This window comes from Streptococcus oralis (assembly GCF_023109315.1).
Taxonomy (GTDB): domain Bacteria; phylum Bacillota; class Bacilli; order Lactobacillales; family Streptococcaceae; genus Streptococcus; species Streptococcus oralis_BS.
On record NZ_JALDUF010000002.1, the window covers coordinates 317,504 to 375,048 of the forward strand.

61 protein-coding genes and 2 pseudogenes (2 of these 63 running past the window's edge) are annotated in these 57,545 nt (G+C 34.9%); 59 read left to right on the forward strand and 4 right to left on the reverse strand.

Going from position 1 to position 57,545, the window contains the following annotated elements; translation table 11 throughout:
- From rplJ to M1F74_RS04285, 17 genes are all read left to right on the forward strand, one after another.
- Positions 1-206, forward strand: the 3' portion of a protein-coding gene (gene rplJ, locus M1F74_RS04205) for a 50S ribosomal protein L10 (protein ID WP_001287266.1). Its footprint begins 295 nt before the window's first position; 206 of the gene's 501 nt are visible here — the last part of the coding sequence; its start codon lies beyond the left edge, outside the window; the stop codon is at positions 204-206.
- Between the two features lie 72 nt (positions 207-278).
- Positions 279-647: a 50S ribosomal protein L7/L12 gene (gene rplL, locus M1F74_RS04210; protein ID WP_001196962.1), complete on the forward strand. Its 369-nt coding sequence runs from the start codon at positions 279-281 to the stop codon at positions 645-647.
- Positions 648-848: 201 nt separating this feature from the next.
- Positions 849-1,022 carry a hypothetical protein gene (locus tag M1F74_RS04215; RefSeq protein ID WP_247946389.1) on the forward strand — a complete coding sequence of 58 codons (174 nt, stop codon included), beginning with the start codon at positions 849-851 and terminating at the stop codon, positions 1,020-1,022.
- On the forward strand, positions 1,019-1,798 hold the full coding sequence (locus tag M1F74_RS04220; protein ID WP_247946390.1) for a replication initiator protein A: 780 nt from the start codon (positions 1,019-1,021) through the stop codon (positions 1,796-1,798). The genes M1F74_RS04215 and M1F74_RS04220 overlap by 4 nt, the downstream gene beginning before the upstream one ends.
- Before the next feature lie 98 nt (positions 1,799-1,896).
- Positions 1,897-3,255, forward strand: coding sequence for a DNA (cytosine-5-)-methyltransferase (gene dcm / locus M1F74_RS04225; RefSeq protein ID WP_247946391.1), 1,359 nt, complete (start codon positions 1,897-1,899; stop codon positions 3,253-3,255).
- Positions 3,239-3,688: a hypothetical protein gene (locus M1F74_RS04230; protein WP_247946392.1), complete on the forward strand. Its 450-nt coding sequence runs from the start codon at positions 3,239-3,241 to the stop codon at positions 3,686-3,688. The genes dcm and M1F74_RS04230 overlap by 17 nt, the downstream gene beginning before the upstream one ends.
- Positions 3,681-4,061 (forward strand): arsenate reductase family protein, encoded by a 381-nt coding sequence (locus M1F74_RS04235; RefSeq protein WP_000566534.1) that lies wholly within the window; start codon positions 3,681-3,683, stop codon positions 4,059-4,061. The genes M1F74_RS04230 and M1F74_RS04235 overlap by 8 nt, the downstream gene beginning before the upstream one ends.
- A 12-nt stretch (positions 4,062-4,073) precedes the next feature.
- A complete protein-coding gene (locus M1F74_RS04240; RefSeq protein ID WP_000840776.1) occupies positions 4,074-4,307 on the forward strand; it encodes a hypothetical protein in 234 nt (77 codons plus the stop codon).
- Between the two features lie 2 nt (positions 4,308-4,309).
- Positions 4,310-4,897 (forward strand): CPBP family intramembrane glutamic endopeptidase, encoded by a 588-nt coding sequence (locus M1F74_RS04245; RefSeq protein WP_247946393.1) that lies wholly within the window; start codon positions 4,310-4,312, stop codon positions 4,895-4,897.
- Positions 4,898-5,230: 333 nt separating this feature from the next.
- On the forward strand, positions 5,231-5,530 hold the full coding sequence (locus M1F74_RS04250; RefSeq protein WP_247946394.1) for a hypothetical protein: 300 nt from the start codon (positions 5,231-5,233) through the stop codon (positions 5,528-5,530).
- A complete protein-coding gene (locus M1F74_RS04255; protein WP_084925383.1) occupies positions 5,520-6,008 on the forward strand; it encodes a hypothetical protein in 489 nt (162 codons plus the stop codon). Before M1F74_RS04250 ends, M1F74_RS04255 begins: the two co-directional genes overlap by 11 nt.
- Positions 6,008-7,885, forward strand: a complete 1,878-nt coding sequence (locus M1F74_RS04260) for a VirD4-like conjugal transfer protein, CD1115 family (RefSeq protein ID WP_247946430.1) — start codon at positions 6,008-6,010, stop codon at positions 7,883-7,885. The genes M1F74_RS04255 and M1F74_RS04260 overlap by 1 nt, the downstream gene beginning before the upstream one ends.
- Before the next feature lie 20 nt (positions 7,886-7,905).
- Positions 7,906-8,148 (forward strand): hypothetical protein, encoded by a 243-nt coding sequence (locus M1F74_RS04265; RefSeq protein WP_000627865.1) that lies wholly within the window; start codon positions 7,906-7,908, stop codon positions 8,146-8,148.
- A 16-nt stretch (positions 8,149-8,164) separates the two neighbouring features.
- Positions 8,165-9,019 carry a conjugal transfer protein TrbL gene (locus M1F74_RS04270; RefSeq protein WP_247946395.1) on the forward strand — a complete coding sequence of 285 codons (855 nt, stop codon included), beginning with the start codon at positions 8,165-8,167 and terminating at the stop codon, positions 9,017-9,019.
- A 53-nt stretch (positions 9,020-9,072) separates the two neighbouring features.
- Positions 9,073-9,432, forward strand: coding sequence for a PrgI family protein (locus M1F74_RS04275; protein WP_001097589.1), 360 nt, complete (start codon positions 9,073-9,075; stop codon positions 9,430-9,432).
- A complete protein-coding gene (locus M1F74_RS04280) occupies positions 9,383-11,740 on the forward strand; it encodes a VirB4-like conjugal transfer ATPase, CD1110 family (RefSeq protein WP_247946396.1) in 2,358 nt (785 codons plus the stop codon). The genes M1F74_RS04275 and M1F74_RS04280 overlap by 50 nt, the downstream gene beginning before the upstream one ends.
- A gap of 11 nt (positions 11,741-11,751) precedes the next feature.
- On the forward strand, positions 11,752-14,565 hold the full coding sequence (locus M1F74_RS04285; RefSeq protein ID WP_247946397.1) for a phage tail tip lysozyme: 2,814 nt from the start codon (positions 11,752-11,754) through the stop codon (positions 14,563-14,565).
- 30 nt (positions 14,566-14,595) lie between these two features.
- Here M1F74_RS04285 and M1F74_RS04290 read toward each other — a convergent pair whose 3' ends face one another.
- Positions 14,596-14,784 carry a hypothetical protein gene (locus M1F74_RS04290; protein WP_071788347.1) on the reverse strand — a complete coding sequence of 63 codons (189 nt, stop codon included), beginning with the start codon at positions 14,782-14,784 and terminating at the stop codon, positions 14,596-14,598.
- 18 nt (positions 14,785-14,802) lie between these two features.
- Between M1F74_RS04290 and M1F74_RS04295 the strand changes: the two genes are divergently transcribed.
- From M1F74_RS04295 to M1F74_RS04315, 5 genes are all read left to right on the forward strand, one after another.
- Complete coding sequence (locus M1F74_RS04295; protein ID WP_000013901.1) at positions 14,803-15,369, forward strand: PBECR4 domain-containing protein; 567 nt, start codon at positions 14,803-14,805, stop codon at positions 15,367-15,369.
- 150 nt (positions 15,370-15,519) lie between these two features.
- Positions 15,520-15,930 carry a thrombospondin type 3 repeat-containing protein gene (locus tag M1F74_RS04300; protein ID WP_109289490.1) on the forward strand — a complete coding sequence of 137 codons (411 nt, stop codon included), beginning with the start codon at positions 15,520-15,522 and terminating at the stop codon, positions 15,928-15,930.
- Between the two features lie 47 nt (positions 15,931-15,977).
- A complete protein-coding gene (locus tag M1F74_RS04305; protein ID WP_247946398.1) occupies positions 15,978-22,196 on the forward strand; it encodes a DEAD/DEAH box helicase family protein in 6,219 nt (2,072 codons plus the stop codon).
- 74 nt (positions 22,197-22,270) lie between these two features.
- Positions 22,271-22,555, forward strand: coding sequence for a DUF5962 family protein (locus tag M1F74_RS04310; protein ID WP_247946399.1), 285 nt, complete (start codon positions 22,271-22,273; stop codon positions 22,553-22,555).
- 13 nt (positions 22,556-22,568) lie between these two features.
- Positions 22,569-22,865 (forward strand): DUF5966 family protein, encoded by a 297-nt coding sequence (locus M1F74_RS04315; protein WP_070496553.1) that lies wholly within the window; start codon positions 22,569-22,571, stop codon positions 22,863-22,865.
- A 13-nt stretch (positions 22,866-22,878) separates the two neighbouring features.
- Here M1F74_RS04315 and M1F74_RS04320 read toward each other — a convergent pair whose 3' ends face one another.
- A complete protein-coding gene (locus tag M1F74_RS04320; RefSeq protein WP_004249782.1) occupies positions 22,879-23,076 on the reverse strand; it encodes a hypothetical protein in 198 nt (65 codons plus the stop codon).
- Positions 23,077-23,235: 159 nt separating this feature from the next.
- Between M1F74_RS04320 and M1F74_RS04325 the strand changes: the two genes are divergently transcribed.
- The 31 genes from M1F74_RS04325 to M1F74_RS04475 all read left to right on the forward strand — a co-directional run bounded on the left by M1F74_RS04325 (position 23,236) and on the right by M1F74_RS04475 (position 50,941).
- Complete coding sequence (locus M1F74_RS04325; protein ID WP_247946400.1) at positions 23,236-23,877, forward strand: peptidylprolyl isomerase; 642 nt, start codon at positions 23,236-23,238, stop codon at positions 23,875-23,877.
- Positions 23,878-23,886: 9 nt separating this feature from the next.
- Positions 23,887-24,972 carry a toprim domain-containing protein gene (locus M1F74_RS04330; RefSeq protein ID WP_247946401.1) on the forward strand — a complete coding sequence of 362 codons (1,086 nt, stop codon included), beginning with the start codon at positions 23,887-23,889 and terminating at the stop codon, positions 24,970-24,972.
- Positions 24,973-25,022: 50 nt separating this feature from the next.
- Positions 25,023-25,256, forward strand: a complete 234-nt coding sequence (locus tag M1F74_RS04335) for a DUF5965 family protein (protein WP_247946402.1) — start codon at positions 25,023-25,025, stop codon at positions 25,254-25,256.
- Positions 25,253-25,636: a DUF5945 family protein gene (locus M1F74_RS04340; protein WP_247946403.1), complete on the forward strand. Its 384-nt coding sequence runs from the start codon at positions 25,253-25,255 to the stop codon at positions 25,634-25,636. The genes M1F74_RS04335 and M1F74_RS04340 overlap by 4 nt, the downstream gene beginning before the upstream one ends.
- Positions 25,637-25,673: 37 nt before the next feature.
- Positions 25,674-25,946 (forward strand): hypothetical protein, encoded by a 273-nt coding sequence (locus M1F74_RS04345; protein WP_109289494.1) that lies wholly within the window; start codon positions 25,674-25,676, stop codon positions 25,944-25,946.
- Between the two features lie 67 nt (positions 25,947-26,013).
- Complete coding sequence (pezA, locus tag M1F74_RS04350) at positions 26,014-26,490, forward strand: type II toxin-antitoxin system antitoxin PezA (protein WP_000579611.1); 477 nt, start codon at positions 26,014-26,016, stop codon at positions 26,488-26,490.
- Positions 26,490-27,248 carry a type II toxin-antitoxin system toxin PezT gene (pezT, locus tag M1F74_RS04355; RefSeq protein ID WP_247946404.1) on the forward strand — a complete coding sequence of 253 codons (759 nt, stop codon included), beginning with the start codon at positions 26,490-26,492 and terminating at the stop codon, positions 27,246-27,248. The genes pezA and pezT overlap by 1 nt, the downstream gene beginning before the upstream one ends.
- A 264-nt stretch (positions 27,249-27,512) precedes the next feature.
- A complete protein-coding gene (locus tag M1F74_RS04360) occupies positions 27,513-28,196 on the forward strand; it encodes a LexA family transcriptional regulator (RefSeq protein WP_003042369.1) in 684 nt (227 codons plus the stop codon).
- Positions 28,197-28,198: 2 nt separating this feature from the next.
- Positions 28,199-29,614 carry a Y-family DNA polymerase gene (locus tag M1F74_RS04365; protein WP_247946405.1) on the forward strand — a complete coding sequence of 472 codons (1,416 nt, stop codon included), beginning with the start codon at positions 28,199-28,201 and terminating at the stop codon, positions 29,612-29,614.
- Positions 29,611-29,976 (forward strand): hypothetical protein, encoded by a 366-nt coding sequence (locus M1F74_RS04370; RefSeq protein WP_003042877.1) that lies wholly within the window; start codon positions 29,611-29,613, stop codon positions 29,974-29,976. The genes M1F74_RS04365 and M1F74_RS04370 overlap by 4 nt, the downstream gene beginning before the upstream one ends.
- Positions 29,966-30,256: a DUF5960 family protein gene (locus M1F74_RS04375; RefSeq protein ID WP_033585725.1), complete on the forward strand. Its 291-nt coding sequence runs from the start codon at positions 29,966-29,968 to the stop codon at positions 30,254-30,256. Before M1F74_RS04370 ends, M1F74_RS04375 begins: the two co-directional genes overlap by 11 nt.
- Before the next feature lie 840 nt (positions 30,257-31,096).
- On the forward strand, positions 31,097-33,202 hold the full coding sequence (locus tag M1F74_RS04380) for a glycosyl hydrolase family 28-related protein (RefSeq protein WP_247946406.1): 2,106 nt from the start codon (positions 31,097-31,099) through the stop codon (positions 33,200-33,202).
- Positions 33,189-33,920, forward strand: coding sequence for a protein phosphatase 2C domain-containing protein (locus M1F74_RS04385; RefSeq protein ID WP_247946407.1), 732 nt, complete (start codon positions 33,189-33,191; stop codon positions 33,918-33,920). The genes M1F74_RS04380 and M1F74_RS04385 overlap by 14 nt, the downstream gene beginning before the upstream one ends.
- An 82-nt stretch (positions 33,921-34,002) precedes the next feature.
- On the forward strand, positions 34,003-34,641 hold the full coding sequence (locus M1F74_RS04390) for a phosphate uptake regulator PhoU (RefSeq protein ID WP_247946408.1): 639 nt from the start codon (positions 34,003-34,005) through the stop codon (positions 34,639-34,641).
- 16 nt (positions 34,642-34,657) lie between these two features.
- On the forward strand, positions 34,658-36,133 hold the full coding sequence (galT, locus tag M1F74_RS04395; protein WP_033585728.1) for a UDP-glucose--hexose-1-phosphate uridylyltransferase: 1,476 nt from the start codon (positions 34,658-34,660) through the stop codon (positions 36,131-36,133).
- Between the two features lie 12 nt (positions 36,134-36,145).
- A complete protein-coding gene (gene galE / locus M1F74_RS04400; protein WP_132973107.1) occupies positions 36,146-37,159 on the forward strand; it encodes a UDP-glucose 4-epimerase GalE in 1,014 nt (337 codons plus the stop codon).
- A 143-nt stretch (positions 37,160-37,302) separates the two neighbouring features.
- Positions 37,303-37,959, forward strand: a complete 657-nt coding sequence (locus M1F74_RS04405; RefSeq protein ID WP_000793817.1) for a DUF1868 domain-containing protein — start codon at positions 37,303-37,305, stop codon at positions 37,957-37,959.
- A 37-nt stretch (positions 37,960-37,996) separates the two neighbouring features.
- Positions 37,997-39,076 carry an extracellular solute-binding protein gene (locus tag M1F74_RS04410; RefSeq protein WP_000748691.1) on the forward strand — a complete coding sequence of 360 codons (1,080 nt, stop codon included), beginning with the start codon at positions 37,997-37,999 and terminating at the stop codon, positions 39,074-39,076.
- A 103-nt stretch (positions 39,077-39,179) separates the two neighbouring features.
- Positions 39,180-40,190 carry an ABC transporter ATP-binding protein gene (locus M1F74_RS04415; protein WP_247946409.1) on the forward strand — a complete coding sequence of 337 codons (1,011 nt, stop codon included), beginning with the start codon at positions 39,180-39,182 and terminating at the stop codon, positions 40,188-40,190.
- Between the two features lie 11 nt (positions 40,191-40,201).
- Complete coding sequence (locus M1F74_RS04420; protein ID WP_003042184.1) at positions 40,202-41,893, forward strand: ABC transporter permease; 1,692 nt, start codon at positions 40,202-40,204, stop codon at positions 41,891-41,893.
- Between the two features lie 2 nt (positions 41,894-41,895).
- Positions 41,896-42,606 (forward strand): MgtC/SapB family protein, encoded by a 711-nt coding sequence (locus M1F74_RS04425; RefSeq protein ID WP_195216408.1) that lies wholly within the window; start codon positions 41,896-41,898, stop codon positions 42,604-42,606.
- A gap of 94 nt (positions 42,607-42,700) precedes the next feature.
- Positions 42,701-43,063 carry a hypothetical protein gene (locus M1F74_RS04430; protein WP_235097101.1) on the forward strand — a complete coding sequence of 121 codons (363 nt, stop codon included), beginning with the start codon at positions 42,701-42,703 and terminating at the stop codon, positions 43,061-43,063.
- A 129-nt stretch (positions 43,064-43,192) separates the two neighbouring features.
- A complete protein-coding gene (locus M1F74_RS04435) occupies positions 43,193-44,194 on the forward strand; it encodes a LacI family DNA-binding transcriptional regulator (RefSeq protein ID WP_235097100.1) in 1,002 nt (333 codons plus the stop codon).
- Positions 44,195-44,290: 96 nt separating this feature from the next.
- Positions 44,291-44,992, forward strand: a complete 702-nt coding sequence (locus M1F74_RS04440; protein ID WP_247946410.1) for an MgtC/SapB family protein — start codon at positions 44,291-44,293, stop codon at positions 44,990-44,992.
- Between the two features lie 372 nt (positions 44,993-45,364).
- The gene (locus tag M1F74_RS04445) at positions 45,365-45,721 is read left to right on the forward strand and encodes an SAG1252 family conjugative relaxosome accessory protein (protein ID WP_247946411.1); all 357 of its coding nucleotides are present in this window, start codon (positions 45,365-45,367) and stop codon (positions 45,719-45,721) included.
- A 4-nt stretch (positions 45,722-45,725) separates the two neighbouring features.
- Positions 45,726-46,091, forward strand: a complete 366-nt coding sequence (locus M1F74_RS04450) for a MobC family plasmid mobilization relaxosome protein (protein ID WP_195216414.1) — start codon at positions 45,726-45,728, stop codon at positions 46,089-46,091.
- Complete coding sequence (locus tag M1F74_RS04455) at positions 46,078-47,907, forward strand: SAG1250 family conjugative relaxase (protein ID WP_247946412.1); 1,830 nt, start codon at positions 46,078-46,080, stop codon at positions 47,905-47,907. Before M1F74_RS04450 ends, M1F74_RS04455 begins: the two co-directional genes overlap by 14 nt.
- A gap of 103 nt (positions 47,908-48,010) precedes the next feature.
- The gene (locus M1F74_RS04460; RefSeq protein ID WP_004261340.1) at positions 48,011-48,235 is read left to right on the forward strand and encodes a helix-turn-helix domain-containing protein; all 225 of its coding nucleotides are present in this window, start codon (positions 48,011-48,013) and stop codon (positions 48,233-48,235) included.
- Positions 48,236-48,507: 272 nt separating this feature from the next.
- Entirely contained in the window at positions 48,508-48,777 is a 270-nt protein-coding gene (locus M1F74_RS04465; protein WP_000450956.1) for a DUF3173 family protein, read from the forward strand.
- Positions 48,749-49,936 (forward strand): tyrosine-type recombinase/integrase, encoded by a 1,188-nt coding sequence (locus M1F74_RS04470; RefSeq protein WP_247946413.1) that lies wholly within the window; start codon positions 48,749-48,751, stop codon positions 49,934-49,936. The genes M1F74_RS04465 and M1F74_RS04470 overlap by 29 nt, the downstream gene beginning before the upstream one ends.
- A 438-nt stretch (positions 49,937-50,374) precedes the next feature.
- On the forward strand, positions 50,375-50,941 hold the full coding sequence (locus M1F74_RS04475) for a hypothetical protein (RefSeq protein WP_000443016.1): 567 nt from the start codon (positions 50,375-50,377) through the stop codon (positions 50,939-50,941).
- Between the two features lie 21 nt (positions 50,942-50,962).
- Here the strand turns inward: M1F74_RS04475 and M1F74_RS04480 are convergent.
- Positions 50,963-51,283, reverse strand: a pseudogene (locus tag M1F74_RS04480) (NADP-specific glutamate dehydrogenase); the annotation flags it as partial.
- Between M1F74_RS04480 and M1F74_RS04485 the strand changes: the two are divergent.
- From M1F74_RS04485 to M1F74_RS04500, 4 genes and pseudogenes are all read left to right on the forward strand, one after another.
- Positions 51,264-52,076, forward strand: a pseudogene (locus M1F74_RS04485) (DUF2268 domain-containing protein); the annotation flags it as partial. The pseudogenes M1F74_RS04480 and M1F74_RS04485 sit on opposite strands and share 20 nt — an antisense overlap.
- 62 nt (positions 52,077-52,138) lie before the next feature.
- Positions 52,139-52,507: an EXLDI protein gene (locus tag M1F74_RS04490; RefSeq protein ID WP_000559017.1), complete on the forward strand. Its 369-nt coding sequence runs from the start codon at positions 52,139-52,141 to the stop codon at positions 52,505-52,507.
- Between the two features lie 214 nt (positions 52,508-52,721).
- Positions 52,722-53,726: an NADP-dependent oxidoreductase gene (locus M1F74_RS04495; protein ID WP_084911419.1), complete on the forward strand. Its 1,005-nt coding sequence runs from the start codon at positions 52,722-52,724 to the stop codon at positions 53,724-53,726.
- A gap of 16 nt (positions 53,727-53,742) precedes the next feature.
- Positions 53,743-54,387: a TetR/AcrR family transcriptional regulator gene (locus M1F74_RS04500; RefSeq protein WP_084911418.1), complete on the forward strand. Its 645-nt coding sequence runs from the start codon at positions 53,743-53,745 to the stop codon at positions 54,385-54,387.
- A 96-nt stretch (positions 54,388-54,483) separates the two neighbouring features.
- On the opposite strand, the gene gdhA is transcribed toward M1F74_RS04500, so the two are convergent.
- Positions 54,484-55,830, reverse strand: coding sequence for an NADP-specific glutamate dehydrogenase (gene gdhA / locus M1F74_RS04505; RefSeq protein WP_084911417.1), 1,347 nt, complete (start codon positions 55,828-55,830; stop codon positions 54,484-54,486).
- Between the two features lie 231 nt (positions 55,831-56,061).
- Here gdhA and M1F74_RS04510 point away from each other — a divergent pair, with 231 nt between their 5' ends.
- A complete protein-coding gene (locus tag M1F74_RS04510; RefSeq protein ID WP_247946414.1) occupies positions 56,062-56,997 on the forward strand; it encodes a dihydroorotate oxidase in 936 nt (311 codons plus the stop codon).
- 32 nt (positions 56,998-57,029) lie between these two features.
- Positions 57,030-57,545, forward strand: partial view of a DNA polymerase III subunit delta gene (gene holA / locus M1F74_RS04515; protein ID WP_247946415.1) — the 5' portion only. 519 nt of this gene lie beyond the right edge of the window; only the first 516 of its 1,035 coding nucleotides appear in the window; the start codon lies at positions 57,030-57,032; the stop codon falls past the right edge of the window.

A 57,545-nucleotide genomic window follows, 5' to 3' on the forward strand; every position in this document is an offset into this window, starting at 1 on the left:
ACTTTGCTAAAAACGCTGAAGCACTTGAAATCAAAGGTGGTGCAATCGAAGGCGCTGTCGCATCTAAAGAAGAAATCGTTGCTCTTGCAACTCTTCCAAACCGCGAAGGACTTCTTTCTATGCTCCTTTCTGTACTTCAAGCGCCAGTGCGCAACGTTGCTCTTGCAGTCAAAGCGGTTGCAGACAACAAAGAAGACGCAGCTTAATCTTAAGCTACGCAGCGTAGCATAGCTACGAAAAAACTATTATAATTAAAAACTTATTTGGAGGAAATAACAATGGCATTGAACATTGAAAACATTATTGCTGAAATTAAAGAAGCTTCAATCCTTGAATTGAACGACCTTGTAAAAGCTATCGAAGAAGAATTTGGTGTAACTGCAGCTGCTCCTGTAGCTGTAGCTGCAGCTGGTGCTGCTGACGCTGGTGCTGCTAAAGATTCATTTGACGTTGAATTGACAGCTGCTGGTGACAAAAAAGTTGGCGTTATCAAAGCTGTACGTGAAATCACTGGTCTTGGACTTAAAGAAGCTAAAGAACTTGTTGATGGTGCACCAGGTGTCATCAAAGAAGGCGTTCCAACTGCAGAAGCTGAAGAAATCAAAGCTAAATTGGAAGAAGCTGGAGCTTCAGTTACTCTTAAATAAGAGGCATATACCAATTAGAATTCGGAATACTATAGTATCAGCCTTTTAGAATCGTGAACACATTTTAGAAACTGATAAATTAATTTAGTTTCCTGCCAAAAACCCTACCAAAAATTAATTTGGCAGGGTTTTTCTTTTTAATAAAAATATTTTGGAGAACAGTTGAATATTGTTCTCCTTTTTTTATTTTCTGGAGGGAAAATGACAAAAGAATTACAATCATCACGCTATATCGTCATTTCATTTTTAGTACGTGAAATGGGAATTGACATTGTTGAAGCCATCTCTCTTATGGCTGAATTAGAAAAAAGTGGCTTGTTTCGATTGGAATCAAATGGCGATTTAATACTCAAAGAACTTGGAGGAGAGCTATGAAACGAATTACCGCAAATCAATACCAAACTTCAGAACGGTATTATAAATTACCTAAAATTCTTTTTGAGGATGAGAAATATATGGATATGAAACTAGAAGTAAAGGTGGCTTATTCTATTTTAAAAGATCGTTTAGAATTATCTCTCAGTCGTGGTTGGATAGATGAAGAAGGCGCGGTCTATTTAGTATTTTCTAATTCTAAACTGATGAGGCTGTTAGGTTGTTCGAAGTCAAAATTACTGTCCATCAAAAAAACTCTTAAAGAATATGACTTAATTGATGAAGTTCAACAGTCTTCAAGTGAGAAAGGAAGACTAGCTAATAAGATTTATTTAGGGGAATTATCTTCTACCCCAGTAGGTAATTCAAACAGGCCTAGTGTTAAAAAAAGACTAGGGCAGGTTGAAAATGAAACGGCCCCCGTCTCACATTCAGCCCCTAGTGAGACTGAAGTTAGTGAGACTAAATATAGTGAGACTGATTCTTTATTTATTGAGGATGAGGAGGATAGGAATACTCATCCTATCTTGAAAAGAAAAGTAGAAAAGGTCACAAAATATGATCGAGATTATATTTGGGGATTGGTACAAGATCAATTTAGACGAGAGGGTTTTTCTGAAACAGCCAGTGAAATTGCTATGACTGATTTTGAGAGAATCTATCAGTATGCTCTAGATAATGTCCGCTTTGTTAGACGTGCGGAAGTGCTTGGTGAATTTGTGTTTAACGGCTTGTATTCTGTTTGGAATAACCGTGTTAGAAAAGGAGGTGGTTAAATGTCGCCAATCGAGTGGATATTAGTTATGCTCATTTTCATTTCAAGTGGTTTGACTCTTTGGACATTAATAGTCGATCAGAAAGGGGTAATCAAGAAATGAAATTTATTGATTTATTTTCAGGTATCGGTGGTTTTCGACTAGGAATGGAAAGTGTCGGACACGAGTGTATTGGATTTTGTGAGATTGATAAATTTGCTAGAGAATCTTATAAATCTATTTTTCAAACGGAAGGAGAAATAGAATTTCATGACATACGAAATGTTTCAGATGATGAATTTAAAAAACTTAGAGGGAAAGTCGATATCATCTGTGGGGGATTCCCTTGTCAAGCATTTTCAATCGCAGGAAGACGATTGGGATTTGAAGATACTAGAGGAACTTTGTTCTTTGAAATTGCTCGGGCGGCCAAACAAATCCAACCACGTTTTCTTTTTCTTGAAAATGTTAAAGGCCTACTCAATCACGATAAGGGACGGACGTTCACCACAATCCTTACCACACTTGATGAGTTGGGGTTTGATGTTGAGTGGCAGGTGCTTAACAGTAAGGATTTTGGCATTCCCCAAAACAGAGAGAGGGTGTTTATTATCGGACATTCTAGAAAGAAAGGTACCAGACTCTTATTTCCTTTCAGACGAGAAGGTCAAGCAACTAACTCTGAGATTTTAAAAACATTAGGAAATTTGAATCCATCAAAAAGTGGAATGAGCGGTAAAGTTTATTATTCAGAAGGTCTTGCGCCAACCTTAGTGCGTGGGAAAGGAGAAGGATTTAAGATTGCGATTCCTTGTATGACACCAGACAGATTAGACAAGAGACAAAATGGTAGACGCTTTAAGGAAAATCAAGAGCCGATGTTTACTTTAAATACTCAGGATCGTCATGGCATTGTCGTTGTTGGAGATTTACCCACTAGCTTTAAGGAGACCGGTCGCGTCTATGGAAGTGAGGGCTTATCTCCAACACTGACTACGATGCAAGGAGGAGATAAAATTCCCAAAATACTGATTACAGAACCAATCCAATTTTTAAAAGTCAGGGAAGCAACTAAAAAAGGATATGCTCAAGCAGAGATTGGAGATTCAATCAATTTGGAAAGACCAAGTTCTCAGTATCGGCGTGGTAGAGTTGGAAAAGGTATAGCGAATACGTTAACAACTAGTGGTCAAATGGGAGTAGTAGTGGCTAGCTATGAAGGAGAAGATAAACAAGTTTATCATGTAGCTGGTGTCTTGATAGATGGACAATTTTACCGTCTGAGGATACGACGAATCACTCCTAAAGAGTGTTTTCGCTTGCAGGGCTTTCCTGATTGGGCTTTTGAAGCTGCGAGAAAAGTCTCTAGTAATAGTCAGCTCTATAAACAAGCTGGTAATAGTGTAACCGTTCCTGTGATTGCCGCGATCGCAAAGAAATTAAAAGAAATAGAGGAAAAAGATGAAAGCATTAAATAAAGAATCAATACTAGATTGTGATGAATTAGAAACAGAATTACATGATGCAGAAATCAAACAGCTGGATGAACAATTATTTTTGATGCCCAATTATCCATGTGAGTTTGAAGTAATATTTTTAGATGATTACCATAAAAAACACAACTACCCACTATTTTACGAGTCCTATCTTCAAAACGTTATGGAATTCCTTGAAAGTCATGACATAAAGAATGGGGTTGATGCCTTTGTAGATGATCATCAAAATCTTGTTTTTGTTTTATATGGACAAGGCTATCGAGCCGAGGGAGAAGAGGGAATACTTACAACCCAAGTAACTGTAAAAGCTTATGATGAAGACAAGAAATCGATTAACTTCTCAAATTCATTAGATTCCTTAATCGTCTCAGAATATCAAATGGAACCGAATCTTTGGGAGGTATCCCATGATTGATCTCTATCTAAGTAAAAATAGCCAAAGAAATCAACTTCTTTTGGATTTCTTTCAAAAGTATGGCATCGAGGTGTCTTGTCATTCGATTTCTGAAATGACAAAGGATAAATTAATTGAGATGATGAGCTATTCTTCAGATTGTTTTGAGTTTCTATCTCCCAATTTATTACGATTTAAGAACCGTGACAATCTAAGATTAACGGATTTCATTGAAATGATCTTAAAAAATCCTGAACTATGCATCAGGCTTCCTCTTGCGGTTTCAAATAAGCGGGTTTATCCAAATCTGAATTTGGAAGAGGCTAGAGCTCTATTGCCAAGAGATACGAAACAATTGATTTACATGGCACAAACACATTATTTATCTAGTTAAAGGAGAAGCAATATGGCTGAACGATTTTGGGAGAACTTGTCCATTATTTTGGCTGAAAGAAATATTAGCTGGATTGAGTTAACCAGAAAAATGTTTGCGGGAGAGTTTCACTATCCAAGTGAATTGAATCGTTTGTATCAAAAAATACGCCACTACAAGATGGAACAACGAATGCCTCAAAGTCCATGGGTAGAAAGGATTGTGCAGGTATTAGATTTAGATTATGAAGATTTATTTCGGAGGTAACTATGAAAAGAATAATTCCAGTTTATATATTCCAACAAGTAAATGTCTTATTGGTATCCCTATACTTACTGAAATTGTTTTGTATTGGTGAGTTAATCATACTACAGATTCTCTATTGTGCGTCGCTCATTTCTTTTTTATGGATGTATGGCCAACGAAAACAAGTGGTCAAGGTCAATATGAAAACTAGGATGAAATGGCTTGGTATTGGATTCGTTAGCCTACTGATTATAAGCCTATGTTTTAGTCTGATTCATGCTCAAGGAACCACGAATCAAGCAAACTTAATTGGCCTTCAACATCAGGTTCCTTGGTTTTCATTTTTATTGTTCTTAATCAATGCGAGTATGGTTGAAGAATTTCTGTATCGAGAAATTCTATGGAACCTGGTCAGAAAATTAGATATTCGAGTTGCTTTGACAAGTGTTTTATTTGCCTTAGTACATCATCCAGGAACCATTCTAGCTTGGTGTTTATATGTTTCACTTGGGATCCTTTTAGGGATGGTGCGCTATAAATCTGACTTATGGGGAAGCATGGGTCTACATTTGGTGTGGAACCTACTAGTTTATAGTTTGCTGCTTTTTTAGACCAAATTAGCTTGTTTTAGGGAAATGAAATGCTAACATTATGTAACAATGTTAGTCTTTTATTTCAAACTCTTTGATTAGTATGAATTTAGCTCTACAGAAAAATAAAAAATGTGATAAAAATTTCAACTACTCTTATCTATAATAAAGCTACCTGTTCTTTGAAAATTGAATCCACTCCGTCTTGATTAGCGTGCCTGTGTAAGTAGGGACTGAGAGTATTTCCCTGTGCAGGGCAACTGGCACAAGACGTGTGTGAGAATTTTCTAACAGACACGGAGTTTATCGTTACCAGACTTAAACGATGCGACAAACTAGATAAAGGAGTTAATCATGAAGGTAGTAAACTTGTATGATTTGAAACAAATGGGAAATAAAGGTGGTTGTACCATCCAATTGATTCATCACTTTCCTTTTGGTATGGGCTTAGGACATCTCAAAAAAGACTACATTGAATTTAAACGTGTTGGTATCTTTGATGGAAAAGCAGTAGAAGTTACTCTTCGAGAACCTTATTCGAGAGATCTACTGCAGGTTGTCAAGTCGATTAAGCAACGTCAGGAATTGATAGCTTATCGTTATAAAGAAGGAAAGCTGCTATTTGTGAAGAAGGAGGCCTCAGATGTCCTCTGAACAACAGGAACGAATGGCAGTTCAATATGCAGAGCGTAGTCTTTTATTTACTGTAAGAAGTCTCTTAAAGATTCTAGAATGGTCTAGACGTCAGGCTTTAGCACAGGATTCCGCCTATAAGATAGGGGTGCAGAAATTAGAAGAATTGCTACAATCTCCTTATTCGATTGATACGATTAATCTGAAAAAAGATTTTTTAGACAAACCAATTGATATAGAGAAGTTTAAAGCTTTTTTAGAAAAAGAAGAGATTCCTTTAGCCATCGCTTGGCAAGGGGATTCTCTGCATTTCTACACGAAAGACCGTTCGATTCTAGACAATCATTTAGACCATCTGTTAGAAAAAATGGTCAATGATCCGAAGAAATTAGCTGATTTTACCATGGATAAGTCATTAGACGATGCAATTGATGAGGCTAAATCCCAAATAACCTTTAGACAAGAAGGGGCCGTCAAACAGAAAGAGATGGTGAGATGATGTACAGTGGAAAGAAATTCCTACTATTCTCACTGTTAGGCATCTTACTAGGCTATGTCTTTCATCGTTTGACGCTTTTGTATGATTCCTATACTGGAAATACATTAGATAAATGGACTCATCTTCTGATGGAAGGTCAAGATGAAGTTCTTCAGTCGCCATGGAATGTTTCCTTTACTGGAAAATCAAGTGCTTTTTTTCTACTAGGCTTTGTGATGATGTTGCTGGTGTATCTCTATCTAGAGACTGGTAAAAAACAATACCGAGAAGGGGTAGAATACGGGAGCGCCCGTTTTGGAACTCTAAAAGAAAAGAAGCTCTTTTACGGCAAGGAATTTTCTCATGATACGATCTTATCACAAGATGTTCGTCTGACATTATTAGATAAAAAACCACCTCAATATGATAGAAATAAGAATATTGCGGTGATTGGAGGTTCAGGAAGTGGGAAGACATTTCGCTTTGTGAAACCCAATCTGATTCAGATGAATAGTTCAAATATTGTCGTGGATCCTAAAGATCACTTGGCCGAGAAAACAGGCAAACTCTTTTTAGAACATGGCTACCAAGTAAAGGTGTTAGATTTAGTCAATATGAAGAACTCAGATGGCTTCAATCCTTTCCGCTATATAGAGACAGAAAATGATTTGAATCGCATGCTGACGGTTTATTTCAATAACACCAAAGGCTCTGGCTCTCGTAGTGATCCATTTTGGGATGAAGCTTCTATGACATTGGTACGAGCTTTAGCCTCCTACTTGGTCGATTTCTATAATCCACCCAAAACAAGAGAACAGCTCATAGAAGAAAGTCGTTTAAGTCAAAAGGAATACCAAAACTTGTTGAAACGTCAAAAAAAAGAAGTGGAAGAGCGAAAAAAACGAGGGCGTTATCCAAGTTTTGCTGAAATCTCAAAACTCATTAAACACTTATCCAAGGGTGAAAATCAAGAAAAAAGTGTCTTAGAAATTCTATTTGAAAATTATGCTAAAAAGTATGGAACTGAAAATTTTACCATGCGAAATTGGGCAGATTTCCAAAATTATAAGGATAAGACTCTGGATTCTGTCATAGCTGTAACCACTGCTAAATTTGCCCTCTTCAATATTCAAAGTGTCATGGATTTGACCAAAAAAGATACCCTTGATATGAAGACATGGGGCCAGGAAAAATCAATGGTTTACTTAGTTATCCCAGATAACGATAGTACCTTTCGCTTTCTTTCAGCCCTCTTTTTTTCAACCGTATTTCAAACCCTAACAAGACAAGCAGATATTGATTTTAAGGGGCAATTGCCTCTTCATGTGAGAGTTTACTTAGATGAGTTCGCAAATATCGGAGAAATTCCAGATTTTGCTGAACAAACCTCAACAGTCCGTTCTCGGAATATGAGTCTCGTTCCTATTCTACAAAATATTGCCCAACTTCAAGGTCTCTATAAAGAAAAAGAAGCTTGGAAAACTATTCTTGGGAACTGTGACAGCTTAGTCTACTTAGGTGGTAATGATGAAGATACCTTTAAATTTATGAGTGGGTTACTCGGTAAACAAACCATTGATGTTCGAAATACTAGTCGTTCCTTTGGCCAGACAGGTTCAGGCTCCCTTTCCCATCAAAAGATTGCTCGTGATTTAATGACACCCGATGAAGTCGGAAATATGAAACGTCATGAATGCTTGGTTCGAATTGCCAATATGCCTGTCTTTAAAAGTAAAAAGTACAATTCCATTAAGCATCCAAACTGGAAATACCTAGCCAATCAAGAAACCGATGAACGGTGGTGGAACTATCAAATCAATCATTTAAATCAAAGCCAAGAAAATCATCTTGAAGGCCTTAGAATTCGTGATTTAACTTTTGAATCTAGTTTAAAATAAAAATAGAAAAGAGGAAATAGATGATTACGCATTTTAAAGGTTTTGTTTATGGAGTAGACGCAAGTGCTATGTTCGCACAAGCTATGTCTTTGTTACAGAAGGGATTGATTGCGGTTGGTGCCTTTCTCGTTGTTGTGGGGATTGTCAATCTTGCAACCAACATTAAAGATGGTGGACCAGGTGTTCGGAATGCCATTCTTGAAATTGTCGGTGGTGTTATGGTCGGGGCTGCTGGAGCCTTTGTAACCCAGATTTCAATTTAGGAGGATAAACAATGACATGAATCTTAGTTTAGTCTCACCCTTTGTTTACCTTGCATCTGAAAAAATATCAGCTGAAAATTTATTTGAAGGATTTAATGTGGATTTACAATCTACGGTAGATCTGATTAAATCTCTATCTAGCTATAATCCAACCGTTTGGACTTATATGTCTAGTATTACTAAAAGTGTCATGCAGCCCCTTGGAGTTGCGATTTTATCAGTTGTTCTCATCTTAGAATTTTCGAAGATGGCAAAGAAAATTGCTAACTCTGGTGGAGCGATGACTTTTGAAGCATTAGCGCCGATGTTGATTAGTTATATTATGGTCGCAGTTGTAATTACCAACACTACCGTGATTGTAGAAGCCATCATCGGGATTGCGAGTCACGCCATTGAACAAGTGGCCTCGATTGTGGCTCACGGTGGGGCAAAGTATGATACGCTCTCTGGATTAAAAGGGTCAGGATTTATTGGCCGAATGATTGTGGGCTTTTTCGCCCTCCTTATCTGGCTTGTTCGGATAGTAAGTGTAGCCATGGTTAATCTTTTGGTATCTATTCGATTTATTCAACTCTACCTTATGATTCCATTTGCCCCTCTTACGATTCCAACATTTTTAAGTGATGAATGGAAGTCTATTGGTATTGGCTATTTAAAAAATATTATGGTTTATGCGGTACAAGGGATTCTTATTTTTCTGATTGTTTCTCTTGTTCCTTTATTTGAATCAGCTGGAAAAATAGCTGTTTCAAATGGTGCAGGAGTCCTGCAATCACTTGCGATTATGTTTGGTAGTTTAATACAAGCTATCTTACTGATTATCGCCCTCGTTGATTCTCAACGTACGGCTCGCTCAATCTTAGGTATGTAATTAGATAAAGGCTAGGAAGTGATTGCTTCTTAGCCTTTTTAGAAAGGAAAGTCATGAATACACGTGTCTTTAAAGACATCTCAAAATACCAACACAGGGCTTGGTTAGGTTTCACCACAAGACAAATCATCTTTGTTTTACCAGCCTTTATTGTCACAATTATTGTTTTGGGCTTGAATCTCTTTTTCTGGCAATTTGGAGATTGGTTTGTTTACGGTTTTGTGTTTGCTTTTACCATCCCCCTCATGCTTTTTGGAGTCTATAAACCCAATGATTTATATTTTGAACATTATTTGAAATACCGTCTTCATTTTGAATTAACGGTTCCCCTACGCACAATTACAGGAAAGAAAGGACCTGAACATGAAAAGAAAATCAAATACATTAAAGAAACAAAAAACTTCAATGACTAATCAGAAAGAAGTAGTTAAAGGAAAAAAAGAGGAAGTGTTACCATCAACGGCTAATACTCTTTCCTATCAAGCCCTGTATCAAAATGGTCTGATGCAAGTGAAAGAAGATTATTTCTCACAAAGCTATTTACTTGGTGATGTCAATTATCAGACCGTTGGTTTGGAAGATAAGGGCGCAATCATTGAGAAGTATTCTGATTTGATTAACTCCTTAGATGACCAAACCAACTTCCAATTGACTATCTTTAATAAAAGATTGAATTTAGAAAAATTCAGACAAAGTGTTTTGTATGAGGAAAAAGAAGATGGGTATGATAGCTATCGTAAAGAATTGAATCGGATGATGAATCAAAATTTAGACAGTGGGGAAAATAACTTTTCAGCTGTGAAACTGATTAGCTTTGGAAGAAAGGATACTAATCCCAAACAAGCCTATCGTTCCTTGTCTCAAATTGGAGAATATTTCAAGAGTGGTTTCTCAGAAATTGATGCTCGCTTTGAATCCTTGGCTGGCGAAGAACGGGTGAACTTGTTGGCGGATATGCTTAGAGGAGAACACCATCTTCCTTTTTCTTACCGTGATTTAACGAGATCTGGTCAGACAACTCGTCACTTCATAGCACCTAATATCTTAGATTTTAAAAACAAGAATTACCTACAAATTAATGACCGCTTATTGCAGATTGTCTATGTGAGAGACTACGGCATGGAATTAGGGGATCAGTTTATTCGAGACCTCATGCAAGGAGATTTGGAATTGATTGTGAGCCTCCATGCTCAAAGTTCGACCAAGGCAGATGCTATGAAGAAACTACGAACAAAGAAGACCTTGATGGAATCCCAAAAGATTGGGGAACAACAAAAACTAGCTCGTACAGGTATCTATTTGGAAAAAGTAGGTCATGTATTAGAAAGCAATATCGACGAAGCTGAGGAACTCTTAAAAACCATGACAGAGACAGGAGATAAACTTTTTCAAACGGTCTTCTTGATTGGTGTTTTTGGTCAGGATGAAGAAGAACTCAAACAAGCACTAGACACTATCCAACAAGTGGCCGGCTCAAATGACCTAATGATTGATAAACTTCCATATATGCAAGAAGCAGCTTTTAATAGTTTGCTGCCATTTGGTTGTGATTTTCTAGAGGGAGTATCACGGAGTTTATTAACATCTAATGTAGCAGTGAACTCTCCATGGACTTCAGTAGACTTACAAGACCGTAGTGGGAAATATTATGGTATCAATCAAATCTCAAGCAATATTATTACCATTGATCGAAGCCTATTAAATACACCGTCTGGTCTGATTTTAGGAACATCAGGAGCTGGGAAAGGGATGGCAACCAAGCATGAAATTATCACGACCAAAATCAAGGAATCTGGTGAAAATACCGAAATTATCATCGTGGATCCAGAAGCAGAGTACAGTGTTATTGGACGGACTTTTGGGGGAGAAATGATTGATATTGCGCCCGATTCCCAAACTTATCTCAATGTTCTTGACTTGTCTGAGGAAAATATGGATGAAGATCCTGTAAAGGTAAAATCAGAATTTCTTTTATCCTTTATCGGAAAGTTATTGGATAGGAAAATGGATGGAAGAGAAAAATCGATTATCGACCGAGTTACCAGACTCACTTATCAGTCATTTAAAGAGCCTTCTTTGGAAGAATGGGTCTTTGTCTTGAGTCAACAACCAGAAGAAGAAGCGCAGAATTTGGCACTTGATATGGAACTGTATGTCGAAGGTTCTCTTGATATTTTTTCTCATAAGACCAATATTCAGACAGGATCTAATTTCTTAATCTATAATGTTAAAAAGTTAGGAGATGAGCTGAAACAAATCGCTCTTATGGTAGTGTTTGATCAGATATGGAATCGTGTTGTTCGGAACCAAAAATTAGGGAAGAAGACTTGGATTTATTTTGATGAAATGCAGCTTCTCTTATTAGATAAATATGCCAGTGATTTCTTCTTTAAATTGTGGAGTCGTGTCAGAAAATATGGAGCCAGTCCGACTGGAATAACTCAAAACGTCGAAACCTTATTGTTAGATCCAAATGGTAGACGGATTATTGCAAATAGTGAATTTATGATTCTCCTCAAGCAAGCAAAAAATGACCGAGAAGAACTGGTTCAACTCTTAGGCTTGTCAAAAGAACTCGAAAAATACCTAATCAATCCAGAAAAAGGGGCAGGACTGATAAAAGCTGGTTCAGTTGTCGTACCCTTTAAAAATAAGATTCCTCAAGGTACTCAATTGTTTGATATCATGAGTACGGTTCCTGATAAAATGGCTTCTAATTAAGGGGAAGGTAAATGAAGGATAAGAGAGAAATCATACGTGCCCGAAAGGCATTTAGAAGAAGTCTAAAAGATGAGAAGAAATTCTTGAAAAAAGGGAAGAAGGAGGTGAAGAAACAGAAAAAAGATTCCGCTGTACTGGATGAAAAAGCATGGGAAAAAGAGATAAAAGAAAAGCTAGAGGAGATGAGAGAAGCTTCAAAGGAGAGAGTAAAACAAGCAAATGAAGACTACAATCATATTCTTCAAAAAAGTCCTCCATCTCTTTTGAATCGGAAAGAATTAAGAGACAGACGGTTGCCTCATGCTAGGAAACGATTGAAAATAGCCAAGAAGCAATTTAGAGAAGCCAAGGTAGAAGCAAAAGAAGAAAGAAAAGAGAGTCGTAAAGAAAGAAAAATCAATCAAAAATTTCTCTACGGTCAGGAATCGAAACAAAAATCTAATTTTTTCTTTCAAGGGAAGAGTTTAGAAGAATTAAAAGCTAAGAAAGAAGTCAAGGCTGCAAAAGAGAATCTAAAATCTACTAAACAAACCTATAAGTCCAAAAAAGTCAGTAGGAAAGCCAAAACTTTTCTTTATGTCCTTGGACGTGAAGGTGGAGTGTTAGCTTCAGAAAATGGAGATTTAGAAGGTTATCGCACGCTACAAGAGACCATTAGAAAAGGAAAACGCTACAGTCGGCTTTCTTATAATCTTGGAAAAGCTAGTGTCAAAACAGGACAAGCAACAGGTCGTTTTACCAAGAAAAGACTGACCAACACAAAAGAGCGATACCATCATTTTAAGGATGGAAAAGGATGGAAACTAGCGAAAGATAACCCAAGTTCCTTTAAAAATCGGTATCGAAAATTAAAGAAACAAGGTCTTACAAGTGTCCGAAACATCTATCAAAAACTAAAAGCAGCCTTTTCCTTCTTTACATTTGCGGCTGGGAATCCTGCAACCTGGATAGTTGGAGGAATAGTCTTTCTTTTTTTACTTATGATGAGCTTCTTTTTAGGATTTTCATCTGCTAGTTTGATTCAACAAGATGAATTTGAATTAACAAAAGCTTATACCCACCTAACTTGGGAAGATGCAGAACATACTCGCACAAATGACAAAGGAATTACCTATTACACAAAAATTGATGATGTGATGGGCTATATGAACTTTAAATTCCATGACTATGAGTTACACAAACCAGTTCACTTATTTAGTTCAGAAACTTACAAGGATTATCTGTCTACTTTGTGGCATGATTTAAACGATGGGGATGATTTGAAATCCATGCAAGACCTCTATGAAACTCCTAAGTATAAACTATCGAAAGACGATCAAGAGGAAATGAAGGAACTAAAAGAAGAGGGTATGTATGCTTCCATGCAGGAATTGGACAATCCATTTGAAGGGAAAAGTAACGAAGATAGTTTAACCATGACTTATCGTTATGGATACTATGATTTAGACGGAAAACCTACTCTTCAGGAGTACATTCTACTAGAAGCTAAAGCTCACCAAGCAATTGTCGCACCAATGGATGGAGTTGTATCTCTAGATGGCGACAATGTTATTCTCACTAACGGAAAAGGAGAGAATGAGAGTCGCTTAACCTTATATTCCATTCATAATGGCCGTGCGATTGAGGGGACAAGAGTCCTAACGGGTGATGTTGTTGGTGAAACACCAGACGATACAGGTTTGAAAGTTTCCTATCAAAAATATAAGAACAAGAAAGAAAAATTGGTGTATGTCAATCCGCAATTTTATTTTCCAAAAGTCATTCAACTTCAGACCACTATCTTACCTGCCATTGGTCAGTTTGGTGGAGATGAGTTTGAACGAGCGAAACATATTTATGAGTTTTTGAAATCTCAAGGGGCAAGCCCCCAAGCCATTGCGGCCATTTTAGGAAATTGGTCGGTAGAGTCTTCTATCAATCCTAAACGAGCTGAAGGGGATTATTTATCTCCTCCTGTTGGCGCTACCGATTCCTCATGGGATGATGAAACCTGGTTAGCGATAGGAGGGCCAGCCATTTATAGTGGTGCTTATCCTAATATTCTTCATAGAGGTCTGGGTTTAGGTCAATGGACGGATACTGCAGATGGTTCAACACGTCATACAGCCTTATTGAATTATGCACATATCAAAAATAAGAAGTGGTATGATTTAGATCTCCAACTTGATTTTATGCTTCATGGGGATAGTCCTTACTATCAAAGTTGGTTAAAGGATTTCTTTGGAAATACGGGCAGTGCAGCCAATCTAGCCCAACTCTTCCTTACCTATTGGGAGGGAAATTCTGGTGACAAACTACTGGAAAGACAAACCAGAGCAACGGAATGGTATTACCAAATTGAAAAAGGCTTTAGCCAAACAAATGGAGGACAGGCAAAAAGTGACCCGCAATCCCTTGAAGGTGTTCGTGGAGACTTGTATGATCATTCTGTTCCTGGTGGTGGAGATGGTATGGCCTATGCCTATGGACAATGTACATGGGGTGTTGCGGCTCGTATGAACCAGTTAGGCTTAAAATTAAAAGGAAGTAATGGAGAGAAGATTTCAATCATTAATACCATGGGAAATGGTCAGGACTGGGTTGCGACAGCTTCAAGTCTTGGTGGAGAAACGGGTTCCACACCAAAAGCAGGTGCTATTGTTTCTTTTGTAGGAGGTACACATGGCACACCAGCTATCTACGGTCATGTGGCTTTTGTAGAGAAGGTCTATGATGATGGTTCTTTCCTTGTGTCTGAAACTAACTATGGTGGCAATCCTAACTATACCTTTAGAAAAATCTCGCAAGCAGATAGCGCCATTAGTTTTGCCTATACTACGAAATAGAAGAGTTTACACTTGAAATTTTAGCTATTTTCAGGTAAAATAAATAGTGTAGATGAGTGGTCGGCTCATGGTCAATCTGATAGTAATCTTGGACATAAGGGCCAAGCGGTGGCGGACACCAGAACGAAATCCGATAGCAATCTTGGACGTAAGGGCCAAGCGGTGGCAGACACCAGAATAAACCGACTGACTAGGTGGCTTACAGACTCTGTAAACCACCTTTTTTGTGAGGAAAATATGGCAAATTCTAGAGATTATCGTAATCCAAATTACACCGAAAAAATAAAACTTCAGCGTTTTTTTACTCAGTTACAAATTGCAGCTTCTTTTTTTAAAGAGCACTTCGTTGGCAAAATCATGTATTATGAAACTGAAATAGAAAGTGTTGAACTTCATTTTTCACCTACTAATTTCATGCACCTATGTGGTGTTGATTACCGAAAAGGTGCAGGCAGTTTCTTTGACGATTGTTTAAATAGACATGTCATAATTGATGAGTTGAAGATAAAAAAAGATGGAACCACGATGCAAAAGTTACAAGTTTTAGGATCCATTGAGGAGTTATTGGGAAAGCATGTTCATCTAACTGGTTCAGGACGTTATTTGTATTTGGAGTTTGATTATGCTCTACGTACAAGAAAACAGATACTAGCATTAACATTGAAAGAAACATCAAGGAAAATTGTTCCTCAATCTTTATTAGATTTGAAGAGAAAGACAGTATTTCCAAAAGGTCAAAAAGTAATTTCAATTTACTCAAAACATTTACAAACGTCGGAACTTTTTTATTATTCAAAAGATTAGTTTACATATCTTTTGTGGCATAAAATATATTTTTATCATTTTCAGGAGAACGCAGTTTTGGCTCGTTCTCTTTTTTGTTGTGATACTTCTTTCAAGGAATATTTGGTAGGATTGGAGTGAAAAAAGATTAACTAGGAAAGAAGGAAGTATATGGAAGCCATTTATCAACGTGATTCGGATCAAGATGGACTGACTGATGCTCAAGAATTTGCGCTAGGAACCAATCCTCTTAGCGCAGATTCTGATGGTGATGGTCGTTCAGATTTAGTGGAAGTAGAAGAAGGAACCAATCCCTTAGAAAAGGATTTACAAAACATAGATCAAATAAGTATAACTGAACCGTCTTCAGTATTTATGGAAATGAAACAAAAGATTTCAGATATGATGGAGAGTCACTACAAGGAATTTATACAGGCTATGATTAGTATTGAAACAGGGATTGAAAACCAACAGGACCTAGAAGACTTATATACTTACTACATGAGAACAGATGCCGTTTCTCTTTTGTCTAGTGATTTAGAAACCAGTCCTCAAGAGGTGGAAATGGAGATAGAGTTGTAGGGGAATCATGTGATTCTCCTATTTTCGTATAGATGAAAGGAGCGAGTATGGAAGTAATGCAATTATTGGCTATGTTTCGTGGAACAATTCCAAAAGATAGGGAGAAAATGGACCTATTTCTTCGTTATCAAGCGCAACATTTTGATGAGAAATGGCAGGACTTGGTAGAGAGTTTTTTGGCTGAAGAGGGCAGGATAGAAGAGATACCTCATGTGTATTCGTTTCATCAAGATATTATTTCTTTCCTAGAGGCCAGTTCTGAAAATAATGACCAAGATTTAGAAAGTTACACAAGAAATTTTGGACAAGCAGGTCTAAGTAAATTATCTCAATTAAGTAATTTTGAGAAAAACTTGGTGCTAGAAGTCGCAACCTATAACCTTTCCACTCGATTTTACATCCAATCTGAAAAAGAGAAGTTAGAACCATTAAGTGAGCTTGTATGTCATCAGAATCAGGATGTCAATTTAGTCAATGTCTATCGGGTTGCGAATAATCTATCTGACCGCATTAGTAGAGATATAGAGGAGTTTCTTCTAATGGTTGATTCCAAAGAACTAAAAAAAGAGGTTCTTGAGATTCATTTTGAAGAAAAAGAGGGAGATGTTCTAGCCTATTTAGGTTCAGAATTGATGGCTACTTTAGATACCGTTACGGATCTTGTCCATCATGAAGAAAACTACACACAACTCCCACTGACACAAAAGCTGAAGATAATTACTCATTTTGATGAAGTAAAAGCTAAAAGCGAAAAGTCTAATCAAGTAGAGGAAGTTTTATCTCCTTCAAGTGATATTGAAAAGGGAACGGAAGAAACTAACTCCTTTTCTAATGTCGATAAAATTGTAGAAGAAGCTTTGAGGGAATATCCAATCGGTTCTCAAGTAAGTTATAAAGGACAAGTATTTCAGTTGGTTTCGATTGAAAATGCACAGTTAAATGACTTAGTTCGCCTAGAGCTATTCAATGATTCCGACCAGTTATTTGAAGAGAATCCTATCTTATACTTGAACAGTTTGGAAGAGATTGAACAAGTATTGTCTCATGTAGAACTTGAAAAAGAAGATTCAGAGATTGAGATTGATTCATCAAGTGAAAGTCAGGAAATAGATTTGTTTTCCTATCTGGAAGAAGAAAATGAAAATGAAAAGGATAAGGAAACAAAACCTTTAATTTCAAGTATAGAAGAGAAGGATGTCCCCGTTCAAGATTTTGATTTTCCAGATGATTTAGAGGACTTTTATCCTAAGACAAATCGAGAAAAAATTGAAACGAATATAGCCGCAATTGAACTTGTTAAAAGATTAGAAAAAGAGAAACGACAAGCGAATCCAGAAGAACAAGAACTACTAGCCAAGTATGTCGGCTGGGGTGGTCTTGCCAATGAATTTTTCGATGAACTCAATCCAAAGTATGAAACAGAACGTTTAACTCTTAAGAGTTTAGTAAGTAAATCAGAATACTCCACTATGAAACAAAGTTCTCTCACAGCCTATTATACAGACCCAATGATTATTCGCCAGATTTGGCAAAAGTTACTGGATGATGGTTTTGAGGGAGGAAGGATATTAGATCCTTCTATGGGGACTGGGAACTTCTTTGCGGCGATGCCTAGAAGTATACGAGATAAATCAGAACTCTATGGGGTTGAATTAGACAGTGTGACTGGCGCAATCGCAAAACAACTCCATCCAAATGTCCATATTGAAGTTCGAGGATTTGAAGAAGTTCCCTATCAAAATAATAGTTTTGATTTAGTCTTAACGAATGTTCCTTTTGGAAATTTTCGCATTGCCGATAAAAACTATGATAAACCTTATATGATTCATGATTACTTTGTCAAACACTCACTTGATTTAGTAAGAGACGGAGGACAAGTATCGATTATCTCATCTATCGGGACAATGGATAAGCGAACAGATAATGTCTTACAAGAGATTAAAACCAACACTCATTTTTTAGGGGGAGTTCGTTTGCCGGATACGGCTTTTAAAAAGATTGCAGGTACTCGAGTGACTACAGATCTCCTCTTCTTTCAAAAGGATCAAACAAAGAATCTTAATGAAGAGGAGCTTGTCTTTAGTGGCTCTATTCCCTTTGAGGAGGATAAACGTGCCTGGATCAATCCTTATTTTGATGGGAAATACAATACACAAGTTTTGGGTGAATATGAGGTACGTAATTTTAATGGAGGAACCCTCAATGTTAAGGGGGTATCAGAAAGATTAGCTACTGACATTATGGAAGCATTAGAGAATGTGGAAGCACCTAAACAAATTGACAATTCTTTGAAAGCACCTGTTTTTATCCAAGAAGAAGTGGATAATTCTATTCCAAGTCGTATACGTGAGAACTTAGCGCTCTATTCTTTTGGATATGAGGGGAATCAAATTTATTACCGAGATACGCATGGCATTCGGAAAAGTTCAAAAGTAGACGAAATTAGTTATTATGTAGATGAGAAGGGAGATTTTAAAGCTTGGGACAGTTCTTTGTCTGAACATAAAATAGACCGATTCGTGCAACTTCATTTGACAGATGAGAAAGCACTAGATGTTTACAAGTCAGAAGAAGCGAGTAAAAGAGGGAAATATAAGGGACTGTTCAAAAAAACTGTCTTTTATGAAAGTCCCTTATCGGATAAGGATATTAGTCGCATTAAGGGCATGGTTGATTTGAGAGAGACCTATCAATCCTTAATTGAAATTCAACGTCATCCAGATTATAGTCGGACAGATTTTCAGGCGTTGCTTAGTAAATTGAATCGTGACTATGACCGTTTTGTAAGTCAATTTGGATACTTGAATGCCTCAGTCAATCGGAACTTATTTGATAGTGACGATAAGTATTCTTTACTAGCAAGTTTAGAAGATGAGTACATTGATTCTAAAGATCAGAAAGTAAAATATAAAAAATCTTTAGCCTTTGAGAAAGCATTGGTTAGGCCAGAGAGAGTGATTGCAAGAGTTTCAACGGCTCTAGATGCCTTAAACTCTAGTTTATCGGATGGTAGAGGGGTTGATTTAGACTATATGGTATCAATTTATCCCGAACATAGCCAAGCTGCTATTTTAGATGAGTTAGGTGACCAGATTTTAATAGATCCAGAAAGCTATTTAAGAGGGGAAAGAAAATATCTTTCTAAGAACCAGTGTTTATCAGGAGACATTCTCAACAAGATAGAAGTAGTTCAACTATTAGTGGAGGAAAACAACCAAGATTATGATTGGAACCACGTTTTAGATTTGTTAGAATCTGTTCGCCCTCCAAGGATTCATCTGGCAGATATTGAGTTTAAAATAGGGTCACGTTGGATTCCTCAATCCGTTTATGGTAAATTTGCCTTTGAATGTTTTACCAATCGTGAATTTGAATTGTCTTCGCCTGATGTTGAACAAGTCATTGAAGTGAATCCTGTCGATGGCCAGGTTCATTTAAGGACATCATTTGCTTATCGCTATCCAAGTGCCAAAGATAGTAGTCTTGGAGTTAGTGGGTCACGTTATGATACAGGAAGAAAGATTTTTGAGAATTTACTAAATTCGAACCAACCGACGATTACTATGACTGTTACGGAAGGAGAAAAGAAAAAGACCATCACAGATTTGGAAAAAACCTCTGTTCTAAGAGCAAAAGAGCAGCATTTACAAGAGCTCTTTCAAGAATTTGTCTCACGGTATCCAGAAGTCCAACAAGTCATTGAGGAAAGCTATAATCGTCTTTATAATCGAACGGTTAGTCGAGAGTATGACGGTAGCCATCTAGTTATTGATGGATTGGCACAAAACATAAGTCTTCGTCCTCACCAAGAGAATGCCATTCAAAGAATCGTAGAAGAAAAAAGAGCCTTATTAGCTCATGAGGTAGGTTCAGGAAAGACCTTGACCATGCTTGGTGCTGGGTTTAAATTAAAGGAGTTAGGGATGGTTCATAAACCCTTGTATGTGGTGCCCTCTAGTTTGTCTGCTCAATTTGGCCAAGAAATCATGAAATTTTTCCCTACTAAAAAGGTCTTTGTGACCACTAAGAAAGATTTTGTGAAGGCGAGAAGAAAACAATTTGTGTCACGTATTATTACAGGAGATTACGATGCCATTGTCATTGGGGATTCTCAATTTGAAAAAATCCCTGTCAGTAAGGAAAGACAGATGAATTATATCGAGGATAAACTCAATGAACTACGAGAGATTAAAACACATTCTGAAAATAAGTATACCGTTAAAGAAGCAGAGCAATCAATAAGTGGTCTAGAGAAACAATTGGAAGAACTCCAACGCTTTAATCGTGATAGTTTTATTGATTTTGAGAACTTAGGAATTGATTTTCTCTTTGTGGATGAAGCACATCACTTTAAAAATATTCGTCCAATTACTGGACTTGGAAATGTAGCAGGAATTACCAATACAACTTCTAAGAAGAACGTGGATATGGAAATGAAGGTTAGACAGATTCAGGAAGAACATGATTTTAAAAATATTGTCTTTGCGACAGGAACACCTGTTTCCAATTCTATTAGTGAGTTATATACTATGATGAACTATATTCAACCAGATATCTTAAAACGCTATCAAGTTGATTATTTTGACTCTTGGGTAGGTGCTTTTGGAGAAATTCAAAACTCTATGGAATTAGCTCCTACAGGGGATAAGTACCAACCTAAGAAACGATTTAAAAAGTTTGTCAATCTACCTGAGTTGATGAAAATTTATAAAGAAACAGCCGACATTCAAACACAAGATATGTTGGATTTACCTGTTCCAGAAGCTCATATTATCCCTATTGAGAGTGAGTTAACTGAAAACCAGAAACTCTATTTAGAAGAATTAGTTATGAGGTCAGATATGGTCAAATGTGGAACAGTTGATCCAAGCCAGGATAACATGTTAAAAATTACGGGTGAGGCACGAAAACTAGCTATTGATATGCGTTTATTGGACTCCAGCTATAGTCTAGCAGACAATCATAAACTGCTTCAGGTAGTGGATAATGTTGAGAGAATTTATCGTGAGGGAATGGAAAATAAGGCTACTCAGATGATTTTTTCAGATATTGGCACACCTAAGAAAAAGGATAATGGCTTTGATGTTTATTCTGAGATTAAGGCTTTATTAGTTGATAGAGGAATCCCTAGTAAGGAAATTGCCTTTGTACATGATGCCAATAGTGATGAAAAGAAGAATAGTTTGTCTCGAAAGGTTAATGCAGGAGAGGTGCGGATTCTCCTTGCCTCAACTGAAAAAGGAGGAACAGGTTTAAATGTTCAGAGCAAGATGAAAGCAGTTCATCACCTGGATGTCCCTTGGAGACCAAGTGACATTCAGCAACGCAATGGACGTATTATCCGACAAGGAAATGAAAATAAGGAAGTGGATATTTACCACTATATTACCAAAGGTTCATTTGATAATTATCTATGGGCAACTCAGGAGAACAAACTCCGTTATATTAAGCAGATTATGACTTCTAAGGAGCCGATTCGTGCTGCAGAAGACATTGATGAGCAGACCATGACAGCTTCTGATTTTAAGGCACTAGCAACAGGTAATCCTTATCTCAAATATAAGATGGAACTAGAGAATGATCTAACTCTATTAGAAAATCAAAGACGCGCCTTTCAACGCAGCAAGGATCACTATCGTCACACAATCTCCTACTGTGAAGAAAATATGCCCATTCTTGAGAAACGATTAAGCAAGTATGAAGGCGATATTCAACAGTCTGAAATATCGAAAGACCAGGCATTTTCTATGACAGTAGGCAAGCAAGTTTTTGAGCAACGAGCTGAAGCAGGTGAATCCCTACACCGTCTTGTCCGTCATAATCAAGCTGACAGCAAAGAATTCCGAACCCTAGCAAGCTATCGAGGATTTGACATTAAAATGCTTAGCCTTCCAACAAATCAACCTCTTCCTGAAACCTTCTCTGTTAAGATTGTAGGAGAAAATCAGTATTCTGTTAGTTTAGATTTGTATTCCCCTTTGGGGACAATTCAAAGGCTTCAGCATACGATTGATCACATTAAAGAGGACCAAGTGAAAACTCAGAACTTATTGGATGAATTAAAGGATAAATGGACTACTGCTAAGGTAGAAATTGGGAAAAATTTTCCAAAGGAAGAGGATTATCAAACAAAAAAGGCCGAATACGATGTACTCGCGCCATTGATTGAAACAGAAACGGATTTAGATATTATTGATCAGGCCTTAAGACAATTCCACGAAAAAGGAAAAGAAAAGCAAGAACAACTTTCTTTTGAATTAGATTAAAAAATATATATAAATAGCGGACAAGAAAAGAAAAGCGCGGTAGAATAAAGATAGAAAGAAACGAGGTAACGATTATGATGGAAGATACCTATTATCAATTAGAAGAGGCCTTAGTACAGGGATTTCAAACACCTGAAGAATACAATGCCTACAAGGAACTAAAGGAACATTATGAGGAAGTGACGGGGGATTACAGCTTTTCCAAACGAGAACTCACTAGTCAATTGGAAATCGGTCTTCAGAATCATCGAGGTGTGGACTTTGAAGAGCATGAAAAAGAGGAGTATTTGGACTTGGTTCAAAAGCTAGAGGAATTTGATTCCTCTCTTGCCACCCATTATCGTCAATTGATTGACTAGAAAGGAGAAAGTCATGAATGATTTACTCCTTATCCCAGTAATTTTTTTAGCAGTAGGAGGAATTCTCATTCTTTTATGGAGACTCTTTCTTATTGCCAGTGGACTTTTCCTTATTGGTTTTGTCAGTTTTCTTATTTTCGTAGAAGTCTATGGAATTTATTTGTTCTTTACTGAACCTAGTTTATATTTTGATGATATCAGACAACATGGTTTAACTAGTTTTACGGCTGTGTACCTTTTCATCAATCTGATGTTGATTCTAGGATTCAGTTGGCGCTTCATCAACTCCATAAATAAGAAAAAAATGTGAACTTTTTAGATTGTCAAAAGACTTTATCTGAATCTAAATTTGGATAAGGTTTTTTATTTGCCTTGATTCTTTCATATACTTCATAGCTAAATTGGAGTAATAATTTATGAAAATCATTATCCTCACTGTTATTACTTGTATTTATGGCTTGTTTATGTCGTTCAATATGAGAAAGAGCTCTTCTCAAATTTTCTTCTTTTAATTTGTTCATATTTATATTATAAACTGAAGACAGCTAATTTTGATATTTTTCTCTGAACTGTACGATTTTGCGCCTGAAATGTAGGAATTACCTTTCGTTGTGATGTGATAAAACTTACAAGTTCTTTTTGTTATTCTTGACCTAGTTTTTATAGAAAGAAGGTCTAAGATGTTAAATAAAGTCAAAACTAAAGCCTTAATTAGTGTTGGAGCAGTAGCTGCAACTAGCTTTATTCTCATGATGGGATATACTGTTGGTCAACATTCTACTGCTAAACAAAATCGCAAAGAAATCGAATTGGCTGCAGCTAAACTTGTAGAGGATAAACAAGCAGAAGATAAAGCCAGCATTTTGTCATCGAATACTGTAAAAGAATTTTTGACGCAGTACTATACGAAAGAAAAGCTCGGAGAAAATAATACACGTATTCAACCTTATATGACTGAATCGGCTTATTCTCAAGAATTGTCAAGTCAAAATGATGCCATGAACCAAGTGTATAAGGATTATATTTTGGATTATCATTTTGAAAAAGCAGATATCTTTGTCAATCAGACTACGAATCAAGCCATTGCCATGGTCTCTTATAATGTAACCTATGTATCCGATTTAAAGAATGCCAACCAATCAAAGACTAATCAGACAGAAACAAGAACTGTTAAATTGTCCTATTCTAAACTACCTGGTAAGTTATTGGTCAATCAAGTGCAGGTTTGGAAATCTGGGTTAGATGATTTAGATAAGGCCACTCCTAAAACTTTAGAAGAATCATCATCAATACCATCACTGCCAAATACTACGACAAAATGATGATATTGCATGGAAATAGAAGAATGTAAGCAAATTTCAATTCTTGATGTAGCGAGTCGTTTGGGTATCTCTTTTAAACAAGTTTCGAACAGTGTCTATGAGCATTCTGAACACGATTCATTTCGGATTTTTTCAACTACCAATACTTTTAAATGGTTTTCAAGAGATATTCAAGGTGATGTCATTGATTTTGTTCGACTTGTTAAGGGAATTTCCTTTAAAGAAGCTCTAGCCTTTCTTTCTGAAGAACCTTTTCAAAAAGAAGCTGTTCAAGAAAAAAGAGAGAGACCATTTTATTATCCTTTAAAGAGAATAGAAGATTCTAACTGTAGTCTGGTCAGATATTATTTAACAGAATGTAGAGGAATTTCAGAAGAAATCATACAAAAGATGATTCAACAAGGTTTGATAGCACAAGCTAGTTGGAAAACAAATGAAACAGTTGAACCTGTTATCGTTTTTAAAAGCTTTGATCATCGTCACAAGCTGCAGGCAGCAAGCTTACAAGGAATTTATAAGAGTCATTCTCTTCCAAGAGAGAGGTTAAAAACGATTCTAAAAGGAAGCCATGGACATGTTGGGATATCCTTTGATATTGGTAAACCTAATAGACTGGTCTTTTGTGAATCGTTCATTGACTTAATGAGCTATTACGAACTTCATCAACAAAGTCTAACTGATGTTCGTTTGGTATCTATGGAGGGATTAAAAAGATCTGTTGTTGCTTATCAAACTTTACGACTGATAGCTGAAGAAAATCAGAAGTTGGAATTTTTAGATACAGTAATACCTTCAAAGTTATTGCCTTTGATTAATACAATTCGTGATACCACTACTTATTTTGATAATCATCCTGATTTATTGACACTGGCAGTAGATTGTGATGATGCTGGAAAAGATTTTTCTGATAAGTTATCTCAATCAGGATTTCCTGTTTTCCTGAATTTTCCTGATAATGAATCAGGGAAAGAAAAAGTAGACTGGAATGATGTCCTTAGAGAAAAGAAATCAGATTTACAATTGATGCTCGAGACTGCAAAAGAGACATTGGGGAATCAACCAGTAAGACAAATCTCTCAATGTTTAGAATTGTGATAACAAAATCAAGATGTTTTAGCTAATATTAAAATGAAGGAGGATCGTATATGACCATAATCGAACGCTTAGAAGAAAAGGTCACTAGGCAAGAAAGCAAGGTAGCAAGAGAGACAGAAAAACTCGCTGCTTACAAAGAACAACTGGAGACAGCGATGTTTACGACGTTCAAAAGGCGTCAAAGCATCAGTCACATGAGTTTTGAAGAAGCTCTTGACCATGCCTTTGGTAAAGAAAGACAATTCGATGATTCTGAATTTAGAAAGGATGAAATGAGTGAATGACAAAAGATTGGAATTTTAATCAACCATTAGAAAGTAAATCAGAAAATCAAGGGGATTCAGATAAAATTGCGGCCTTATTTGGAAATCATCAAGGAGGTAATGATGTAAATTATGAAGCAGCTTTTCAAAAGCGAAAACAAGCACCTGTGACGGAATCAAATTCTAGTTCTAAACCCAAAGTTACAGAGGTTAGAACAGGAAAAGAGACAGATATCACTACAAGTTATCAGCAACATCTTAAAAGACTTATTGCAGATAACAATAGCGATATTCAAAGTAGTCAAAAGAAAATTGAAGATCTACATACGTTGATTGACACAAAGAATAAAGAAAATAAGAAATTGCAGTCCATTTATGATGCGATTTCGGAATTACACTAAGCAGTCCTGATAGGCTGCTTTTTTTGAGAGGTTATAGATGTTTACAACATTTTTTAAGAAAAACCAAGACAATGGTGATATATTTAAGAAACTAATTCATCGACTATCTGATATGTCTGCCCAAGATCTTGAAAAAATAGATCGATTGCTAGATATCATTTTCACTCCAGATCAAGAATCAGAACAACTAAAAACAGAATCAACTTACAGAGAAGAAACTTTGGACGACACATTAAAGGAAGCTAAGAATCAACTTCATAAGGAACAATTGGAGAAGAATTTAGAGAGATTTAGGAAAAATAGTCAATAACGCACCAAAATTGGTGCGTTATGCTTTTTTATGCTATAATGGAATTATAAAAATAAAGGAGTTTACCATGATTGGAAAGAACATAAAATCCTTACGTAAAACACATGACTTAACACAACCTGAATTTGCCCGAATTATAGGAATTTCTCGAAATAGCTTGAGTCGTTATGAAAATGGAACTAGTTCAGTCTCTACGGAACTAATAGACATCATCTGCCAGAAGTTTAATGTATCTTATGTTGATATTGTAGGAGAAGATAAAATGCTCAATCCTGTTGAAGATTATGAATTGACTTTAAAAATTGAAATTGTGAAAGAAAGAGGTGCTCATCTATTATCTCGACTCTATCGTTATCAAGATAGTCAGGGAATTAGCATTGATGATGAATCTAATCCTTGGATTTTAATGAGTGACGATCTATCTGACTTGATTCATACGAATATCTATTTAGTAGAAACTTTTGATGAAATAGAGAGATATAGTGGCTATTTGGATGGAATTGAACGTATGTTAGAGATATCTGAAAAACGGATGGCAGCCTAATGGAAATCCAAGATTATACCGATAGTGAATTCAAACATGCTTTAGAGCGAAACCTTCGCTCACTGACAAGAGGAAAAAAGTCCAGTAAGCAACCTATAGCGATTTTGCTTGGAGGGCAAAGTGGTGCCGGTAAGACTACAATTCATCGTATTAAACAGAAAGAATTTCAAGGAAATATTGTTATCATAGATGGTGATAGTTTTCGTTCTCAGCATCCACACTATTTAGAACTGCAGCGAGAATATGGCAAAGATAGCGTTGAATACACCAAAGATTTTGCGGGAAAAATGGTAGAGTCTTTAGTAAGAGAATTGAGTCATTTGGAATACAATCTTTTGATAGAGGGAACTTTACGAACAGTTGACGTTCCAAAGAAAACAGCACAACTATTGAAAAATAGGGGATATGAAGTACAATTAGCCTTGATTGCGACCAAGCCTAAGCTGTCCTATCTGAGCACTCTTATCCGATACGAAGAACTGTACGCTATCAATCCAAATCAAGCACGCGCAACTCCAAAAGAACATCATGATTTCATTGTAAATCATCTAGTTGATAATACACGACAATTGGAAGAACTAGCTATCTTTGAAAGAATTCAAATTTACCAACGAGATAGAAGTTGTGTATATGATTCAGGAGAAGATAAAACTTCAGCAGCAACCGTTCTTCATGGCTTACTATTTGGAGAATGGAATCAAGTTGAGAAAGAGATGCTTAAGTCTGGAGAAGAAAGATTGAAAGATTTAACTAATTGAAATGATTGTTAGATCAAAATTTTAAAATAAAGTCTATTGGGTCGTCATTTAAAAAATAACGATCCTTTTATTTTCTCTATTTGCTTGTTCTTCATATTTTTTCAAAAGTTTTAGCATTCTTCAGTGATGATTTCCTAACAATAAAAGTACGAATTTAGCGCAGTTTATGATTATTTTAAATCTTGAGGGTTATTAAACTCTTGATTTTTTCAACAAGCTATGGTATCCTTTTTGTTAGTTAATAAACTTACAAAAGGAGAACAAATGTTTTCACCTACTAAATTAAAAAGAAAAAGAGAAAGTCAAGGATTATCTCAATCTCAACTTGCATCCAGTTTGGGAATTAGTAGAGCCTCATACTTTAATTGGGAATCAGGTAAAACAAAGCCTAATCAAAACAATTTAAGCAAATTGAGTGAGATTTTGAATGTAGATCTTCGATATTTTGAATCAGAGTATGAAATAGTTGAAACCTATCTCAAACTAACGGAAAGGAATCAAGAAGCAACACTTCATTATGCTACTGAATTGTTGAACAAACAGAATACAAAGGTTGTAGACATTCCTCAGCTTTTTGCCTATAAGGTCTACGAAAAATTATCAGCTGGTACAGGAACAGCTTATTTTGATGATGGTAATTACGATACAGTTTACTTCGATCATCAATTTGATTATGATTTTGCATCGTGGGTGTTTGGTAATTCAATGGAACCGACATATGAAAATGGTTCGGTAGCCCTTATTAAGCAAACGGGATTTGATTATGACGGGGCTATCTATGCGATAGATTGGGATGGTCAAACCTATATTAAGAAAGTGTATCGTGAAGAAAATGGGCTTCGGTTAGTTTCACTCAATCGGAACTATTCAGATAAGTTTGCGCCTTATGATGAGAATCCTCGTATCATAGGGAAAATCGTTGGAAACTTTATGCCTTTAGAGGATTGAGTATGACTTGGTTTGATTATAGTCTCGAACCAAAGAGTGACGTTGCATTTATTGATATGAAATCTTTTTACGCAAGTGTAGAGTGTGTAGATAGAGGCCTGCATCCACTTAAGACTTCACTTTGTGTTATGAGCCGTGCAGATAATTCTGCTGGGTTAATTCTTGCTTCTTCTCCCATGTTTAAAAAGGTCTTTGGAAAATCGAACGTTGGACGTTCCTATGATTTACCATTTGATATAAAGACTCGCAAGTTCTCTTACTATAACGCTAAGAAGCAAGGTTTACCGACAACAATAGATTATGTACGTTTTATTGAGGAATGGGCAAAATCAACTGTGATTGTTCCTCCGAGAATGGATACTTATATAGCAGTCAATATGGAAATTCAAAAAATCTTTCAAGATTTTGCGGCACCAGACGATATTTATCCTTATTCAATTGATGAAGGATTTATTGATTTAACAAGTTCATTAAATTATTTTGTGCCAGATAAAAGTATTAGTCGGAAAGATAAATTAGATATTATCTCGGCTGCTATTCAAAAAAAGATTTGGAGAAAAACAGGAATCTATTCAACGGTAGGTATGTCTAACGCCAATCCCTTATTAGCTAAGTTGGCACTTGATAATGAAGCTAAAAAGACTCCGACAATGAGAGCTAATTGGTCCTATGAGGATATAGAAAAGAAAGTATGGGCTATTCCTAAAATGACAGATTTCTGGGGAATTGGAAATAGAATGGAGAAGAGATTACATAATCTAAGTATCTTTTCGATTAAAGAATTGGCACAGGCTAATCCTGACTTGATTAAAAAAGAGCTTGGGATTATGGGACTAGAGTTGTGGTTTCACGCTAATGGTATTGATGAAAGCAATGTTCATAAACCTTATAAGCCGAAGTCAAAAGGGATAGGGAACTCTCAAGTTTTACCTAGAGATTATGTCAAACTAAGAGATATTGAAATTATACTTCGTGAAATGGCAGAACAAGTTGCAGTTAGATTGAGAAGAGCTGGTAAAAAAGCGACTGTGGTTTCTATACACTTAGGATATTCTAAAGTGGAACAGAAACGATCTATTCATACTCAAATGAAGATTGAACCGACCAATCAAACAGCATTACTGACAAATTACGTTTTAAAGTTATTTCACACTAAATATACTTCAGGAGCTATTAGGAATGTTGCGGTTAATTATTCTGGTTTAGTAGATGAATCCTTTGGGTTTATTTCATTGTTTGATGATATTGAGAAAATAGAAAAAGAAGAAAAGCTCCAGTCCGCAATTGATGCTATTCGAACAGAATTTGGTTTTACTTCACTATTGAAAGGAAATGCCCTGGATCAGGCTTCTAGAACAATTGCAAGAAGTAAACTCATTGGTGGTCATTCAGCTGGAGGATTAGATGGGTTAAAATGATGAATCGTTCTTATTTGCCGTTTTTATCTGCAAGAGAGTATCAAGATCGTGGGATGGCTAAGTGGATGGGATTCTTTTTGTCAGAACATTCAAGTTCTCTTTGGGAAGAAAAAAATAAAGAAGATGTCTCAATTACTTTATCAATGGAAGAGAAAGTTTTACTTGTTCGTCAACTTTATACGAATACATTCCCTGCAACGTTTATTTTGAAGCACTCAAATAGAAGAAAAGTAGTATCGGGTATTGTTAAAGAAATTGGGAAAGAGTTTATATCTATAAAATCAGACATTGGATTTCTTCGATTAGAATGGTTAGATATACTTGATATCCAGATAGAAGGTGAGGGGTTACATGAATCGTAAAGAATTATATGACGATAAATTGCAGCTGGACTATTTTTCTGATTCTTATTTAAGGTTTGAGTCAGATTTTTATAAGTATTCTGCTTTAGACATACCATTAACATTTATTACCGATGATATTTTACGTACAATGGCTATGTCTCAAAAACATTATTTTAAACTAAACAAAAGTAAATCTTTAGACTGTCGGGACCATTACTTTGTTTTTTCTATCAAGATGAATAAAGATAGTAGTGGGATTAGGCAGTATGAATATCAGAGACATTGCTTTAGTTTATGAAAATTATTGAACAATTGAAAACAAAAATCAATAGATAAAATTAAAGATTAATAAAATCATTTTAATTGTGAAACAAGAAATATAGTAGTTGAATAAATAAATTAAAAAATATCACGACTGTTTTAATACTATAATTAAAAACTATATCATACTAATATTGACAACATCCAAAGAATAATAGGAGGTGATGAATTAACTATTTCGTTTGACATGATTATAAAGGAAAAATTAGGACTCCAAGTAATTCTATAACAATACTGGAGGCTGGGTAAAACTCAATTTAAAGAGAAAATGAAGTAAATCTTTCCACAAGAATGCATATTATTAAGGTTTTAGATACCTGATAATATGCGTTTTTTGATTTTAAAGACTTTTTACCAATCGTTCTTTTTATGTGACTATTAGTCCGTCTCACACCTAGCGGAGCGAGACGGACTAATAGTCACATAGTGAAAGCCAGCGTCTTAAGACGCTAGCTGGTAATCTGAACTTATAGCTCTGGTACAGACCACCTGTTTGATGGGTGATCATGATTTTAAATTATAATTAAAAGATTACGACTTTTATTAAATAGAATTTAGTGATATTTTAGAAGATTTTATCTTTGAAACAATGAAACTATTATCTCAAACTAGAAATGTTTGGAATATTAATGGTGTATAGTTTGGATATATAATTCATTAGATGATTGCGTTTTCAAAAATATTGTCTTTTGTTGTGTTATTTCTTGACAATTCAAATTTTAAAATATATTATAAAGATAATGACAGCGGTGTCATTTTATCAATTTTAAGAAAAGTAATAATAAATTGTAAATAAATAAAAATATTGGAGGTCTTTATGAAACACATTTTTCATAATGAAGTATTTAGCATTCGTAAATTGAAAGTTGGAACATGCTCAGTTTTATTGGCTATTTCAATTTTGGGAAGCCAAAGTATTTTAGCTGATGAAGTTGGCACTACTACACCACAGATTGATACAAAAGAGATTTCTAATGTAACTACTAATGATTTAGGTTACTCTCAAAATATTTCTAATAATGATTCTATTGGAAGTATCGATACTAATTCATCTACTAATAATTTAGATAGTTTGTCAAGTGTTAATCGTGATAACTCTAAAGATACTATTCATTCTGATTCACAAGATAATAAAACAGTTGAATCTACAGAAAAATCTAATAATGAAAGTAAGAACAATAAAGAAGATATTGTAAATGATAGCACTATAAAAAAAGATTTTGAAAAAATTGCTTTAAATGTAAAAGATTATGGTGCAGTAGGCGATGGGGTTAATGATGACCGACAAGCAATTCAGGATACAATAGATGCAGCTGCTAAAGGATTAGGTGGAGGGAAAGTATATTTTCCTGAGGGGACTTATTTAGTTAAAGAGATTGTCTTTTTGAGAAGTCATACACACCTAGAAGTACATGAAAAAGCTACCATATTAAATGGTATCAATATCAAAAATCATCCTTCTATTGTATTCATGACAGGTTTATTTACGGATGATGGTGCGCAAGTAGAATGGGCCCCAACAGAAGATATTAGTTATTCTGGTGGTACTATTGATATGAACGGTGCTTTGAATGAAGAAGGAACTAAAGCAAAAAATCTACCACTTATAAATTCTTCAGGTGCATTTGCTATTGGGAATTCAAATAACGTAACTATAAAAAATGTAACATTCAAGGATAGTTATCAAGGGCATGCTATTCAAATTGCAGGTTCGAAAAATGTATTAGTCGATAATTCTCGTTTTCTTGGTCAAGCTTTACCTAAAACTATGAAAGATGGGCAAATTATAAGTAAGGAGAGTATTCAGATTGAACCATTAACTAGAAAAGGTTTTCCTTATGCTTTGAATGATGATGGGAAAAAATCTGAAAATGTTACTATTCAAAATTCATATTTTGGTAAAAGTGAAAAATCAGGTGAATTAGTAACTGCAATTGGGACACATTATCAAACTGCAACAACTGAAAATCCTTCAAATATTAAAATTCTAAATAATCATTTTGATAATATGATGTATGCGGGCGTTCGCTTTACAGGATTTACTGATATTTTAATAAAAGGAAATAGGTTTGATAAGAAAACTAAAGAGGAAAGTGAACACTATCGTGAAAATGGTGCTGCTTTAGTTAATGCTTATAGTTATAAAAATGTTAAAGACGTATTAGATCTGAATAAACATGTGACTATTACTGAAAATGTATTTAATATTGCTGATGCTAAAACAAAAGCAATACGTGTTGCAAAAGATAGTGCAGATTATCTTGGAAAAGTAACTGATATTACTGTAACAAAGAATATCATTCATAATAATTCGCAAAATACTGAACAGCCAAATATTGAATTATTAAGAGTCAGCAACAATTTGGTAGTATCTGATAATATCATCTCGGGAGGTAAAGACGGAATCGTAATTGAAGAATCCGCTGGAACTATCACTGTCCTAAATAATCAACTTTCCAATTTAACAGGAAATCATGTTTCTTTACTTAAAACTGATTTTAATGGGACCAGCTCAGACACAAATAATAGTGTCGGTGATTTTAATATTATAACTGAGAATGAAAGTTATAAAATCTTTTCGCAAAATTCAGGTAATCACTCAGACAACCACTCAGATAAGCATGTAGAGGAAATAAAACCTGTAGCTGAAAACAAAAATAATTTAGCTAATAATTACTCAGTAAATAGTGTAGATGATAAAATTGAAAAATCAAATCATGATTCAGGTAATGTAGTAACAGGAGAAATTTCACAAAAACAATATGACGTAACTAATGTTAGTGAAGTAGTTAAGACAAAAAATAATCAACATGCATTACCAAAAACTGGATTAAATAAAATGGTTGAGTTGCTTTTAACTATTATTGGAATTTGCCTTCTATTTGGACAATGGAGTTTAAAACGTCGTTATGAAGATAGATAGAATATGCTCAATACAAGGTAGTGCTAAAGAGAACGAAGATAGCGTAGATTACAAAAATCAATATTTCTGGATTATAGATGGAGCAACAGATTTATTTAATTCAAAAGATTCTATAGGTTATTCAGTTTCGGAAGTATCTCATCTTATTTCTGAGTGTCTCAAGCAGTATTGTAACGATTCTTTATCATTGAAGAGAATTTTCGAGCTTGCTTTAGATGACGTTAGAAAAATAATAGAGATAGATAAGTGTGAGTTTGATGATTATTACCAGTTACCAACTTTTGCCTTTATTTTTGCGAAATTATCTGGTTTAAAATTAGAATACATAATGATTGGCGATTGTGTTATGATAGTCAACAATCAAGTGATTACAGATCATAGAGTAGATTGTCTTTTTGAGCAAGGAAAATTTACAATCAAATCTAATGATGAAGCTGATAAAAAGACTATATTACAAAATATTAGGAAGCTAGCTAATAAACCAGATGGATATTGGATAGGTTCACTAGACAAAAGTAGTATAAATCATGTTATCAATGGTAGTTTGGAAGTAACTAGTAATCATATTGTTTTAATGACTGATGGTTTTTACGATTTTTATACTCAAAATTCAGGCTACAATTTTGGAGAGTTAATTGAAATGAGAAAAGAATCTACAAATATTGATCCTATTTATGGTAAAAAAGATGATGCAAGTATTTTGATAATTGATGTTTAAAATAATTTCATCATATGATGAACTATAAAGACAGTTATCTATACGAGTTCTTTATAGTGCAATTGATTATTGAGGTTAGATAATGTTGAGAAAGCATTTTGACAATGAAATTATTGAGTTGTCTAATAATCTAGAAGATATATGGATTTCTATAATAAAAAAATATGAAATTATATTTGATGACTTAACCGAAGTTCAAAAACAAAGTATTATAGATAATGATTTAGTTATTAATGAAGCAGTTGTTACAATAGATATGAAAGGTATTGAACTCATCTGTTTACAACATCCTGTTTCTGTTGATTTGAGAAGAATTATAACTATAGTAAAATTATCCACAGATATTGAACGTATTGGTGATCGAATCATTGAAATAGTTAAGAATTTAAAAAATATTCATACAATGCATGAATGGGGACCATTATTTTATGAAATGCTAAAAATACATCTTATTATAGGGGATCACTTAAAGAAAACTCTAACATGGTATAAGAATAGAAACTATGAACCTGACGTATATGACTATAATAAAAAATGTAAGTTGATATCTGGTCTATGTCAAAAACTAGGAGACAAAGTAGTAGAGAACTTTCTTATTGAATTCTCAAATGTTGATGAAGCTATTGTATTTTTAGAAGTTATTAATATTCTTGATAAGATATCCCATACAACACAATCTATTTATAAATGGTTAGATTATCAGGAAATTGGAGTATTATAGTTAAAGAGGAGTATATATGCAGACAATAGTAGATAATTTTGCTAATAAAATTATTGAATATGGAATTTATAAATCGATGGACCAAATATATATAAAAAATAGAATATTGGCTTTAATCGGTGAAGAAGGAACTGATAAGATTTCAAATGAGAGTGATCTTAAAAAATTAAAAGACAATTTAGTAGAAATAGCTTTAAAGAATGGTAAAATTGCTGATTTAGCTGAGGCAAAGGAATGTTTAGGTGCAGAGCTGATGAATTTTATCGTTCCATTACCAAGTCGCCTTAATGATATTTTTTGGAGTTCATATGATGTTTCGCCACAGGAAGCAGTTGAAGAGTTCTATCAGTTAAGTAAAGATAGCGACTATATTAAATTGTCAGCTATCGCTAAAAATATAGCTTTTCATACTGAAACTAATTATGGTTCACTTGAAATTACAATCAATTTATCAAAACCGGAAAAAGATCCGAAAACAATCGCGGCAGAGAAATTGGTAAAGTCATCTAATTATCCAAAATGTTTACTTTGTATGGAAAATGAAGGTTATCAGGGGAGAATAAATTATCCAGCACGTGCAAATCATAGAATTATTCGGTTGGAACTGGGAGACGAAGTATGGGGTTTCCAGTATTCCCCATACTCATATTTTAATGAGCATGCGATATTCTTGAATAGTCAACATGTACCAATGGCTATTACGTCCAAAACATTTGAACAATTATTGGAGATTGTTGATATTTTACCAGGGTATTTTGCTGGTTCAAATTCTGATCTTCCTATCTCAGGAGGTTCTATTCTTAGTCATAATCACTACCAGGGAGGAAAACATATTTTCCCAATGGAAAAAGCAAAATTTGAGAGAGAATTTCTTTTTAAAGACTTTGAGGATGTTAAAGCAGGTATTGTAAAATGGCCGATGTCAGTGATTAGGCTACAAGGTGAAAATAAAAATCGTTTGGTAGAATTAGCTACTAAAATCCTAAATATCTGGAGAGAATATTCAGATTTAGAAGTAGACATCATTGCTAAGACTGAAGATATTCCACACCATACGGTGACTCCTATTGCTCGTAAAGTGGATGGAAGATATGAATTGGATATTGTTCTGAGAGATAACCATACTACTAAACAATACCCAGATGGTGTTTACCACCCTCATCAAGATGTACAACATATTAAAAAGGAAAATATTGGGTTAATCGAAGTGATGGGACTTGCGATTTTACCACCTCGTTTGAAAACAGAGTTAGAAGAAGTTGAGAAATATCTTTTAGGAAAAGATAACGCAATTGCTGATTATCATTTAGAATGGGCCGTTCAATTGAAAGAAAAATATCCTGGACTTAAAGAGGAGGAGGTTCATAGCGTAGTTCAACATGAAGTAGGGCAAGTATTTGCGAGAGTTCTCGAAGATGCAGGTGTTTATAAGAATACTCAAACCGGACATGAAGCATTTATGAGATTTGTTAAATCGGTTGGAATTAATTAGGAGGAAGTAAAAATGGCAATATTGGTAACAGGCGGAGCTGGTTATATTGGTAGCCATACCGTAGTAGAATTATTAAATTTAGGGAAGGAAGTCGTTATTGTCGACAACCTTTCAAACTCAAGCATTTTAGTATTAGATCGTATTGAAGCAATTACAGGGCAACGTCCTGCGTTTTACGAATTAGATGTTTGTGATAAACAAGGATTGAGAAAAGTTTTTGAACAAGAATCTATTGAGGCTGCAATTCATTTTGCAGGATACAAAGCTGTCGGCGAATCCGTGCAAAAGCCTGTAATGTACTACGAAAATAATATTATGAGCACATTAGCTCTTGTTGAAGTGATGTCAGAGTTTAATGTTAAAAAGATTGTGTTTTCATCGAGTGCGACTGTATACGGCGTTCACAATCAGTCTCCCCTTATTGAGACGATGCCGACAAGTGCAACGAATCCGTATGGGTACACAAAAGTGATGCTTGAACAAATTTTAAAAGATGTTCATGTAGCAGATTCAGAGTGGAGTATTGCGTTGCTTCGTTATTTCAATCCGATTGGTGCTCATGAGTCGGGGTTGATTGGAGAAGATCCATCAGGAATTCCTAACAACTTAATGCCTTTTATTGCACAAGTAGCGGTAGGTAAGCGACCAGAGCTAAGTGTTTTTGGAGATGATTATGATACGGTAGATGGTACTGGTGTTCGCGATTATATCCATGTAGTGGATTTAGCGATAGGGCATATAAAAGCTTTAGAGAAAGTATCTGAAAAAACAGATGTTTATATTTATAACCTTGGTTCAGGAGAAGGCACAAGTGTATTACAACTTGTAAATACATTTGAAAGTGTCAATAAGGTTCCAATTCCTTATAAAATTGTTCCAAGACGATCAGGAGACGTTGCGACTTGTTATGCAAATGCGGATAAGGCGTATAAGGAATTAAATTGGAAGACTACAAAAACAGTCGAAGACATGTGTAGAGATACATGGAATTGGCAATCAAAAAATCCTAATGGATACAATAAATAAAAAAGTTCGAGTAGTCTTGTAATATGTATATATTAAAAAAATTAAAAAAAAATAATGAAAGCGCTTGACAAAGTAAACGATTACATTGTATAATATAAACATGAATGACACCGATGTCAAAAAATAAAAAAGAAGGTCTTTTTATGAAAAACTTAACAAAAATTAAGTTCAAAGAGAACGGGGAATTTAATCATTTCCCGGGGAATACAGTTGTAGCAAATCTTTATACTAATTCAGATTTGATGGAAGTTGTTGATATCATTCAATCACGCTATAGAGAGTTACCATTTATAGATAAATTCACATTAACTCCAAGAGATTCTATTCATATGACTGTAATTGAATTGCTTTGCCATGAAAATCGTGAGCCAGAATTTTGGAGTAGCCATCTACCATTGGATACGCCATTACAAGAAATTCATGATTACTTTGCAAAACAACTAGAAATTTTCCCATTGCTAAACGAAGATATTCATATGCGTGTGACTGAAATGGGAAATCAAAACATTTTAGTAGAACCAGCCGATGAGAAATCAGCTAAACGATTAGAAGAAATTAGAACATATGTTTCTGAAAAAGCAGGTGTTCGATTCCCTAATCATGATCGCTATCAATTCCATATCTCAATTGGATATCTTCGAGTTCCATTAACTGAAGAAGAAAATGAAGAGTTTACTAAAGTGAAAAAGGAATTAACGGAAGTTCTGCTTGAAAAGATTCCTGTCATTACAGTAAATCGTATCGATTACACAGTATTTGAAGATATGAGACGTTTTGTTCCGTATTGTGAAAAATTTTAAAATAAAATTATAATTAAAAATAAAAAGGAGATTTCATATGAAAAAATCTAAATTATTATCGTTTTTAGCTGCAGGGGTTGCGGTTACAACATTGGCAGCATGTTCAGGTGGTTCAACTAATTCATCAAATTCTTCGAGCGATACACCTCAATCAGAAGAAAAAGCTGACAAGAGCCAAGAATTAGTAATTTATTCTAACTCTGTTTCAAACGGACGTGGGGATTGGTTAACTGCTAAGGCTAAAGAAGCTGGTTTCAATATTAAAATGGTTGACATTCCAGGTGCTCAGTTGGCCGATCGTGTTATTGCTGAAAAAAATAATGCAGTAGCTGATATGGTATTTGGTATTGGAGCTGTTGATTCAAATAAAATTAGAGATCAAAAATTATTGGTACAGTACAAACCTAAATGGTTAGATAAAATTGACCAATCTCTATCAGATAAAGATAACTACTACAATCCTGTAATTGTTCAGCCATTGGTCTTGATTGGTGCTCCTGATGTTACTGAAATGCCTAAAGATTGGACTGAGTTAGGCAGCAAATATAAAGGTAAATATTCAATTTCTGGACTTTCAGGGGGAACAGGGCGTGCGATCTTGGCAAGTATCCTTGTTCGCTATCTCGATGATAAAGGAGAATTAGGCGTTTCTGAAAAAGGTTGGCAAGCAGCTAAAGAATATTTGGAAAATGCGTACACTCTTCAAAAGGGTGAAAGTTCAATTGTTAAAATGTTAGATAAGGATGACCCAATCCAGTACGGTATGATGTGGGGTTCTGGTGCATTAGTTGGACAAAAAGAACAAAATGTTGTATTTAAAGTAATGTCTCCTGAAATTGGTGTTCCGTTTGTAACTGAACAAACAATGATTTTGAATACTAGTAAGAAACAAGCTTTAGCTAAAGAATTTATTGATTGGTTTGGTCAAACAGAAATTCAAGTAGAGTACAGCAAAAACTTTGGTTCTATTCCTGCAAATACTGAGGCAGTGAAAGAGTTACCAGAAGCTACTAAGAAATTTGTTGATCAAGTGAAACCGCAAAGTATTGATTGGGAAGCTGTTGGAAAACATTTGGATGAATGGGTTGAAAAAGCTGAACTAGAATATGTAAAATAGGACATAAGTGTAAATTTTAAAATTCCAGGTCTCTCTAAAGTTTCTAAACCTACATGAGAAATTAAGAGAGACTTTTCATTTATAAGTAAAGGAAGTTAGTAATATGATTAAATTTGATAACATTCAAATTAAATACGGTGATTTTATCGCGATTAATAATCTAAATTTAGATATTAAGGAAGGAGAATTCTTTACCTTCCTTGGACCATCTGGATGCGGTAAATCAACAACTTTGAGAGCTTTGGTAGGTTTTTTAGACCCTTCATCTGGAAGCATTGAGGTTAATGGGAAAGATGTTACTCATATGGAGCCAGAAAAACGTGGAATCGGGATCGTATTCCAATCTTACGCACTATTTCCAACAATGACAGTTTTTGATAATATTGCATTCGGTCTAAAGGTTAAAAAAGTTGCTCCAGATGTTATTAAAGCCAAGGTTTCTGCAGTGGCTGCTAAAATTAAGATTTCAGATCAACAATTGCAACGTAACGTTTCAGAATTATCTGGAGGACAACAGCAGCGTGTAGCTTTAGCTCGTGCTCTTGTTCTGGAACCTAAAATCCTATGTTTGGATGAACCCTTGTCAAACCTAGATGCAAAATTACGTGTGGATTTGAGAAAAGAGTTGAAACGTCTTCAAAAAGAATTGGGAATTACGACTCTATATGTTACACATGACCAAGAGGAAGCGTTAACGCTATCTGATAGGATTGCTGTTTTTAATAATGGTTTTATTGAACAAGTGGGAACACCAGTAGAAATTTATCATAATTCTCAAACAGAATTTGTATGTGATTTCATTGGAGACATTAACGTACTTACAGATGAAACTGTTCACGGAATTCTTCTAAATAATGCTCATGTTCTTTTGGAAGATAAAAAAGGTTACATTCGTTTAGAAAAAGTTCGCTTCAAACGTGAAACGGATCAGGATTTTGTCTTAAAAGGTTCAATTATTGATGTGGAATTTTCAGGAGTTACAATTCACTATACTGTTCAGGTATCTGAAAATCAAATTCTTAATGTAACAAGTATCGATAGTCAGTCAGCTATTAGATCTGTCGGAGAAAGTGTGGAATTATTTATCACACCATCAGACGTTCTGCAATTTTAAGGAGGTGCAGTATGCGTCATAAATTAAATTGGAAAGATTGGCTCATTCGTTTAGGCTTAATCTGGTTCTTGGTAACTTTCATCATTTATCCAAACTTTGATTTAGTAGTTAATGTATTTGTGAAAGGTGGGGAGTTTTCACTTGATGTCGTACAACGAGCTCTTAAATCTCAACGTGCGATTCAGAGTATTATGAACAGTTTTAAGTTAGCATTCTCACTAATTATAACTGTTAATGTTGTTGGTGTACTTTGTGTATTGTTTACAGAATATTTTGATATTAAAGGAGCTAAAATATTAAAACTAGGATACATGACGTCACTAATCTACGGTGGAGTAGTTTTGGCTACTGGTTATAAATTCGTTTATGGACCATATGGAATGATTACCAAATTTTTACAAGGTATTATTCCATCTTTAGATCCTAACTGGTTTATTGGTTATGGTGCAGTTCTATTTATTATGACATTTTCTGGTACTGCTAATCACACCTTATTCCTAACTAATACAATTCGTAGTGTAGACTATCATACTATTGAAGCTGCACGTAATATGGGTGCAAAACCATTTACAGTGTTTAGAAAAGTAGTATTGCCAACTCTTATTCCTACTTTATTCGCTCTGACAATTATGGTTTTTCTAAGTGGGTTATCAGCAGTAGCAGCACCTATGATTGTTGGTGGGAAAGAATTCCAAACTATTAACCCAATGATCATAACATTTGCTGGAATGGGAAATTCTCGTGACTTAGCCGCCTTTCTAGCAATTATTTTGGGTGTTGCCACTACGATTTTGCTTACTATTATGAACAAGATCGAAAAAGGCGGAAATTATATTTCTATTTCTAAAACGAAAGCACCTTTGAAAAAACAAAAAATCACATCTAAACCATGGAATATCATTGCACATATTGTTGCTTATGCTTTGTTCACTGTTTTCATGTTACCATTGATTTTCATTGTATTGTATTCATTTACTGACCCAGTTGCAATACAGACAGGAAACTTATCATTATCAAACTTTACTTTAGATAATTATAAGTTATTCTTTAGTAATAGTGCTGCGTTCTCTCCATTCTTAGTCAGCTTTATATACTCTATTATTGCTGCAACTACTGCAACAGTTCTTGCTGTTGTGTTTGCGCGAGTAGTTCGTAAACATAAAGCTCGATTTGATTTCTTGTTCGAATACGGAGCTCTTCTTCCTTGGCTATTACCAAGTACACTTCTAGCAGTTAGTTTATTATTCACTTTCAACCAACCTCAACTTTTAGTCTTTAACCAGATTCTAGTTGGTAGTTTAGTAATTTTGCTAATCGCTTATATTGTTGTAAAAATTCCATTCTCTTATAGAATGGTACGTGCAATCTTATTTAGTGTTGATGATGAGATGGAGGATGCTGCTAGAAGTATGGGGGCTTCACCATTTTACACAATGATGAAGGTTATTATTCCTTTCATCTTGCCGGTTGTTCTCTCTGTTATCGCACTGAACTTTAACTCTTTATTGACCGATTTCGATTTATCTGTATTCCTTTATCATCCATTGGCTCAACCATTAGGTATTACGATTCGTTCTGCAGGTGATGAAACAGCAACATCTAACGCACAAGCTCTTGTATTCGTTTATACAATTATTCTAATGATTATTTCTGGAACTGTGTTATACTTCACACAGAGACCACGCGGTAAGAAAAGGAAATAGTAATGCAAACATCCAGCATAGGACTATCGAACATCGAAATTATAATTAGAGTCGTATTATCTTTGGTCATTGGAAGTATTATTGGCTTAGAAAGAGGAAGTAAATCTCAACCAGCAGGTATTCGTACACATAGTATTGTTTGTATGGCTGCTTGTTTAATTATGATGACTAATGAATTCGTATCTTATAAGTTTGGAACAGGAGATCCGACACGGTTAGGTGCTCAGGTTATATCTGGTGTTGGTTTTCTTGGAGCTGGAACAATTCTAATCACAGATAAAAAGAAGGTTACGGGTCTGACAACTGCAGCAGGAATCTGGGCTTCAGCAGGAATAGGTTTAGCTATTGGAGTAGGTTTTTATGAAGGTGCTCTGTTAGTAGCTATTTCTGTTTGGAGTGTGATTTCTATGTTTCAGCCTTTAAAAAAATATCTTCAAAGTCGTTCAAAAGTTATTGAATTATATATTGTAGTTAAATCTACTGAGGCATATAATCGAGTATTAGTTTATTGTGCAGAAAATGGAATTCGATTGAATGATTCAAGAACTGCTTTTGGAGATGTTAATTCTGAAAGAATTGAATATTTTGATGTTCCAGACAAAAGAATAGCATCATTTATGACTCTAGAACTTTCAGGTAAGTTTGAACATCTTAAACTGATGGAAGAAATAGCAAATATTGTTGGTGTTATTTATGTTGAAGAAGTTAGTTGATATAGAATAAACAAAGGGGCAGTTATTCTTGTCCCTTTGTTTTTTAGGTGATAATTGACTCAAAATTATTTGCAAAGTATAAGGATAAACATAAATGAAGGTATATAATATTAATTTTGACTGTGGAAGAATAACGTATTTTGAATATAATTCTTTAGTGCAAGTATATAGATTTCATTCTTTTTATGATATTTGTGAAATTGTATTTTCGGCTTCTTTACCTGCTGATGATATACTATCAAAAGTTATTGTTAAGGAAAAGATTATTCCGATCTTAGACTGCTATGTCCAAATGTTATTAGATACTTTTATAGTTTCAATGGATTTTACCGAAAATGATTTTTTATATTTTCGTGGTAAGTTATTTTCATACAAGTTTATCAGTTGTGAAGTAGAAAAAATAGTAAAGAATAAAAATTTTAATTGTCAATGTTATTTTTTTGAATCGGATGAATAGAGTATAAAATAGAAAATTTTGAAATTAAAGTTTTTGTTAAGATACATTAAAATATTTTTCTAAATTCTCTTGTTAAAAAAAGTAAATATTGTATAATAAAATTAGATAAATCATAAATGGAGGACTAAAGTGAAAAATTTAAACGATAAAAAGGTAACTATTTATGATATTGCGCATTTATCAGGTTTTTCTCCAAAAACTGTTTCACGTGTTATTAACGGTGGTGAAAAGGTAAGAGAAGAAACTTATCGAGCTATTCAAAAAGTCATTGATGAGTTGTCGTATGTTCCAAATGCATATGCAAAAAATTTGACTAAGAAAGAAACTACAAACATTTTGATTTCCGTTAAAAAGATTGATTCTTTTCCCTTGATTTGGTTTCAAACTTTACTAGATAGAGTTCTACAAACTTGTAAAGAGTTTGGTGTAAACGCTATTGTTGAATACTTTGGTGAAGAAGATACGATTAGGAATTCAATAATTTCAAGCACAGGAAGCTTAATAGATGGAGTAATAGTATTTTATGAAAGTAAAGACGATATTCGGATTAATTATTTACAGAAGAATAATATGCCTTTTATAGTTTTTGGAGAATCTCGAACACCTGATGTTGTTTATGTATCTAATAACAATTTTCAAGCCACTTATGATATGATGGAATTAGTAACAAAAGAGAGTATTAAAAGTATGTTGTTACTTATGGGAGGGGAATCTCTTGTTAATAAGGATCGTGAAAAAGGTGTTCGTACTTTTTTGACTGATAAAAATTATTTAATGGATTTGCAAGTTATTTATGGTTTAACTACAATTGATTCAGTTTATTCATATGCTATAAATAATTTATCTAATCAAAATCATCCGGATATGATATTTGTTTCTGGGGATGAGAAGGTTCAAGGGCTGATTCGTGCGTGCTATGAGAAGGGGATTACCATTCCTGATGATATTTCAATAATTGGATTCGATAATATTCCTATTTCGCAATATTATACTCCAGCTCTGTCTACTATTTCTCCTAATTATGCTATGTTAGCCCAAAAAATGATAGAAGGTGTTTTAGCAATCATTAACGGTGAAAATATAGAATCCGTTGAAATATCTTCAAAAATTATTAGAAGACAAAGCTTTTAATCGGTAGAAAATACCGATTTTTTATTTGATAAAATATTAAAATAGTAGTAGAATATAACTTATGACACCGATGTCATTTTAGAATAGGAGGGATTAATGTCTACAATTTTTAATCATTCATTTAATAGTATTGTCGAGTTAAGGCATGTTATTTCAATATTAATCGCTTGTGCATGTGGGTGGGCAATTGGTTATGAGCGTAAGGCACGTAACAAGCAAGCAGGAGTCAAAACGCATATAATTGTTGCTTTAACTTCGGCTTTAATGATGATTCTTTCAAAAGAAGCATTTTTAGATACACCATCTTATGATACTTCTCGGGTTGCAGCTCAAATTGTTAGTGGTATTAGTTTTATAGGTGGAGGAATAATTTTTACTCGAGATAAGAAAATTAGTGGAATAACTACTGCTGCTGGTATATGGGCTACAGCTGGTATTGGTATGGCAATTGGTGCTGATTTTTGGATATTTGGTTCTTTTTGTAGTTTTATAGTTGTTCTGGTGCAATTAGTGACACACAGTAATGGTAGAAATCATGAAATTTATCAAGCAAAGATAGTGTTAGAAACAATTTATATTTCTTTACTTGGTAAGATTTATACTAATCTAGGGACACTTGATTTCAGAAAATATAATGTTGAGTTAAAAGAACAGTCGTCTAATAATTCTTATGATATTTTGATTTCAATTGAGAATGATAAGGAGATTTCGATTATAGATATTGAGGATTTTTTACTTAGTGAAGATAAAAATATAAAAATAAAAGAGTTTAAATTAAAAAATTATATGAAGAGTTAAATTTTCTATTTAAAATTTTTATTTTTCTAAAGAAAAAGTACAACTACGTTTTGTTATTAATAGATTTAAGTTTGTAAGAGTCCGTTAGGGCTCTTTTATTCTGTGATAATTTTTTCAAATAGTATTTGTTATACTTTTTTTAATTTAGATTTATGTTGGGGGTTTGGGGGCTAGCCACCATATTTTCATATCGTTTGTCTTTTGAACAGTATGGTTTGAAATGGCAAGCGATATGAATTTTGGGATATTGTGGACACAATATCTGAGCTCGCAAAGCCTTACAAAAATGTTGAAGCTATTTTGAAAAATGTACTGACAGTGTCTGTAAGCTTACATTGTCAGTATAGGTATCAATAAAGGAGGAAAAGTCATATGAAAAGAGATATACGTAGTATTCGGAAACAATTTCGCTTAACAGAAGAGGAGGAAAAACAAATACTAGATTTAATGAGAGAGAAAGGAGAGGATAATTTTTCTGATTTTCTCCGTAAAAGCTTACTATTGTCTGATGGACAAAAACAGATGGAAAAATGGTTCAGTCTTTGGAAACAGCAAAAGTTGGAACAAATTTGTCGCGATGTTCATGAAGTTTTGATCATTTCTAAAAGCGATCATCAGGTTACTCAAGAACATGTTTCTATTTTGTTAACTTGTATTCAGGAATTAATTAAAGAGGTAGAAAATACAAGTCCTCTTAGTGAAGATTTTCGTAACAAATACATGAGGTAGTAGAGTGGAACATCGATATCGAACGAATTTAAAAAAAGTCTTTTTATCTGATTTAGAATTAGTCAAATTGAATGAAAATATCTGTAAAAGTCACTGTTTGTCTTTTTCGGAATATGCTAGACGAACCCTATTAGATCCTGGTATGAATTTCATCACCATTGATACAAATAGTTATCAAGATTTGGTTTTTGAATTAAAACGAATAGGAAATAATATTAATCAAATAGCCAGGAGCATAAATTATTCTAATTTAATAACGGAAGTTGAATTAGATGAATTGAGAAAAGGTATAGAAGAGTTAATAGTAGAAGTGGAGAAAGATTTTCTTATTCAATCTGAAAAATTGAGGAAATTTTATGGTCATCACTAAACACTTTGCGATTCATGGAAAAAATTATCGTAGTAAACTAATCAAATATATTTTGAATCCAAATAAAACAAAAAACCTAACACTAGTTTCAGATTTTGGAATGAAAAATTATTTAGATTTTCCTAGTTATGAAGAACTAGTGAAGATGTACAATGATAATTTTTTAAGTAATGATAGTCTTTACGAATTTCGTCATGATAGGCAAGAAGTAAATCAACGAAAAATTCATTCTCATCACATCATTCAGTCCTTTTCTCCAGATGACCATCTTACTCCCGAACAAATCAATCGGATTGGTTATGAGACAGTTAAAGAGTTGACAGGTGGTAGATTTCGTTTTATTGTAGCAACTCATGTCGATAAAGATCATATCCACAATCACATCATCCTAAATTCAATTGATAAGAATTCTGATAAAAAATTTCTATGGGATTATAAAGCAGAAAGTAATCTAAGAATGGTTTCAGATCGTCTTTCAAAAATTGTAGGCGCAAAAATTATAGAAAATCGTTATTCTCATCATCAGTATGAAGTTTATCGCAAAACAAATTACAAATATGAAATAAAACAACGAGTATATTTTCTAATCGAGAACTCGAAAAATTTTGAAGATTTCAAGAAAAAAGCAAAAGATTTACATTTAAAAATTGATTTTAGACACAAGCATGTTACTTTTTTTATGACTGATTCAAATATGAAACAACTCGTACGTGATAATAAATTGAATAGAAAACAACCTTATAATGAAACATATTTTAAGAAAAAGTTTGTTCAAAGGGAAATCATAAACATCTTAGAATTTTTACTTCCGAAAATGAAGAATATGAATGAATTGATTCAAAGAGCAGAATATTTTGGATTAAAAATAATTCCGAAAGCAAAACATGTTCTATTTGAGTTTGATGGTATTAAGTTTTCAGAGCAGGAATTGGTAAAATCGAATCAGTATAGTGTTAGTTATTTTCAAGACTATTTTAATAACAAAAATGAAACTTTTGTCTTAGATAATAAAAATTTAGTTGAACTTTACAATGAAGAAAAGCTAATTAAAGAAAAAAAGTTGCCGACAGAAGATATGGTATGGAAATCCTATCAAGATTTCAAGAGAAATAGGGATGCTGTTCATGAGTTTGAAGTAGAGTTGAATCTTAATCAAATAGAAGAAGTAGTAGACGATGGAATTTACATTAAGGTACAGTTTGGTATCCGACAAGAAGGACTTATTTTTGTACCAAATATTCAAATCAATATGGAAGAAGAAAAAGTTAAAGTATTTCTCAGAGAAACTAGTTCTTATTATGTATATCATAAAGATTCAGCAGAAAAAAATCGCTTTATGAAAGGTAAAACTTTGATTAGACAATTTAATCTTCAGTATGAACCGCAGTATATGTATAGAAGAATTTCTCTTAGCAAAATTAAAGAAAAAATAGAACAATTAGATTTTCTTATATCTGCGGAAAATAGTCCGAATGATTTTGAAGATATAACAAATGATTTCATTGCCCAAATATCATATCTAGAGAATATGATTGAACAAGTCCAAAATAAAATTGATGATTTAACTAATTTAGAGGAAGTATTGTTGAAAGATACGACAAATAGTTCTAGCAATTTAGAAAATAGTATTCAAGGTAAAAGTTCAGTAGATACAATAGAGAAGGATTTATACATATATAAAGGAAAGATTGAAACACTGAAGGAACAACATAGAGAAGCAATAAATTTATTTGAAATGTTTAATAAAACAATAAAGAAATATAAGAAAAAACAAAATATGAAATCTATTGAGGAAAATGAGATACATTTAGAGTAAACAGTTTCCTAAAAAGTATATATAGAATAGTTTCATGTGCCAATTTGTCACATATTTAAAAACAAGAAAATAACTATATTATACTTGTTTTAGGAGACAATAAATGTTGAAAAGGATTAGAGATTTACGTGAAGATGATGATTTGACACAAGAATATATTGCGAAAATCGTTTTGAATTGTACAAGATCAGCTTATTCTAAAATGGAAGCTGGTAGCAGGTTAATCTCTATAAATGACCTTATTAAACTTGCAGATTTTTATAAGGTGAGTCTAGACTACCTTGTAGGTCGAGTGGATAATAAAGAAGACCATTACTCCAAAAAGTAGTAGGTTAAGAAAGCACATTGACAATTGAATAGTCCAAAATGGTACTTTCCTCATTTGTGGAGCAGATTTGAATGGTTCGCCATGATAAGAGCGATTTTAAAACCATCAATAAAATAGAGTGATACTTTATATGCCATGATACAAATGATATACAATGATACTTCTGACCGTTCAGGCTGCCACCGTGAAAGAGCAGCAAGTGAAATTCTTATGATGACTTCATCAGTCATGCCATGGAGGTGAAAAAATCTAGGAAAGGAAGTAGTAAAATCATGGAAACAGTAAATTATAAAGATTTAGTTGCGATTGGTTTTCCAGAGCACACATCGAGAAATATTATTAGACAAGCAAAAAAGATTGCTGTAAAAAAGTTTGAAGAAGCTAGAAAAAATGATAAGAATGCGGTACAATTAGGATGTTCACCTTTCGATAATAAAAGGTTAGGTATTGCTCCTAAAAATATTGTAGAAAATTTAATTGGTATTTCTTTTTCAGATATAGAAGGTGAGAAAAATGGTTATATCAAAGACAAAGAAATATAAAGGTGTATACAAAGATTCAAATGGAAAAATTTATTTTCAAATTGAATTAGGAGTTGATCCAATAACTGGGAAAAGAATTCAAAAGAAAGGAAGGAAAAATCAACAGGGACTACCGTTTAATTCTTTTAAGGAAGCATATGAAGAGATACTTCGTTTAAAACATGAATTTGTGAACTCTACTATTAATAATAGTTATCTAACTTTTAGAGAGTTTATGGAAGAGATTTATTTAAAATATTATCAACAAAAAGTTCAATTTGTAACTTATCAGACCGCTTTACCACATCATCAGTTTTTTATTAAGCAATTTGGTAGTAAAAAATTATCAGATATTAGTACTATTGACTGTGAAAGATTTCGCTTAGCTATTATAGACAAGTATTCTAGTAACTATGCTAAAAATATGTGGTCTAGATTTAAAGCATGTCTGGGCTATGCAGAAAGATTGGGTTATATTGATAGAGTTCCTTTTAAAGGATTAGATAATCCTAGAGGAAAGCACCCTGATACAAAATTTTGGACATTTGATGAATTTAAGAAGGTAATAAACTCTTTTGATATTAGTGAGTATGAGGGACTCCATAATTACATGACGATCTGGTTATATTTTATGACTGGCTTAAGAGTTAGTGAGGGTATTGCTCTTAAATGGGAAGATATTGATTTTGAACGTAAATGGATTCATGTTCATTCGACAATTGAGAAAGATAAAAACGGTGTATGGTATGCTAAACAACAAACAAAGACAGTAGCAGGGAATCGTAAAATTGATTTAGATGATTTTACAATTACAATACTTAAAAAATGGCGAGAAGTTCAAATCAAGAATGATGATAAAGATTATGTAATATCACGTTTTGGTGCGCCCTTATGTAAGTCTACAATCTCCAGGATAATTAAAAGGCATGCTAGGGTTACTGGTGTACCAGAAATTACAGGGAAAGGATTAAGACATAGTCACGCATCCTACCTTATAAATGTGTTACATAAGGATACTTTATACGTTTCATATCGATTAGGACATGCTGATAAGTCAACTACGTTGAATACATATAGTCACTGGTACTATTCAGGTGATTCAACAATTTCAGAAGAAATTACAAACAGTTTAGATAATCTTGGATTATCAATTTACCTACCAAATTCCTGCCAAAGTTGAAAATTGAGGAATTAACCCACTAATACTGGGAGAAAATAAGATTAGCAAATTGTTACTCTTAAATAATAGAGCAACTACATTAGTAGCTTAAAAACATGATTAAACCGCTATTCTTAGGAGTAGCGGTTTTTCTTTATAATTGAAAAGAGAAAATTTATAAAGTGTCTCCAGTTGTTCCATAAGATTTTCATCATAAAGTTCTGGAGTTTGATTAGAGAACCATATCAATCAAACTCCAACGCTCGATAAAGCGATGATGTATCTGTGGAAGGAGATTATGTTTGCTAAGGTATTTTTTGCAGAAATAGTGGTACAATATCCTTAGAATAGTTCAAAATTTATCTTTGCTAGGGGAAAGGGAGATTGAACTCCCTGATGCATCCGTCTTAGTATGGGATTAATGTCCTATAAAAAGGAAATGTTATAAAGGTGATATTGATGGAAAGATATGAATTTACAGCGACAACAGCAAAATCAGATATAATAATTGGTATCCTTTTTCCCATGTTCCTCATGCTTCCTGTATTGGGAATACAGTTGGCTATATTCTATTTAAAACTGAATGATTTTTTTAAATCACAACCTCTTTTTCTTTATACGATAGTATTAGTATTTTTTGGTATTAGTTTTCTTTTAATTAAAAAAATACAAGGTAGTCTAGTGAAGAATTTTGTCGTAGAATTATCTGGAAGAAATATTAGGATTCGGTGTGATGGAAAGGAGATTGTATCAGGAGAAGTTATTTTCTGTAGGATAAAAAATAAGGAGCCTAAACTGGGGGCGAGAGCCTTAAATGTAGACATAGACACCAAGGGGAATAACATTAAATTTCGAGTTCGGTCTAAGGAATATGAAAATTTATCATCTTCTACTTGGAATCCTCTCGGGACAAGCAAACCCTCTGATGTAGAAACGTTATTATCTTTGAGCAAAAAAATAAAAAATGCTATGGAAGAAGAAGTTTTGATAGAAGATAAAGCTTCAAAAAAACCTCGATCGTTTTGATTGAGGTTTTTAGCATATTTCTTAAACAATACCTTGTGCAATCATAGCATTGGCTACGTTTTCGAAGGCAGCGATATTTGCTCCTGCAAGGTAGTCAGTACCAAGACCGTAAGTTTCAGCGGTTGTTTTAGCTGTGCTGAAGATATTGGTCATGATGTCTTTGAGACGGCCGTCAACTTCTTCACGGGTCCATGAGAGGCGAAGGCTGTTTTGGCTCATTTCAAGTGCTGATACAGCTACACCACCAGCGTTGGCAGCTTTGGCAGGCCCGTAAAGGATTCCGTTTTCTTTGTAGACTTTAATCGCATCAAGGTCGCTAGGCATGTTGGCACCTTCTGATACGAAATACCAAACTCAACATATTCCTCTGAAAGCCAAGTATCCCGGAGGATTTGATGCTTTGTTCCTACTTGGTTTTATGAATCAGCTACCCGGAACTCTGTCAGAGAAGGATAGACCAGCTATCGACGCTCTGAGCTCTGATCAACTCTGGCAAGATTGTCAGGATACTATCAAGAGGAGTATCGGTCTTTTTGAACAGGCTGGCTATGATTTAGAGGTTGAGAATTACCATTTTACTATTTTATTGGGCAATCCAGACAAGCCTATGCTACAGCTCAATAAGGGTTACAGCGGAGATGGTGGAATCCCAGGCTACCTCATGCTTAGTCTACTACCAAATGACTATACTTTGCCACGTGTGCAGGCGGCATTAGCCCACGAGTGCAATCACAATGTCCGCTTCCAATTTATCAAATGGAACCAGCAGACGACATTAGCAGACTGGGTAGTTAGTGAAGGATTGGCAGAGTCTTTTGCAGCTGAACTCTATGGCAAGGAGCTCATCGGACCTTGGGTCACTTCAACTAGTTCCGAGCAGATAGAAGAGATTAAGCCCATCATCTCAAGTCAGCTTCAGCTAACGGGGATGGCGGAAATGGCTCCATATCTCTACGGTGATGAAATTGCAGAGATACAGGGTCAGATACCAGTTGGAATGCCTTATGCTGCAGGCTATGCTTATGGCTATCATCTGATACAAGACTATCTTAAAAGGACAGGTAAGAGCATCATTGAGGCCACAGTAACATCGACTGAAGAGATTTTAGAGGCGACTAAAGACTTTTGGAAATGACACTTTTGCTTGAAAATCTGCCAAAACTTGATATAATGTAGGTGATTTCTGGAGGTGATAGTATGCATTATAAAAGAATTGAATTAAAAGTTACAAATCAAGGTATCCATGAGCGCAAGATTTTTCAAGGGGTTAAGATTTTCAGCCGCAGCAAGTTATCCAAAGATCAGAAAAGCATTTTGACACAGAAGATTTACCTGACACCGAAGCAAAACATTGTTTACTATCAACGGACAGATGTCAACTATGACCAGAACTGGCATCATAAGAAGGATTATTATGAACTAGCTTATGGTCAGTTGGACAGAGAGACTGTTTTTAAGGTTTGCCAAGATTTTGACGAACTAAGTCCTTTCCTGGAGAATAAGCTGTTAGAGAAGCTAAAAGAAAAGCAGATAGCAGGCAAATTTTTTGAAAAATTAGATATATAAAAATCCGGCTGCTTTGATAAGCAGTCGGATTTCTCTAATTTATAGTTTGATAATCTTTCATAAGGGAAAATAGATCTTTTTTTATTATGAACAGCAAACTTAGTTAGAAATTGTGGAAACAGTATAGTTGAAATCTATGAAGAATAGGTGTATAATCAAGAAAAAATAATTGAGTGCTCACTCAATTTTGTAGATGTGTAAAGGAGTTCATACAATGGTTGTTCAAGCAATACAATATAGCCGTTTCGGTGATGAAGAAGTGTTAGATTTAGTGAACATTAAATCTGATTCTTTGAAAGTGAATCAAGTTAGGATAGAAGTTCATGCTGTTGGTTTAAATCCTATTGATTATAAGACTTTTGAAGGTGCAAAGCCACTCCGATTTCTATCTTTTATGACAAAACTAAGGAAGCCAAGTCGTTGGTTTGAGTCAAAATCATCTCTTTTTCCAAGAGGTGTTGGTCGGGATTTTGCTGGAGTTATCATAGAAATCGGTGAAGGAGTAAGTAGGTTTGCAGTAGGGGATAAGGTTTTTGGAACAATGATCAGTGACCCTGGATTGGGAACCAAGAGGGGAGCTTTGGCAACAGAAATTTGTGTCAATGAATCAGAAATTGTGTTGAAGCCAGAGATGATTGATATGAACCATGCAGCTACTATGGGTGTAGCCTCTCTAACAGTGGGAGGTGCTTTTAGAAAGATTGAGCTAAACTCTAAAGATGTTGTAGTTATTTCAGCAGCAGCAGGAGGTATTGGAAGTATCGCAGTACAGTATGCGGTTGCTAAGGGTGCAACAGTTATCGGAATTGCAAGTAAGAAAAATTCAGATTATCTGAAGTCTTTAGGTGCTATACCGGTAGCCTACGAAGAGAACATCCAGAATGCTCTTCTATCAGCAAGTGCAAATCCAATTACAAAATTCTTGGATTGCTATGGAAGGGATTATGTTAAATTGGCTTTCAGTTTAGGATTGAAGGGCACGGCTATTGGAACGCTAGTACCTTCACCATATGTTATGATAAGAGGAGCTCAGTTCACGGGTCCGAGACATTCCACATATGATGATTTTAGAGTTCTAGCGGAAATGGTCTCAGATGGGAAGGTTCGGCTGAATATTGATCAGGTTTATGATTTTTCTCTAAAGTCTGTTAGAGAGGCATATCGTAGTCTGAAGTCGGGACACACTCGAGGTAAGAAGGTTGTAAAAGTAAGAGAGTAGCAGAGAGGTGCCAGCAATGGAAAGTTTAGAACAAAAGTATGCTCAGACATTAGAAAATAGCAACTTGAGTTTAAAACAACGTCAAGTATTATTATCAAGTCTAAAGCTATTTTCAGAAATTGGCTTTGAAAATACAACAGCCAGCCTTATTGCTAAGGAGGCTGGAGTTTCAGAGGGGACAGTTTTTAGTTACTTTAAAACCAAGGAAGGAATATTAGAAGCTATTCTGTCAACTTTTCTCGAACAAGTTATTCCAGATGTAATTGCTGATTTTTCTGAGAAGAAATTTACAGCAAACCAAGAGTCTTTTCCACTATTTTTGAGAAGCATTGTTCGAGATAGACTAGTTTTCATTCAGAAGAATCAAATGCAAGTTAAAATTCTCTTGAGTCGTTCTTTTATTGATAAAACTATTTCTGACCAGTTAGGGAATGTTATTATTCACTCTATCATTAAGCCAATTAGTCCAGTTCTGAATCAGTTTAAAGAAAATGGTGTTATCCGAGATTGGTCAAATGAAAGAATTGTTCGCTATATTTTAGCTTTGAGTCTTTCTTATGCTCTTCCAATGATGTTGAATAATAATGAGGACCTAGACATAGATGAAGCAGTAAATGAAATAGTTGAATGCCTGTCTTTTGCCTTAGTAGAGGTAAAATAAATCTTGATTTTAAGCTTACTATTTTAAATGGTGAGCTTTTTTGAAGCCAACATAAAAATCCCCAATCATAACGATTGAGGATTGAGCAAATGAATTTTAAACAATACCTTGTGCAATCATAGCGTTTGCTACATTTTCAAAGGCAGCAATGTTAGCTCCTGCAAGGTAATCAGTACCAAGACCGTATGTTTCAGCGGTTGTTTTAGCTGTGCTGAAGATATTGGTCATGATGTCTTTGAGACGGCCGTCAACTTCTTCACGTGTCCATGAGAGGCGAAGGCTGTTTTGGCTCATTTCAAGTGCAGATACAGCTACACCACCAGCGTTGGCAGCTTTGGCAGGTCCGTAAAGGATTCCGTTTTCTTTGTAGACTTTAATCGCATCAAGGTCACTCGGCATGTTGGCACCTTCTGATACGCAGATAACACCTTGAGCAACCAAACGTTTAGCTGCTTCGCCGTTGATTTCGTTTTGGGTCGCACATGGAAGAGCGATGTCGTAGTTTCCAGCATAAGTCCATACAGACCCTTCATGGTAAGTAGCAGTGGCTTTTTCGGCAGCGTACTCAGTCAAACGTGCACGACGGTTATTCTTCACATCTGCTAGAAGATCGAAGTCAATACCATTTTCGTCTATGACATAACCGTTTGAGTCAGATACAGAGATAACAGTAGCGCCAAGTTCAGTCGCTTTTTGAAGAGCGTATTGGGCTACGTTACCAGAACCTGAAATCACAACCTTCTTACCAGCAAAGCTGTTACCGTTGGCTTTGAGCATTTCTTCAGTATAGTAAACCAAACCGTAACCAGTTGCTTCTGGACGAATCAAGCTACCACCGAATCCAAGAGGTTTACCAGTCAAGACACCCGCATCAAATTGGTTAAGACGTTTGTATTGTCCGTAAAGGTAACCAATTTCACGTCCACCAACACCGATATCGCCAGCTGGGACGTCAAGTGATGGTCCGATGTATTTTTGCAATTCAGTCATGAAGCTTTGGCAGAAGCGCATCACTTCAGCATCAGTCTTTCCTTTAGGATCGAAGTCTGATCCCCCTTTACCTCCACCGATTGGAAGTCCAGTTAAGACGTTTTTAAAGATTTGCTCAAATCCGAGGAATTTCAAGATCCCTTGGTTTACAGTTGGGTGGAAACGAAGTCCGCCTTTATATGGTCCAACAGCTGAGTTGAATTGAACACGGTAACCACGGTTGACTTGTACTTTACCTTCACGGTCAACCCAAGGAACACGGAAAGAAATCACGCGCTCAGGCTCGGTGATACGTGCCAAGATGTTTTCTTCAATATACTCAGGGTGTTTTTCAAATACAGGTTCCAAAGTGCTGAAGAATTCTTCAACCGCCTGGAGAAATTCAGCCTCATGCCCGTTACGAGCTTTTACAGTTTCAAACACGCTTTGGATATAGTCTTTAGCAGATGTCATATCGTTCTCCTTTTGTTGTCATATTTTATTACATGAGCCATTATAGCAGAATTTTTTTTCACTGTAAAGAAAAAAACGAAAATTTTCTAAAAATTCTTTCAATTTACATTTAGTCAATACTAAGAGCATTATCAAAAAACGAACGTTTTCTCTAGAAATAACTTTCTCAAAGAGAAAATCTTAAAGTATGGTATAATATTAGAAATAAAAGGAATCTGGAGGATCAGAATCATGGTATCAACGAAAACACAAATAGCTGGCTTTGCGTTTGACAATTGCTTGATGAATGCGGCGGGTGTGGCTTGTATGACGATAGAAGAGCTTGAAGGAGTCAAAAACTCAGCGGCGGGTACTTTTGTCACGAAGACAGCGACCTTGGACTTTCGTCAGGGCAATCCTGAACCACGTTATCAGGATGTTCCACTTGGTTCTATCAACTCCATGGGCTTACCAAATAATGGTTTAGACTATTATTTGGACTATCTTTTGGACTTGCAGGAAAAAGAGCCAAACCGTACTTTCTTTCTATCTTTAGTCGGCATGTCTCCAGAAGAAACGCATACCATCTTGAAAAAAGTGCAAGAGAGTGGATTCAAAGGACTGACAGAGCTTAATCTTTCTTGTCCAAATGTTCCAGGAAAACCTCAGATTGCCTATGATTTTGAGACAACAGACCGGATTTTGGCAGAAGTCTTTACCTACTTTACCAAACCTCTTGGGATTAAATTGCCACCATATTTTGATATTGTTCACTTTGACCAAGCAGCTGCTATTTTCAACAAATATCCGCTCAAGTTTGTTAACTGTGTTAACTCTATCGGAAACGGCCTTTATATAGAAGACGAATCTGTCGTTATTCGGCCTAAGAATGGTTTTGGTGGCATTGGTGGAGAGTATATCAAACCGACTGCTCTAGCCAATGTGCACGCTTTTTACCAACGTCTCAATCCGCAAATCCAAATCATCGGAACGGGTGGTGTTCTAACGGGTCGTGATGCCTTTGAACACATCCTCTGCGGTGCGAGTATGGTGCAAGTAGGGACTACCCTTCACAAAGAAGGCGTCGGTGCTTTTGAACGCATTACCAATGAACTAAAAGAAATCATGGAAGAAAAAGGTTATGAGAACCTAGAAGATTTCCGTGGGAAATTGCGCTATATTGATTAAGTTTAATAAAAAATCAGAAGAAAGGAGAGAAGATGCTAGCCATAGAAGAGAGTCAAAAGGTATCTCTATCAAATTTATCTAGCCTGAATCTATTTACAGGGACAGATCAGGGCCAGTTTGAAGTTATGAAGAGTCAAGTGTTGAAGCAGATTGGTTATGATCCAGCTGATCTCAATTTTGCTTACTTTGATATGAAAGAAGTAGCCTATAAAGACTTAGAGTTGGAGTTGGTCAGTCTCCCTTTCTTTGCGGATGAGAAAATCGTGATATTAGACCATTTTGTCGATATCACAACAGCCAAGAAACGTTTTTTAACAGATGATGAGCTCAAGTCATTTGAGGCATACCTTGATAACCCTTCGCCAACAACAAAGTTGTTGATTTTTGCAGAAGGAAAGTTAGATAGTAAAAGACGGCTGGTCAAATTGCTCAAACGAGATGCGACTGTCTTTGATGCTATTGAACCTAAGGAACAAGAACTCCGCCAGTATTTCCAAAAATGGAGTCAGACACAAGGTCTGCAGTTTGTGGGGCAATCCTTTGAAAAT

What these genes read in the sequence shown, in the direction of transcription:
- pezA (WP_000579611.1), top strand. Translation starts at nt 26,014, where the DNA reads ATGATTGGAAAGAACATAAAATCCTTACGTAAAACACATGACTTAACA.
- M1F74_RS04300 (WP_109289490.1), top strand. Translation starts at nt 15,520, where the DNA reads ATGGAAGCCATTTATCAACGTGATTCGGATCAAGATGGACTGACTGAT.
- galE (WP_132973107.1), top strand. Translation starts at nt 36,146, where the DNA reads ATGGCAATATTGGTAACAGGCGGAGCTGGTTATATTGGTAGCCATACC.
- M1F74_RS04330 (WP_247946401.1), top strand. Translation starts at nt 23,887, where the DNA reads ATGGAAATAGAAGAATGTAAGCAAATTTCAATTCTTGATGTAGCGAGT.
- M1F74_RS04370 (WP_003042877.1), top strand. Translation starts at nt 29,611, where the DNA reads ATGATGAATCGTTCTTATTTGCCGTTTTTATCTGCAAGAGAGTATCAA.
- M1F74_RS04430 (WP_235097101.1), top strand. Translation starts at nt 42,701, where the DNA reads ATGAAGGTATATAATATTAATTTTGACTGTGGAAGAATAACGTATTTT.
- M1F74_RS04235 (WP_000566534.1), top strand. Translation starts at nt 3,681, where the DNA reads ATGATTGATCTCTATCTAAGTAAAAATAGCCAAAGAAATCAACTTCTT.
- M1F74_RS04215 (WP_247946389.1), top strand. Translation starts at nt 849, where the DNA reads ATGACAAAAGAATTACAATCATCACGCTATATCGTCATTTCATTTTTA.
- M1F74_RS04380 (WP_247946406.1), top strand. Translation starts at nt 31,097, where the DNA reads ATGAAACACATTTTTCATAATGAAGTATTTAGCATTCGTAAATTGAAA.
- M1F74_RS04285 (WP_247946397.1), top strand. Translation starts at nt 11,752, where the DNA reads ATGAAGGATAAGAGAGAAATCATACGTGCCCGAAAGGCATTTAGAAGA.
- galT (WP_033585728.1), top strand. Translation starts at nt 34,658, where the DNA reads ATGCAGACAATAGTAGATAATTTTGCTAATAAAATTATTGAATATGGA.
- M1F74_RS04305 (WP_247946398.1), top strand. Translation starts at nt 15,978, where the DNA reads ATGGAAGTAATGCAATTATTGGCTATGTTTCGTGGAACAATTCCAAAA.
- M1F74_RS04495 (WP_084911419.1), top strand. Translation starts at nt 52,722, where the DNA reads ATGGTTGTTCAAGCAATACAATATAGCCGTTTCGGTGATGAAGAAGTG.
- pezT (WP_247946404.1), top strand. Translation starts at nt 26,490, where the DNA reads ATGGAAATCCAAGATTATACCGATAGTGAATTCAAACATGCTTTAGAG.
- dcm (WP_247946391.1), top strand. Translation starts at nt 1,897, where the DNA reads ATGAAATTTATTGATTTATTTTCAGGTATCGGTGGTTTTCGACTAGGA.
- M1F74_RS04415 (WP_247946409.1), top strand. Translation starts at nt 39,180, where the DNA reads ATGATTAAATTTGATAACATTCAAATTAAATACGGTGATTTTATCGCG.
- M1F74_RS04440 (WP_247946410.1), top strand. Translation starts at nt 44,291, where the DNA reads ATGTCTACAATTTTTAATCATTCATTTAATAGTATTGTCGAGTTAAGG.
- M1F74_RS04255 (WP_084925383.1), top strand. Translation starts at nt 5,520, where the DNA reads ATGTCCTCTGAACAACAGGAACGAATGGCAGTTCAATATGCAGAGCGT.
- M1F74_RS04295 (WP_000013901.1), top strand. Translation starts at nt 14,803, where the DNA reads ATGGCAAATTCTAGAGATTATCGTAATCCAAATTACACCGAAAAAATA.
- M1F74_RS04510 (WP_247946414.1), top strand. Translation starts at nt 56,062, where the DNA reads ATGGTATCAACGAAAACACAAATAGCTGGCTTTGCGTTTGACAATTGC.
- rplL (WP_001196962.1), top strand. Translation starts at nt 279, where the DNA reads ATGGCATTGAACATTGAAAACATTATTGCTGAAATTAAAGAAGCTTCA.
- M1F74_RS04320 (WP_004249782.1), bottom strand. Translation starts at nt 23,076, where the DNA reads ATGAACAAATTAAAAGAAGAAAATTTGAGAAGAGCTCTTTCTCATATT.
- M1F74_RS04465 (WP_000450956.1), top strand. Translation starts at nt 48,508, where the DNA reads ATGGAAACAGTAAATTATAAAGATTTAGTTGCGATTGGTTTTCCAGAG.
- M1F74_RS04345 (WP_109289494.1), top strand. Translation starts at nt 25,674, where the DNA reads ATGTTTACAACATTTTTTAAGAAAAACCAAGACAATGGTGATATATTT.
- M1F74_RS04230 (WP_247946392.1), top strand. Translation starts at nt 3,239, where the DNA reads ATGAAAGCATTAAATAAAGAATCAATACTAGATTGTGATGAATTAGAA.
- M1F74_RS04445 (WP_247946411.1), top strand. Translation starts at nt 45,365, where the DNA reads ATGAAAAGAGATATACGTAGTATTCGGAAACAATTTCGCTTAACAGAA.
- M1F74_RS04335 (WP_247946402.1), top strand. Translation starts at nt 25,023, where the DNA reads ATGACCATAATCGAACGCTTAGAAGAAAAGGTCACTAGGCAAGAAAGC.
- M1F74_RS04420 (WP_003042184.1), top strand. Translation starts at nt 40,202, where the DNA reads ATGCGTCATAAATTAAATTGGAAAGATTGGCTCATTCGTTTAGGCTTA.
- M1F74_RS04240 (WP_000840776.1), top strand. Translation starts at nt 4,074, where the DNA reads ATGGCTGAACGATTTTGGGAGAACTTGTCCATTATTTTGGCTGAAAGA.
- M1F74_RS04310 (WP_247946399.1), top strand. Translation starts at nt 22,271, where the DNA reads ATGATGGAAGATACCTATTATCAATTAGAAGAGGCCTTAGTACAGGGA.
- M1F74_RS04360 (WP_003042369.1), top strand. Translation starts at nt 27,513, where the DNA reads ATGTTTTCACCTACTAAATTAAAAAGAAAAAGAGAAAGTCAAGGATTA.
- M1F74_RS04425 (WP_195216408.1), top strand. Translation starts at nt 41,896, where the DNA reads ATGCAAACATCCAGCATAGGACTATCGAACATCGAAATTATAATTAGA.
- M1F74_RS04455 (WP_247946412.1), top strand. Translation starts at nt 46,078, where the DNA reads ATGGTCATCACTAAACACTTTGCGATTCATGGAAAAAATTATCGTAGT.
- gdhA (WP_084911417.1), bottom strand. Translation starts at nt 55,830, where the DNA reads ATGACATCTGCTAAAGACTATATCCAAAGCGTGTTTGAAACTGTAAAA.
- M1F74_RS04220 (WP_247946390.1), top strand. Translation starts at nt 1,019, where the DNA reads ATGAAACGAATTACCGCAAATCAATACCAAACTTCAGAACGGTATTAT.
- M1F74_RS04390 (WP_247946408.1), top strand. Translation starts at nt 34,003, where the DNA reads ATGTTGAGAAAGCATTTTGACAATGAAATTATTGAGTTGTCTAATAAT.
- M1F74_RS04245 (WP_247946393.1), top strand. Translation starts at nt 4,310, where the DNA reads ATGAAAAGAATAATTCCAGTTTATATATTCCAACAAGTAAATGTCTTA.
- M1F74_RS04265 (WP_000627865.1), top strand. Translation starts at nt 7,906, where the DNA reads ATGATTACGCATTTTAAAGGTTTTGTTTATGGAGTAGACGCAAGTGCT.
- M1F74_RS04275 (WP_001097589.1), top strand. Translation starts at nt 9,073, where the DNA reads ATGAATACACGTGTCTTTAAAGACATCTCAAAATACCAACACAGGGCT.
- M1F74_RS04250 (WP_247946394.1), top strand. Translation starts at nt 5,231, where the DNA reads ATGAAGGTAGTAAACTTGTATGATTTGAAACAAATGGGAAATAAAGGT.
- M1F74_RS04460 (WP_004261340.1), top strand. Translation starts at nt 48,011, where the DNA reads ATGTTGAAAAGGATTAGAGATTTACGTGAAGATGATGATTTGACACAA.
- M1F74_RS04325 (WP_247946400.1), top strand. Translation starts at nt 23,236, where the DNA reads ATGTTAAATAAAGTCAAAACTAAAGCCTTAATTAGTGTTGGAGCAGTA.
- M1F74_RS04385 (WP_247946407.1), top strand. Translation starts at nt 33,189, where the DNA reads ATGAAGATAGATAGAATATGCTCAATACAAGGTAGTGCTAAAGAGAAC.
- M1F74_RS04470 (WP_247946413.1), top strand. Translation starts at nt 48,749, where the DNA reads ATGGTTATATCAAAGACAAAGAAATATAAAGGTGTATACAAAGATTCA.
- M1F74_RS04340 (WP_247946403.1), top strand. Translation starts at nt 25,253, where the DNA reads ATGACAAAAGATTGGAATTTTAATCAACCATTAGAAAGTAAATCAGAA.
- M1F74_RS04280 (WP_247946396.1), top strand. Translation starts at nt 9,383, where the DNA reads ATGAAAAGAAAATCAAATACATTAAAGAAACAAAAAACTTCAATGACT.
- M1F74_RS04475 (WP_000443016.1), top strand. Translation starts at nt 50,375, where the DNA reads ATGGAAAGATATGAATTTACAGCGACAACAGCAAAATCAGATATAATA.
- M1F74_RS04405 (WP_000793817.1), top strand. Translation starts at nt 37,303, where the DNA reads ATGAAAAACTTAACAAAAATTAAGTTCAAAGAGAACGGGGAATTTAAT.
- M1F74_RS04410 (WP_000748691.1), top strand. Translation starts at nt 37,997, where the DNA reads ATGAAAAAATCTAAATTATTATCGTTTTTAGCTGCAGGGGTTGCGGTT.
- M1F74_RS04365 (WP_247946405.1), top strand. Translation starts at nt 28,199, where the DNA reads ATGACTTGGTTTGATTATAGTCTCGAACCAAAGAGTGACGTTGCATTT.
- M1F74_RS04375 (WP_033585725.1), top strand. Translation starts at nt 29,966, where the DNA reads ATGAATCGTAAAGAATTATATGACGATAAATTGCAGCTGGACTATTTT.
- M1F74_RS04500 (WP_084911418.1), top strand. Translation starts at nt 53,743, where the DNA reads ATGGAAAGTTTAGAACAAAAGTATGCTCAGACATTAGAAAATAGCAAC.
- M1F74_RS04260 (WP_247946430.1), top strand. Translation starts at nt 6,008, where the DNA reads ATGTACAGTGGAAAGAAATTCCTACTATTCTCACTGTTAGGCATCTTA.
- M1F74_RS04490 (WP_000559017.1), top strand. Translation starts at nt 52,139, where the DNA reads ATGCATTATAAAAGAATTGAATTAAAAGTTACAAATCAAGGTATCCAT.
- M1F74_RS04270 (WP_247946395.1), top strand. Translation starts at nt 8,165, where the DNA reads ATGAATCTTAGTTTAGTCTCACCCTTTGTTTACCTTGCATCTGAAAAA.
- M1F74_RS04315 (WP_070496553.1), top strand. Translation starts at nt 22,569, where the DNA reads ATGAATGATTTACTCCTTATCCCAGTAATTTTTTTAGCAGTAGGAGGA.